This window comes from Trinickia symbiotica (assembly GCF_002934455.1).
Lineage (GTDB): Bacteria > Pseudomonadota > Gammaproteobacteria > Burkholderiales > Burkholderiaceae > Trinickia > Trinickia symbiotica.
Window position 1 is genome coordinate 575,037 of the sequence record NZ_PTIR01000001.1, and the last position, 56,893, is coordinate 631,929.

Annotated in this window: 53 protein-coding genes (2 of these 53 only partly in view); 13 read left to right on the top strand and 40 right to left on the bottom strand. The window is 64.9% G+C overall.

Going from position 1 to position 56,893, the window contains the following annotated elements; all coding sequences use genetic code 11:
- A protein-coding gene (locus B0G57_RS02610) for a putative bifunctional diguanylate cyclase/phosphodiesterase (RefSeq protein ID WP_399277690.1) crosses the window boundary here: on the top strand, positions 1–13 show its 3' portion. The gene continues 1,748 nt to the left of window position 1, outside the view; 13 of the gene's 1,761 nt are visible here — the last part of the coding sequence; its start codon lies beyond the left edge, outside the window; its stop codon occupies positions 11–13.
- An 88-nt stretch (positions 14–101) separates the two neighbouring features.
- Positions 102–1,556, top strand: a complete 1,455-nt coding sequence (locus tag B0G57_RS02615; RefSeq protein WP_018439033.1) for an HDOD domain-containing protein — start codon at positions 102–104, stop codon at positions 1,554–1,556.
- Positions 1,557–1,625: 69 nt separating this feature from the next.
- Here the strand turns inward: B0G57_RS02615 and B0G57_RS02620 are convergent, their stop codons facing one another.
- Complete coding sequence (locus tag B0G57_RS02620; RefSeq protein WP_018439034.1) at positions 1,626–2,984, bottom strand: EAL and HDOD domain-containing protein; 1,359 nt, start codon at positions 2,982–2,984, stop codon at positions 1,626–1,628.
- A 242-nt stretch (positions 2,985–3,226) separates the two neighbouring features.
- On the opposite strand from B0G57_RS02620, the gene B0G57_RS02625 reads away from it, so the two are divergent.
- Complete coding sequence (locus tag B0G57_RS02625) at positions 3,227–3,625, top strand: hypothetical protein (RefSeq protein WP_018439035.1); 399 nt, start codon at positions 3,227–3,229, stop codon at positions 3,623–3,625.
- 16 nt (positions 3,626–3,641) lie between these two features.
- Here B0G57_RS02625 and B0G57_RS02630 read toward each other — a convergent pair whose 3' ends face one another.
- The 18 genes from B0G57_RS02630 to hpnI form a co-directional block, all read right to left on the bottom strand.
- Positions 3,642–4,418, bottom strand: a complete 777-nt coding sequence (locus B0G57_RS02630; protein WP_018439036.1) for an ATP-binding cassette domain-containing protein — start codon at positions 4,416–4,418, stop codon at positions 3,642–3,644.
- Positions 4,418–5,416, bottom strand: coding sequence for an ABC transporter permease (locus B0G57_RS02635; RefSeq protein WP_018439037.1), 999 nt, complete (start codon positions 5,414–5,416; stop codon positions 4,418–4,420). Before B0G57_RS02635 ends, B0G57_RS02630 begins: the two co-directional genes overlap by 1 nt.
- Entirely contained in the window at positions 5,416–6,498 is a 1,083-nt protein-coding gene (locus B0G57_RS02640; RefSeq protein ID WP_018439038.1) for a sugar ABC transporter substrate-binding protein, read from the bottom strand. The genes B0G57_RS02635 and B0G57_RS02640 overlap by 1 nt, the downstream gene beginning before the upstream one ends.
- Before the next feature lie 290 nt (positions 6,499–6,788).
- Positions 6,789–7,877: a succinylglutamate desuccinylase gene (gene astE / locus B0G57_RS02645; RefSeq protein WP_018439039.1), complete on the bottom strand. Its 1,089-nt coding sequence runs from the start codon at positions 7,875–7,877 to the stop codon at positions 6,789–6,791.
- Entirely contained in the window at positions 7,861–9,201 is a 1,341-nt protein-coding gene (gene astB / locus B0G57_RS02650) for an N-succinylarginine dihydrolase (RefSeq protein WP_018439040.1), read from the bottom strand. The genes astE and astB overlap by 17 nt, the downstream gene beginning before the upstream one ends.
- A gap of 196 nt (positions 9,202–9,397) precedes the next feature.
- Positions 9,398–10,861: a succinylglutamate-semialdehyde dehydrogenase gene (gene astD / locus B0G57_RS02655; protein ID WP_026229363.1), complete on the bottom strand. Its 1,464-nt coding sequence runs from the start codon at positions 10,859–10,861 to the stop codon at positions 9,398–9,400.
- A 5-nt stretch (positions 10,862–10,866) separates the two neighbouring features.
- Entirely contained in the window at positions 10,867–11,925 is a 1,059-nt protein-coding gene (gene astA, locus B0G57_RS02660) for an arginine N-succinyltransferase (protein WP_018439042.1), read from the bottom strand.
- Complete coding sequence (locus B0G57_RS02665; RefSeq protein ID WP_018439043.1) at positions 11,922–13,166, bottom strand: arginine N-succinyltransferase; 1,245 nt, start codon at positions 13,164–13,166, stop codon at positions 11,922–11,924. Before B0G57_RS02665 ends, astA begins: the two co-directional genes overlap by 4 nt.
- A gap of 29 nt (positions 13,167–13,195) precedes the next feature.
- Positions 13,196–14,458, bottom strand: a complete 1,263-nt coding sequence (locus tag B0G57_RS02670) for an aspartate aminotransferase family protein (protein WP_018439044.1) — start codon at positions 14,456–14,458, stop codon at positions 13,196–13,198.
- A 96-nt stretch (positions 14,459–14,554) separates the two neighbouring features.
- Positions 14,555–15,559: a GlxA family transcriptional regulator gene (locus B0G57_RS02675; protein WP_399277695.1), complete on the bottom strand. Its 1,005-nt coding sequence runs from the start codon at positions 15,557–15,559 to the stop codon at positions 14,555–14,557.
- Between the two features lie 125 nt (positions 15,560–15,684).
- On the bottom strand, positions 15,685–16,479 hold the full coding sequence (locus tag B0G57_RS02680; protein WP_018439046.1) for an ABC transporter ATP-binding protein: 795 nt from the start codon (positions 16,477–16,479) through the stop codon (positions 15,685–15,687).
- Between the two features lie 21 nt (positions 16,480–16,500).
- The gene (locus B0G57_RS02685; protein ID WP_018439047.1) at positions 16,501–17,214 is read right to left on the bottom strand and encodes an ABC transporter permease; all 714 of its coding nucleotides are present in this window, start codon (positions 17,212–17,214) and stop codon (positions 16,501–16,503) included.
- A complete protein-coding gene (locus B0G57_RS02690) occupies positions 17,211–17,900 on the bottom strand; it encodes an ABC transporter permease (protein WP_018439048.1) in 690 nt (229 codons plus the stop codon). Before B0G57_RS02690 ends, B0G57_RS02685 begins: the two co-directional genes overlap by 4 nt.
- Positions 17,901–17,965: 65 nt before the next feature.
- On the bottom strand, positions 17,966–18,262 hold the full coding sequence (locus B0G57_RS02695) for a hypothetical protein (RefSeq protein ID WP_018439049.1): 297 nt from the start codon (positions 18,260–18,262) through the stop codon (positions 17,966–17,968).
- A gap of 18 nt (positions 18,263–18,280) precedes the next feature.
- Entirely contained in the window at positions 18,281–19,360 is a 1,080-nt protein-coding gene (locus B0G57_RS02700) for a lysylphosphatidylglycerol synthase domain-containing protein (RefSeq protein WP_018439050.1), read from the bottom strand.
- Positions 19,357–20,226 (bottom strand): hopanoid biosynthesis-associated protein HpnK, encoded by an 870-nt coding sequence (hpnK, locus tag B0G57_RS02705; protein ID WP_035468188.1) that lies wholly within the window; start codon positions 20,224–20,226, stop codon positions 19,357–19,359. The genes B0G57_RS02700 and hpnK overlap by 4 nt, the downstream gene beginning before the upstream one ends.
- A 4-nt stretch (positions 20,227–20,230) precedes the next feature.
- Positions 20,231–21,652, bottom strand: a complete 1,422-nt coding sequence (gene hpnJ, locus B0G57_RS02710) for a hopanoid biosynthesis associated radical SAM protein HpnJ (RefSeq protein WP_018439052.1) — start codon at positions 21,650–21,652, stop codon at positions 20,231–20,233.
- Positions 21,653–21,745: 93 nt separating this feature from the next.
- A complete protein-coding gene (gene hpnI, locus B0G57_RS02715; protein WP_026229364.1) occupies positions 21,746–22,945 on the bottom strand; it encodes a bacteriohopanetetrol glucosamine biosynthesis glycosyltransferase HpnI in 1,200 nt (399 codons plus the stop codon).
- A 617-nt stretch (positions 22,946–23,562) separates the two neighbouring features.
- Here hpnI and pdxY point away from each other — a divergent pair.
- The 3 genes from pdxY to B0G57_RS02730 all read left to right on the top strand — a co-directional run bounded on the left by pdxY (position 23,563) and on the right by B0G57_RS02730 (position 27,275).
- Positions 23,563–24,414 carry a pyridoxal kinase PdxY gene (pdxY, locus tag B0G57_RS02720; protein ID WP_026229365.1) on the top strand — a complete coding sequence of 284 codons (852 nt, stop codon included), beginning with the start codon at positions 23,563–23,565 and terminating at the stop codon, positions 24,412–24,414.
- Positions 24,415–24,876: 462 nt separating this feature from the next.
- Positions 24,877–26,025: a branched-chain amino acid ABC transporter substrate-binding protein gene (locus B0G57_RS02725; protein ID WP_026229366.1), complete on the top strand. Its 1,149-nt coding sequence runs from the start codon at positions 24,877–24,879 to the stop codon at positions 26,023–26,025.
- Between the two features lie 92 nt (positions 26,026–26,117).
- Complete coding sequence (locus B0G57_RS02730) at positions 26,118–27,275, top strand: pyridoxal phosphate-dependent aminotransferase (RefSeq protein ID WP_026229367.1); 1,158 nt, start codon at positions 26,118–26,120, stop codon at positions 27,273–27,275.
- A 39-nt stretch (positions 27,276–27,314) separates the two neighbouring features.
- On the opposite strand, the gene B0G57_RS02735 is transcribed toward B0G57_RS02730, so the two are convergent.
- Both B0G57_RS02735 and B0G57_RS02740 read right to left on the bottom strand, forming a co-directional pair.
- Positions 27,315–27,692, bottom strand: coding sequence for a cupin domain-containing protein (locus B0G57_RS02735; protein WP_026229368.1), 378 nt, complete (start codon positions 27,690–27,692; stop codon positions 27,315–27,317).
- Between the two features lie 90 nt (positions 27,693–27,782).
- Positions 27,783–28,700 (bottom strand): helix-turn-helix transcriptional regulator, encoded by a 918-nt coding sequence (locus tag B0G57_RS02740; protein ID WP_018439059.1) that lies wholly within the window; start codon positions 28,698–28,700, stop codon positions 27,783–27,785.
- A 216-nt stretch (positions 28,701–28,916) separates the two neighbouring features.
- On the opposite strand from B0G57_RS02740, the gene B0G57_RS02745 reads away from it, so the two are divergent.
- Positions 28,917–29,807 (top strand): cytochrome c oxidase assembly protein, encoded by an 891-nt coding sequence (locus tag B0G57_RS02745; protein WP_051089965.1) that lies wholly within the window; start codon positions 28,917–28,919, stop codon positions 29,805–29,807.
- Here the strand turns inward: B0G57_RS02745 and B0G57_RS02750 are convergent.
- The gene (locus B0G57_RS02750; RefSeq protein WP_018439061.1) at positions 29,774–30,676 is read right to left on the bottom strand and encodes a helix-turn-helix transcriptional regulator; all 903 of its coding nucleotides are present in this window, start codon (positions 30,674–30,676) and stop codon (positions 29,774–29,776) included. The two genes, B0G57_RS02745 and B0G57_RS02750, sit on opposite strands and share 34 nt — an antisense overlap.
- Before the next feature lie 145 nt (positions 30,677–30,821).
- Between B0G57_RS02750 and B0G57_RS02755 the strand changes: the two genes are divergently transcribed.
- Positions 30,822–31,370, top strand: a complete 549-nt coding sequence (locus B0G57_RS02755) for a hypothetical protein (protein WP_018439062.1) — start codon at positions 30,822–30,824, stop codon at positions 31,368–31,370.
- A 63-nt stretch (positions 31,371–31,433) separates the two neighbouring features.
- On the opposite strand, the gene B0G57_RS02760 is transcribed toward B0G57_RS02755, so the two are convergent.
- Positions 31,434–32,645 (bottom strand): aminotransferase class I/II-fold pyridoxal phosphate-dependent enzyme, encoded by a 1,212-nt coding sequence (locus B0G57_RS02760; protein WP_018439063.1) that lies wholly within the window; start codon positions 32,643–32,645, stop codon positions 31,434–31,436.
- Between the two features lie 131 nt (positions 32,646–32,776).
- Between B0G57_RS02760 and B0G57_RS02765 the strand changes: the two genes are divergently transcribed.
- On the top strand, positions 32,777–33,628 hold the full coding sequence (locus B0G57_RS02765; protein ID WP_018439064.1) for a LysR substrate-binding domain-containing protein: 852 nt from the start codon (positions 32,777–32,779) through the stop codon (positions 33,626–33,628).
- Positions 33,629–33,706: 78 nt separating this feature from the next.
- Here the strand turns inward: B0G57_RS02765 and B0G57_RS02770 are convergent, their stop codons facing one another.
- From B0G57_RS02770 to hutH, 10 genes are all read right to left on the bottom strand, one after another.
- Complete coding sequence (locus B0G57_RS02770; protein ID WP_223258680.1) at positions 33,707–34,252, bottom strand: zeta toxin family protein; 546 nt, start codon at positions 34,250–34,252, stop codon at positions 33,707–33,709.
- Between the two features lie 17 nt (positions 34,253–34,269).
- Entirely contained in the window at positions 34,270–34,521 is a 252-nt protein-coding gene (locus tag B0G57_RS02775) for a hypothetical protein (protein WP_026229369.1), read from the bottom strand.
- Positions 34,522–34,613: 92 nt separating this feature from the next.
- Positions 34,614–34,919, bottom strand: a complete 306-nt coding sequence (locus B0G57_RS02780) for a HigA family addiction module antitoxin (protein WP_018439067.1) — start codon at positions 34,917–34,919, stop codon at positions 34,614–34,616.
- 85 nt (positions 34,920–35,004) lie between these two features.
- Positions 35,005–35,811 (bottom strand): N-formylglutamate deformylase, encoded by an 807-nt coding sequence (gene hutG / locus B0G57_RS02785; RefSeq protein WP_018439068.1) that lies wholly within the window; start codon positions 35,809–35,811, stop codon positions 35,005–35,007.
- Between the two features lie 39 nt (positions 35,812–35,850).
- Positions 35,851–37,257 (bottom strand): formimidoylglutamate deiminase, encoded by a 1,407-nt coding sequence (locus B0G57_RS02790; RefSeq protein WP_026229370.1) that lies wholly within the window; start codon positions 37,255–37,257, stop codon positions 35,851–35,853.
- Positions 37,258–37,271: 14 nt separating this feature from the next.
- Complete coding sequence (gene hutI, locus B0G57_RS02795; RefSeq protein ID WP_018439070.1) at positions 37,272–38,519, bottom strand: imidazolonepropionase; 1,248 nt, start codon at positions 38,517–38,519, stop codon at positions 37,272–37,274.
- Complete coding sequence (locus tag B0G57_RS02800) at positions 38,516–39,172, bottom strand: HutD/Ves family protein (protein WP_223258681.1); 657 nt, start codon at positions 39,170–39,172, stop codon at positions 38,516–38,518. Before B0G57_RS02800 ends, hutI begins: the two co-directional genes overlap by 4 nt.
- A 10-nt stretch (positions 39,173–39,182) precedes the next feature.
- A complete protein-coding gene (hutU, locus tag B0G57_RS02805) occupies positions 39,183–40,871 on the bottom strand; it encodes a urocanate hydratase (RefSeq protein ID WP_018439072.1) in 1,689 nt (562 codons plus the stop codon).
- Positions 40,872–40,925: 54 nt separating this feature from the next.
- Positions 40,926–41,627, bottom strand: coding sequence for a histidine utilization repressor (hutC, locus tag B0G57_RS02810; protein WP_018439073.1), 702 nt, complete (start codon positions 41,625–41,627; stop codon positions 40,926–40,928).
- On the bottom strand, positions 41,624–43,165 hold the full coding sequence (hutH, locus tag B0G57_RS02815) for a histidine ammonia-lyase (RefSeq protein WP_026229371.1): 1,542 nt from the start codon (positions 43,163–43,165) through the stop codon (positions 41,624–41,626). The genes hutC and hutH overlap by 4 nt, the downstream gene beginning before the upstream one ends.
- Before the next feature lie 596 nt (positions 43,166–43,761).
- On the opposite strand from hutH, the gene B0G57_RS31255 reads away from it, so the two are divergent.
- The 3 genes from B0G57_RS31255 to B0G57_RS02825 all read left to right on the top strand — a co-directional run bounded on the left by B0G57_RS31255 (position 43,762) and on the right by B0G57_RS02825 (position 49,983).
- Positions 43,762–43,932, top strand: coding sequence for a hypothetical protein (locus tag B0G57_RS31255; protein ID WP_018439075.1), 171 nt, complete (start codon positions 43,762–43,764; stop codon positions 43,930–43,932).
- Between the two features lie 605 nt (positions 43,933–44,537).
- Positions 44,538–47,687, top strand: coding sequence for a transglycosylase domain-containing protein (locus tag B0G57_RS02820; RefSeq protein WP_018439076.1), 3,150 nt, complete (start codon positions 44,538–44,540; stop codon positions 47,685–47,687).
- Positions 47,688–47,817: 130 nt separating this feature from the next.
- Positions 47,818–49,983, top strand: a complete 2,166-nt coding sequence (locus B0G57_RS02825) for a 3-hydroxyacyl-CoA dehydrogenase NAD-binding domain-containing protein (protein WP_018439077.1) — start codon at positions 47,818–47,820, stop codon at positions 49,981–49,983.
- Positions 49,984–49,989: 6 nt separating this feature from the next.
- Here the strand turns inward: B0G57_RS02825 and B0G57_RS02830 are convergent, their stop codons facing one another.
- Both B0G57_RS02830 and B0G57_RS02835 read right to left on the bottom strand, forming a co-directional pair.
- A complete protein-coding gene (locus tag B0G57_RS02830; RefSeq protein WP_018439078.1) occupies positions 49,990–50,178 on the bottom strand; it encodes a hypothetical protein in 189 nt (62 codons plus the stop codon).
- A gap of 246 nt (positions 50,179–50,424) precedes the next feature.
- Entirely contained in the window at positions 50,425–50,913 is a 489-nt protein-coding gene (locus tag B0G57_RS02835; RefSeq protein WP_018439079.1) for an Lrp/AsnC ligand binding domain-containing protein, read from the bottom strand.
- A 98-nt stretch (positions 50,914–51,011) separates the two neighbouring features.
- Here B0G57_RS02835 and B0G57_RS02840 point away from each other — a divergent pair, with 98 nt between their 5' ends.
- Positions 51,012–52,298, top strand: coding sequence for a D-amino acid dehydrogenase (locus tag B0G57_RS02840; protein WP_018439080.1), 1,287 nt, complete (start codon positions 51,012–51,014; stop codon positions 52,296–52,298).
- A gap of 51 nt (positions 52,299–52,349) precedes the next feature.
- On the opposite strand, the gene B0G57_RS02845 is transcribed toward B0G57_RS02840, so the two are convergent.
- The 5 genes from B0G57_RS02845 to B0G57_RS02865 form a co-directional block, all read right to left on the bottom strand.
- Positions 52,350–54,140: an acyl-CoA dehydrogenase gene (locus B0G57_RS02845; protein WP_018439081.1), complete on the bottom strand. Its 1,791-nt coding sequence runs from the start codon at positions 54,138–54,140 to the stop codon at positions 52,350–52,352.
- A 95-nt stretch (positions 54,141–54,235) separates the two neighbouring features.
- Positions 54,236–55,168, bottom strand: a complete 933-nt coding sequence (locus tag B0G57_RS02850; RefSeq protein WP_018439082.1) for an electron transfer flavoprotein subunit alpha/FixB family protein — start codon at positions 55,166–55,168, stop codon at positions 54,236–54,238.
- Between the two features lie 21 nt (positions 55,169–55,189).
- Positions 55,190–55,939 (bottom strand): electron transfer flavoprotein subunit beta/FixA family protein, encoded by a 750-nt coding sequence (locus B0G57_RS02855; protein WP_018439083.1) that lies wholly within the window; start codon positions 55,937–55,939, stop codon positions 55,190–55,192.
- Between the two features lie 260 nt (positions 55,940–56,199).
- Positions 56,200–56,853 carry a methionine ABC transporter permease gene (locus B0G57_RS02860; RefSeq protein WP_018439084.1) on the bottom strand — a complete coding sequence of 218 codons (654 nt, stop codon included), beginning with the start codon at positions 56,851–56,853 and terminating at the stop codon, positions 56,200–56,202.
- A protein-coding gene (locus B0G57_RS02865; protein ID WP_020566005.1) for a methionine ABC transporter ATP-binding protein crosses the window boundary here: on the bottom strand, positions 56,846–56,893 show its 3' end. Its footprint extends 984 nt past the window's final position; only the last 48 of its 1,032 coding nucleotides appear in the window; its start codon lies beyond the right edge, outside the window — the gene reads right to left on this strand; the stop codon is at positions 56,846–56,848. The genes B0G57_RS02860 and B0G57_RS02865 overlap by 8 nt, the downstream gene beginning before the upstream one ends.

The window sequence follows — 56,893 nt, forward strand, 5'->3', positions numbered from 1 at the left end:
CGCGTTGATATAAAGGCGTCACGCGGCAACGCGCGCGAGCGGTTCGCGAGCGTTGCCTCATATAACACTAAGTTGCATATGGTTTTGACGAGATCGACGACATGTTAAAGGCCGCGCTGCTCGACAAGTTGTGGGCGCGCATGAGCGAGCGCGGCGACTTCCCGATGCTGTCGCAGTCGTTGCGCACGACGATGGCCGCGATGAAGAACGACGATCTCGACTTGACGGCCCTCGTGCAGGTGGTGCTGTCCGACTTCGCGCTGACGCAAAAAGTCCTGAGGCTCGCCAATTCGGCGATGTACATGGCGTTCGGCGGCAACATCACCACGGTGACGAGAGCGCTCATGGTGCTCGGCATGGATGCCGTCGGCCATCTCGTCGTCGGTCTCAAAATCGTCGATCATTTTCATCAAAGCGCGCCGCATCGCATCGACGCCAAGCTCGAGTTGAGCCGCACGATGCTTTCGGGTTGCGTGGCGCGCAAGCTGACCGAGCGCATCGACTTGCGCGCCGGCGAGGAGGCCGTCGTCTGCACGCTGATGCGGCAGGTGGGCAAGCTGCTCGTCGTCTGCTACCTGGAAGCCGAATGGGATGCGATCCGCCGCGAGGCCGAGAGCGGCACGCTCGACGAAAGCGCGGCCTGTTCGGCCGTTCTCGGCGTGAGCTTCGAGGAGATCGGCCTCGAGGCCGCTACGCGCTGGCGGCTGCCCGACATGATTCGCGCCGGCATGGGCACCTACGAGCCTGACGCGGATGAACCGCAGCAGGTTCAGTGGCTGCGCGCCGTCACCAACTTCTCGACCGAAGTGGCCGACGCGCTCACCGCGCCTAGCACGGCTGCGGATAGTGTCGAAGCACGGCTCGCGCAGCTCGCGCAGCGCTATGGCCACGCACTGTCGACCGAACCCGAAGCGCTCGTCGCCACGAGCATCGCGCTTGCGCGCGAAGAAGCCGGCGAAGGCGTCATGCGCGAGATCGACGAACTGCGGGCGAGCGCCGCGACGATCGCGCGGGCCTCGGTCGACGCCGAGACGCGCATCGCGGCCGGCATCGAGGATTTGCGCGCGCTGCCTTCGGAGAATGCGCTCGCGCCCGTGCTCGCCCTCGCCTCGGAAACCGTGCTAGCGAGCCTCGGCTTCGCGCGCACCGTCGTCTTCGTGCGCCAGACCACGGGCGTTTTCAAGGCCCGGCTCGGCTTCGGGCGCAACGTCGATCAGGTCCTGCCGATGCTCCAGTTCGACGAGGCCTTCGAACCGGACGTCTTCCATCTCGCCATCGCGAACTCGGTCGGGATCTTCATCGAAAACGCACAGGATTCGAAGATCGTCGTGCGATTGCCCGCGTGGTACCGCGAGGCGTTCGCGGACGCCCGCGCGTTCGTGCTGCTGCCTGTCGCGGCGAACCAGTCGACGGTTGCGCTGCTCTACGGCGATTGGCTCCATGAGGAGGAGCCGCGCAAGATCTCGCAAGTCGAAATGAGCGCGCTCAACGAGCTGGCGCGCGAACTCGGCCGCTTCTTCAATCGCGCGCCGACACGCGAGGTCGAAACGCTCTGAGCAACGCGCCGCAACCTTGCTTGCGTCCCTCGGGGGGCGTGACGCGAGGCGCGAGATTCGGGAGCGCTCTCAATCCTCGAAATGGTCGAGCCCCGCGTGCTCCTCGCTCTGGTCGGCGGAGCTCGCCCATGCCGCGGCGGCCGTGGCGAGCTCCGCGAGCTCGCTCGAGCTCAACGGCGCGAGCGCCGCACTCGTGCGATCGAGCGCGGCCCAGTCGGCCCGCTCGAATGCCTCGATGGCATCGAGCAACGTTCCGAGCGTACCCGTCCGATGCAGGATGGCCGCGCGGATATGACTGGAGAGCGTCAGCGCCTCCAGCGTCTCTTCGAGCGAGCCTCCGAAAACAGCATCGACGAGCGAGAACACGCCGGTCAGGAACGCACCGTCGACGACCTTGCGATCCGCCTTTGCAAGCCGGGCAACGGACATCTCCATGAACCGTGCGCGCGTCGCGGCCATCTGCACGAGCGGGTCGTCTTCGAGCCGTACCTTGCGGCCGTCCGCATAGAGCAGCAGCTGTGTCCAGCGCGCGATGCGGTTGGTGCCCGTTGCCGTGATCGCATCGCGCAGCGTCTCCACCTTGCGGCCGATGCTCGCCTCCCCGGAGTTCGCGAGACGCATGAGATGCATGACAAGAACCGGGTTAAGCTTCAGTTCGGCTTCGAGCTGGGTCACGGTCGGATCCGCCGTCAAGAGGCGCAGCAGATTCAATAGCGCCTGGCGCGGCGCGCTAGCCCGCCGCGTGGCCTGCTTGTGGCCGCGCGCGAAAAAATACCCTTGGAACAGATCGAAATGCGCCGCTTTGGCCCGCTCAAACGTCTCCTGCGATTCCACGCCGAGCGCGATCAGGATCTTGCCGGCCGACTTCAGCGCGCCGGACAGTTTGGCGAGCAACTCCGGGTCCGTTCGGTCCACCTCGACCTTGATCGCGTAGGCGTAGGGCAGGAGCTTCGCGAACGTCGCGGTCGGCTGCGTCACGTGATCGAGCACGAATCGATGACGCTTCGCGTGCAACGAGACGAGGCGCGCGACCAGCTCGGTATCGGCCTCGATGTCGGGCGGCAGCTCGAGAAAGAAACGATCGGGCGATATGCGCGCGAACGCATCCGACAACAGTAATGCACGATTGACGTTCAGATAGCCGCGGTGAGCGCCGAGCGCGGCGCGCACACCGCTCGCGCCGAGCATGGCCAACGTTTGCGCCGCGGCCGCATCGGCCTCGGCGTGGGGCTTGCGCTCGCCCTCATCGTCGAGGGCGGTCTCCCCCACGCGGCTCGGCTCGCGCGCGATCAGCTCGAACCCGTGCAAGAGGCCATCGGCGTCGACGAGAGGCTGCCGCGCGGGATGCAAGATCTGCGGGTGCCCCTGAGCCAGCGGAGACTGGCCGCCCGCCTGCAAGCTCACCCCCGTATCGTTCGTGATCCCCATCAGCCTCTGCCCCTTTCGATGCGCTTACATTCTTTTTATCGCTTCCGGCCGCGACAGCTCAAAACCGGAGCGGATTTCGGCGGATTATACGATGGGGTCGGCGATGGCGATAGGGCGAACGGAACCGCTCGAATGCGCACACAACGCAGCAGCCTGTTGGAGCGCCGCCTGCTCGCGGCGCGTATGCTGAAAGACCGAAGAAGACTGCGAGACCTCTCATGCCGTCCACCCCGAGACGGACAATGACCGCGCTTGCCGCGGCTGCGCTCGTCGGCAGCCATGGCGCTCCCTCGGCGAGCCAGCCGGACGAAGCGGATCATGGCGCGCCGAGCGTTGCGCTAGGGCCCCACTGGCATGGCGACATCAGTCAGTTTCGCCAGCACGACATGCGTCTGTGGCAAAGCGGCCACTGGCGCCACCGCAGGCACGGCGGCCGCCTCGGATGGTGGTGGGTGGTAGGCAGCCTCTGGTACTACTATCCGGGGGCGGTCTATCCGTACCCGGACCCGTTCGTGCCGCCGCTGGTGGCGCGCCCGCCGGCCGGCGGGCGCTATTGGTACTACTGCCAGTCGGCCGAGCAATACTATCCGTACGTCACCACCTGCCCCGCGGGCTGGCGTCCCGTGCCGGCCGCGAACTGAACCGGGCTCGCGCCCGTCACTGCCGGCCGTTGCGCAGGTCTCGATACTCGCGCCGCACAATGTCCATCAACTCCGGCACGGATGTCCTCGCCGCCTCGCTCTCGTAAGTGACGCGGCCACGCTGCATGAGCACGATGTGATCGGCGATATCGAGCGTCTGCGCGTAGTTGTGCATGATCATGGCGATCGACAGGTCGCCCTTCTGCTTGAGACGGACGATGAGGTCGATGATGAGACCCGCTTCGCGCGCGCCCATCGCGGCAAGCGGTTCGTCGAGCAGCAAAATGCGCGCGTCGGAGTTGACCGCGCGCGCAACGGCGATCGCCTGCCGTTGACCGCCCGAAAGCTGCTCGACGGGCAGATCGACGGACGGAACATGCACCCCGATGTCTTCGAGACATTCCGCCGCGCGCTGCCGCATCGCTCGGTTGTTCAAGAGTCGGAACGGCCCGCGATGGACGATCTCGCGATTGAGAAACATATTGTGATAAATGCTGAGCGAGTTCGCGAGCGCGAGGTCCTGATAGACACACTCGATGCCGAGCGCGCGCGCATGATCGACCGATCGCAGCATCGTCTCGGCGCCGTTCACGAAGAGCTTGCCGCTCGTTTGCTGATGGAAGCCCGTGAGGATCTTCATCAACGTCGACTTGCCCGCGCCGTTGTCGCCCAGGATCCCGAGGATCTCGCCGCGCCGCAAGGTGATGCTCACGCCGTCGAGCGCGGTCACCGCGCCGAAGCGCTTGACGATATTCTCGACGCGCAGCGCTTCCTCCCCCCCTGCCCCCGACATTACGGCTCTCCCTTGCGCGCGAGGCGCATGAGGTGAATGTTGATGATCATCGCGACGACGATGGCCGCGCCGAGGATCATATTGAACGTGAACGCATTGATGCCGACGAGCGTGAAGCCATCGTTCAGAATGCCGAGCACCGCGGCGCCGATGAACCCGCCGATGATCGTGCCCGAGCCGCCCGCGAGCGGCGTGCCGCCAATCACGGCGGCGGCGACGGCGAGGAACATGATCTGGTTGCCGCCCGCTTGCGGATCGATCGACGTGATACGAAAGCCTTCGAGTATGCCCGTGAAGCCGGCAAGGACGGCGGCGAGGATGAAGTTGCCGAGCTTGAGCGTGCGGATTTGGATGCCCGCTTCGCTGGCGCCCAGCGCGTTCGCTCCCGCCGCGATCGTATGGAGCCCCCAGCGCGTGTGCCGCAGCAAGACGTGCATCGCGGCGGCGATGACGACCGCCCAGAGGATTTCGCTGTAGCCCCAGGCGCCCATGAACGATGCGAACGCCTCGTTTTCGGGCGGCGTGACGGGCGTGCCTTGCGAAATCGTCAGCGTGAAGCCATTGACGAAGAAGAGCGTGCCGAGCGTGGTGACGAACGACGGAATCCTCAGATAAACCGTCAGTGCGCCGTTCACGAACCCCACGACCGCGGCGGCGAGAATGCCGATCAGCAGCGCCGCCCATGCGGGCGCCCCCGCCTCGTTCGCGAAGTGCATGATGAACGGCGCGAAGGCGAACACCATGCCCGCCGAGAGATCGATTTCGCCGCCGATCATCAGCATGATCTCGCCACATGCGATGATCGCGGCGGGCGCGATGAACTGCGACAGGTTCGTGAGGCTCGCGGACGTGAGCAGAAAGTCGTGATTGACGACCTCGAAGTAAGCGCCGAGCAGCAGCGCCACCACGAGGATGCGAAGCTCGGCCGAGCGCGCGACTTTACCCGCCCGCAGCTTCAGGCGCTCGCCTGCGCTGCGGGAGTCAGCGATGGAAGACATCACGATTTGATCGCCCCACTGTGAGGCACGATCTGCGCCTTGGTGCTCTTGCCTTCATAGCGCGTCGAAGTGTTGAGGTAGGGCTCGACCGTGTCCTTCGTCACGAACTTGAGGCCCGTGTTGATGTTGGCCGGCCCGACGAGCCCGCCGGACGCCAGGAACACGAATGCCTCGAGAACAGTATAGAAGCCCTGGACATAAGGCTGCTGGTCGATCGTGAAGTCGAGCACGCCCTCGTGAATGAGCTGCACGGTGCGCGGCAGCAGATCGAAGCCTCCGCCATGCACACCCTTCGACTTGAGGTTCGATTCCTTCATCACCTCGGCGACGCCCTGGGTGCTGCCGGCATCGACGGCGAACATGCCTTTCAGGTCCTGATGCCCGAGGTAAAACGACTTGATCTTCGAGAGCTCCTCGTTGACCGTCGCGCCCGTCGCGATCTGCTGCGCATCGATGTTCTTGCCCGACTTCTTGATGGCGTCCTTCGCCCCATCGAGACGCGGCTGGATGTTGAGCTGACCCGGTGTGGCAATGAAAAGCGCGACGAGCCCGCTATCGATCATGCTGGCGATCCGCTCGCCCATCTGGTAGCCGGACAGGTATAGGTCCTGGCCGATATAGGCGAGGCGCGGATTCGATTTGCCTGCGGGAGCGTCGGCGTTGTAGGCGAAGACCGGAATGCCGGCGTCGAGCGCTTTCTGAATCGGCGCGTTGAAGGCATTCGGGTCGACGATCGGCACGGCGATCGCATCGGCCTTCGCGGCGACGGCGGAGTTCAGTGCATTCACCATCTCGGAGACGTCCGCGTTGGCCGATCCCGTCCACTGATAGTCCATGCCGAACATCGCGCAGGCGTCTTGAATGCCGTATTGCGTCGGCACGAAGAACGGATTCGTCGTCACATGGTTGACGAAGACGATTTTCCAACGTTTGTGGGCGGGAAAAGCCCCGCCCTCGGCCGCCTGGGCCGGCGTCATCGCTCCGCCCAGTAGAGCCAGGGCCGTCGCCAGACCTGCGCCTTGCAACAACCCGCGGCGGGTGCCGCTCACCGCTTCTTCCATTTCTTCGCGCTCTTGCGCCATGACGGCCTCCTGTTTTTTGTTTCTGGAACGTCACCTCAAATCGAGAAAGAAAGCGCCGGCGGAGAACGCGAGCGCTCAGCGTTACAACCGTGCGCCACCGTGAATGCTACGTACGCGCCAGATGGTTCCGCAGCAGGCGGCGGGGCCTGAAAATGCTATCTCAGCCAAGTATCGTCTAATAATCGATGTATACCCTTAACTAGTCCGACTATTTTGCATGCAATCGGCGCGATCCCGCGACGCAACAGAGGAGCATTTACAGAAAGCATTTATAAATAGTCGGACTTCTTTCAGCCGTTATCGGACTTTAGCGCAGCGAGGGTCTCCGACGTCGTTTCCACGACGATCAGTCCCGCGCGCAAGCCAGGCTTGACGGTTGGATTGGGAAAGACGATACGTTCTTCGTCGCGCGATACGACGTAGCGATAGTCCCCGTCGACGGCAAGCTGCGTCCCTTTCGCAAGCGGCGTGAAATTCGGCACATCGGCGGCGAGGTTCAGTTCGAACGCATCGCTCAACTTCGTAATCTGATCGACGACGGTAAACGCGCGCGGCATCGGCGATTCGCCGCGGAACGGCGCGCCTGATATCAATGCGCGCACCGCGTCATCGGCTGCGGCGAAACGCGTCAGGTCGTTTTGCCCGAACGGCCGGACCTTGCCGAGCTCCAACGTGCAAGCCGTTGCGCCGAAAGTCTCGGCCGTGAACTGCGTGTAGGTATTGCCCTTCGCCGTATGCAGCAATACGGCGGCGATTCGTGCCCGGGCGAGCCAATCGAACATCGCCCGCGAACGGGGCGCTTCCGTGTGCGGCAGCAGCGCGAACTGCTCGAAGACGGAGGCGCGGATGGCCGTATGCATGTCGATATGCCAACGCGCCTGAGCGGGCGGTGCGGCAGCGTCGGGACACGGCCCGAAAAACCGCGCGGCGGCCGCTTCGAGCGCCATCGCGCGCGGCGCCTCGTGACTTCCCGGCAAGCAAGTGTGCCGCCCGCAAAAAAGCCGATTCAAATCATCGTCGATATAGCGGCAACCCTCGCGCATCGCGTCGAGATTGCCGAGCACGACGAGAAGCCGGCAGGCGAGCGGCAGCGCCCCGGCCGCCAGATCGGCAACGAGCCGCGAAAGGAGCTCGATCGGTGCTGTCTCGTCGCCATGCACACCGGCCGAAAGCAGCACGCTCGCGGGAACGCACCCCGCGCGTGCCGCCGGATCCGCCGAAGTCGGTTCCAGCTCGAGCAGTCCGCCGCCGCGCCACGTGTACCGTAGGCCGGCGCGCTCGCCGGCAGCCTCTCCCGCGCCGGGCTGCGCTCCCGACAGCGTGAAGCCGAGAAAATCGGCGAGCATCGGCGGCAGCTTCGATTCAGCGCTGGAAGTCATAGAGCGATCCCACGCCGAGAATCTGTGTGAGCTCATCGAGCGCCGTCCGCGATTCGACGATCAGCGCCGGATCGGACAAATCGTCGGGCGCGAGCCGGTCGCGATAGTGCTTGCCGATCCATCCATCGAGACGCGCGAACAGCGCATCGTCGATCCAGACGCCCGGCTTCACCGCCGCTCGTTCCGCCTCGTCGAGAACGACGCGCAAGCGCAGGCAAGCGGGCCCCCCGCCGTTCTTCATGCTTTCGCGCAATTCGAAGACGAGCACTTCGCCGATCGGCCCGCCACCGGCGACGAGGTCGTCGAGATAGTCCGACACGCGCGGGTTCTCACGGCACTCCTGCGGAACGACGAGCACGTCGCGGCCATCGGCCCGCGTCAGGAGCTGGCTGTTGAAGAGATACGACGAAACGGCGTCGGATACGGTCACGCGCGCGTCGGGCACCTCGATGACATTGAACGTCGCATCCAGCGGCGATAGTTGTGCGCGCAACCGATAGTAGACGCCCGGCTGATCGACGAACGCGCGTTCGTGGCAAAAAAGCGTCTCGCGATTGCCGACGGCGATCACGTCGTTATGAAACACGCCCTCGTCGATTACCTCGGGGTTCTGTTGCGCATAGACCGTCGCGTCTTCGCGCAAACGGTGGCGCTGCGCGACGGCGCGGCTCGCCTCGAACGTCTGGCGCGCCGGATAGCGCCGCGGCTCCGGCCCGCGCCGATATTCGCTGCGGCCGTAGACGAAGAACTCGACGCCGCGCTCGCCGTATTGCGAGCAAAAGCGCGTATGGTTGGCCGCCCCCTCGTCGCCGAGCGCGGGCGTACCCGGCAGCGCCTCGTGCACGGCAAAGTGCCGCTCGTCGGCGAAGATCACCGCCAGCGTGCGGCGCGTCGCTTCGTGCTCGATCGCGCGATGCAGCTTGCTCGTCAGATTGGCCGGCGTGAAATGCACGCGCCCGTCCTCGGTATCGGCCGAAGGGCTCACCGTCGCGGCGTTGGCCGTCCACATTGCGGACGCGGAGCTCGCCGCGGCAAGGAGCTCGGGCGCCTCTTTGGCCGCGCGCTCGATCACGCGCGCGTCGCTCCCCGAAAATCCGAGCTCGCGCAAAAGGCGCAGCGACGGCCGCTCCTGCGGCGGCAACACGCCTTGCAAAAAGCCGAGATCGGCAAGCCGCTTCATCTTGCGCAAACCCTGCTTTGCCGCGGCAAGCGGATTGGCGACCGTCTTCTCGTTCGTTTGTGAGGCGACGTTTCCGAACGACAGTCCCGCGTAGTTGTGCGTCGGCCCCACGAGCCCGTCGAAATTGGCTTCCCGTGCTTGCATCGTCGATCCTTCGTCGTTCCGTTTTGTTTAGTGCCCTGTCCCGCAAGTTCCTTTGATATGAAATCGCCCAGATGGCCGCCCGGACGGCGTCGCTCGTCGTTGCCATAGCTACGGCTATGGCGTCCTCCCTCCTTGCCTGACGACCATCTGGACAATTTCATTTATCAAAGAACTTACGGGACAGGGCACTAGCTCTCTAGAAATGGAGCCCCGGCGGCACGCTCGCGGGCATCCGCAGCTGCGCGCTCTCGACCGAGGCCATCGGATACGCGCAGTAATCGGCCGCGTAATAGGCGCTCGGCCGATGATTGCCGGAGCGTCCCGTGCCGCCGAAAGGCGCCGCGGACGACGCACCGTTCGTCGGCCGGTTCCAGTTCACGATGCCCGCACGGATCGTGCGGTGAAACTGCGTCCACGCCGCCTCGTCATCGGCCAGCAGACCGGCCGAGAGGCCGTAGACCGTATCGTTCGCGCGCTCGATCGCCTCGTCGAACGTCGCATAACGGACGATCTGCGCAAGCGGGCCAAAGTGCTCTTCGTCGGGCAGATCGCGCACTTCCGTGACGTCGAGAACGGCGGGACTCACGAAACCGAGCTCCGGGTCGCGCTGCTCCATCCGCAACAATCCATGCGCGCCGCGCTCGATGAGCTTGTCTTGCGCCGCGACGAGGCGCGCGGCCGCTCGCGCCGATACGACAGCGCCCATGAAAGGCTGCGGCTCAGCGTCGTAACGTCCGTAGGCAATGCGCGAAGTCACGTCGACGAAGCGAGCAACGAAACGATCGCCGAACGCTCCACGCGGCACGAAGATTCGACGCGCGCAGGTGCAGCGCTGTCCGGCCGACAGATACGCGGACTGAATCGTGTGATGAACGGCCGCGTCGATGTCAGCCACCTCAGCGACGACGAGCGGATTGTTGCCGCCCATCTCGAGCGCGAGCACGATCTCGGGCCGTCCGCCGAACTGCTTATGGAGCAGCGTGCCCGTATCGGAACTGCCCGTGAAGAAGAGCCCGTCGATCTGCCGATGCTGGGCGAGCGCGATGCCCGTCTCCTTCTCCCCTTGCACGAGATTCAGCACGCCCGCGGGCAACCCGGCATCGCGCCACGCCTCGACCGTTGCGTGCGCCACGGCCGGCGCGAGCTCCGACGGCTTGAAGACGACGCAGTTGCCGGCGATCAGCGCGGGCACGATATGTCCGTTCGGCAGGTGGCCGGGAAAGTTGTAGGGGCCGAAAACGGCGACGACACCATGCGGGCGATGCCTCAAGACCGCGACGCCGTCGGCCATCTCCGTGCGCTTTTCGCCCGTGCGCTCGTGATAGGCCGCGATCGAGATGTCGACCTTCGCCGCCATCGACGCGACTTCGGTGCGCGCCTCCCACAACGGCTTGCCAGTCTCGCGGCCGATCGCGTGAGCGAGCGCTTCCTTGCGTTCGGTGAGGATCGCGGCGAAACGGCGCGCGATCTCGCAGCGCGCTTCGAGCGACGTCGATGACCAGCTCGCGAACCCGCGCCGCGCGCTCATGACGGCGCGCTCGACGTCGTCGGCCGTCGCGCTTTTGCCCTCCCAGACGATCTCGCCCGTCCCGGGATTGCGTGAGCAGAACGCGTGGCCGTTCGCCGCGACCCACGCGCCTTCGATGAAGAGTCCTGTCATTTCGATCATCCCTGCTTGTTTCTTGTGAGCGCGAGCACGCGCACGGCATCACCGTCGCGCACATGCAGCGCGGCGGCGTCGGCGGCCGCGAGACGCATCGCGCCCCCTTCGGCCACGCCCGGCACCGTGCCGACACGAAAATCGGTGAGTACGGTGTTCGACACGAGCGCGCGCGGTGCTCCGGCAACGCCCTCCGAGTCGCCCAGGCGTGCGGCCGTGGACTCGTCGATGACGACCGGCACGACGACGCTCTCGCGCATCGTGCGCAAGTCGTCGATGTGGCATTCGAGCACGGGGCCGGCATCGAAAATATCGACATGATTCTCGTAACGCAGCCCCTCCGCTTCGAGCATCTTGCGCGCGGGCGCCGTGTCGCGATGCGTCTTGCCGATGGCGAGCCGCGCTTCTTCGGGCAGCAGATCGGCATAGACGGGATAGCGCGGCATCAACTCGGCGAGAAACGATTTGCGGCCGTGCGCGCTCAGATAGTCGGCTTCGTTGAAGTCGATCTGATAGAAATGCACGCCCACGGCGCGCCAGAACGGTGACGTGCCCTCCGCGTCGAAATGCCCGCGCAACTCGGCGCAAAGACGATCGGGGAAGCGATCGCGGAACTGGGCGATGAACATGAAGCGCGAACGCGACAGCAAGCCGCCCACGCCATGCGCGCGGTAACGTGGCGAGAGGAACAGCGAGCAAACCTCGGCATAGCCCGTGAGATCGTGCGCGATGTTGAGCAGCGACATCTTCGTCCAGACGCCGAGCTCCTGGCTCGCATGCACGACCGTGCTCACGCGGTAGTTGTAAAACGGCTGATCGAGGCCGACCGCTGTCTCGATCCCGCAGACGCCGGCCACATCGCCCGTCGCGGAATCCTCCATGACGAAGAAGTAGCCCGATTCGTGCGGCGCGGCGCGGCCCTCGATCGTCCTTTTCGATCGCTCGATGCGCGCGACGAGCGCATCGCGATCGGGCTTGAACGTGGTGAGGCCGGGACCCGTTTCCTGCGCGAGCGCGACGAGCGCGTCGATGTCACCAGTCGTGACGGCGCGAACGACGATCATCGGCGAGCTCCTTGAGCAGCGGATGCGGAACGGGATGAACCGCGATCGGAAGCCGGTTCTTCATAGAGATCGGCGTCATCGTCCGCCGCCTCGCCCGGATCGGCCGCGCGCCGATGCAGCGGCACGCAGCGAACCAAATCGCCATGCACGACCTCGAGCACGGCACGAGCCGCCGACGCGAGCGTCGCGCCCTCGCTTTCGTCGGCGGGCAGTTCGGCCAACAGGCAGCGAAACTCGCCTTCGCGGTTGCTGGCGACGAGATATGTCTGCGCGCCGGCCGCAGCCGCGGCTCCGCCCGCCGACTCGGCCGCCGACTCGGGCGTCAGCGGCACGCCGGCGTTATGCCTCGGCTCCGCCGTCTCGCGCACCATGCGCGTTTCATTGTGCGTCATGCACGCGCTGCGATCGACGTGCGCGGTCAGCACCGGCCCCGCATCGAAGATGTCGACGAAGCGATCCGGCTCGAAACCTTCCTCGAGGTGAATGTCGTAAGCCAGCAAGCTCTTCGGGTTGGGCTCGCCGAGTACGCGCTGCGCGGCTTCGGGCAGAAGCGGCACGTAAAGCGGATAAGACGGCATGACCTCTGCAATGAACGTCGCGCTGCGTCCGCCCGAGATCTTCTCGATTTCAGGAAAGTCGCGGCCGAAGAACCGTCGGCCCACCGCCTCCCAAAACGGTGACACACCCGCGTCGTCGGTCACGCCCAGCAGCAGCGAAAACACCTCCGATGTAAAGCGCCGGCGATTCGCGGCGACGTACATCATTCGTGCGCGCGAGAGCAGATGTGCCGCCGCGGCGGCAGCTTGCGGGAGGAGCGTTTCCGCTCGCGCGTGACCGCCGTCCAGCACCGACGGGTCGAGATAGAAACCGGCAAGCCGGCTCTTGCCCGTCAGCTCGTGCGACATCGTGAGCGCATGAACCTTGCGGCTCACATGGAGCTCTCGCGACGCATGGATCAACGCGTCGTTGCGAAAGGCGTAAAACGGCGCCGCGTAGCCGGCCGAGGCGACGATGCTCGACGTGCCGAGCAGTTCACCCGTCCCGCTGTCTTCGAGCACGAAGAGATAGAACTCCTCGCCCGGGAAGTCCACGTCGGCGCGAAACGAATCCTCGGAGAGCGCCACACGCGCTTCCAGTGCCTGCCGATCGTGCGGCAGCGAATGCAGCACGGGCCGCGCCGCGCGGGCCATTTTCTCGAGCGCGTCGAGGTCGGAGAGTCTTCCGGGGCGTACGAAAAGCATCGTCGTTCCAGTCTCGGTGGCGTGCCCGGTCAACGCGCCGCGACGTTCGTCGCGCTCGCGGCTTGGCTTGCTTCGGCGCTCGCGCCGGCAACCTGCTCGATCGCCTTCTCGAGCCGTCGGAGCCCCTCGTCGAGGTCGGCGTCGGCAATGATGAGCGACGGGGCAAAGCGCAGAACGTTCGGCCCCGCGATCAGCAGCATCAGGCCGTGCTCGGCCGCCGCGTTGACGAAATCCTTCGCGCGGCCTTCGTAGGCGGTAGTCAGCTCCGCGCCGATCAAGAGGCCCTTGCCGCGAATCTCCTTGAAGAGACCGAAGCGCTTGCCGAGCGCATCGAGCCGCGAGATCAGCGTTGCACCGCGCCGCTTGACGCCTTCGAGCAGCGCCGGGTCGCTGACGAGCTCGACGACTTTGTCCGCGATCGCGGCGCCGAGCGGGTTGCCGCCGTATGTCGTGCCGTGCACGCCGACCTTGAAATGCGCGGCGAGCTCCTTCGTGGTCAGCATCGCGCCGATCGGAAAGCCGTTGCCGAGCGCCTTGGCCGTCGTCAGGATGTCCGGCGTCACGCCTGTGTCCATATAGGCATAGAAATGCCCCGTGCGGCCGACACCGGTCTGCACTTCGTCGAAAATCAGCACCGCGCCATGCGCGTCGCAAGCCTCGCGCAGCGCACGCAAGAACGCCGGATCGGCCGGGATCACGCCGCCCTCGCCCTGAATCGGCTCGACGATGACGGCGCACGTCTGCGGGCCGATGGCCTCACGCGCCGCCGCAATGTCGTTGTAAGGCAGATGGCGGATGCCGGGCGGCACCGGGCCGAACCCTTCCGCGTACTTCGGCTGGCCGCCGACGCTGACCGTGAAGAGCGTGCGCCCGTGAAACGACTGCGCGAACGAGACGATTTCGAACTTCTCGGCACCATGCCGCTCGACGGCCACGCGCCGTGCGAGCTTCAGCGCCGCCTCGTTCGCCTCGGCGCCCGAATTGGCGAAAAACGCCCGTTCGGCGAACGTCAGCGCCTCGAGGCGCTTCGCGAGGCGCAACACCGGCTCGTTCGTATAGGCGTTGCTGACGTGCCAGAGCCTTTCGCCCTGCTCGCGCAACACGCGCACGAGCTCGGGGTGCGCGTGGCCCAGCGCCGTCACCGCGATGCCGCCCGTGAAGTCGACATAGTCGCGCCCTTGTGAATCCCATACGCGCGAACCTTGGCCGCGCACGGGAATGAAAGGCGCGGGCGAGAACACGGGCACCATGACGTCGTCGAACGTCCGGCGGTCCACAGCGAATTCGTTCATGGCAGATTCCTCGTTGAGGTAATGGCGATAGTTTAGAAAACGTTCGCGGCTCCGTCTTGCTCATGCGCGACGCGATTTATCGGGGTTCGCCGCACCCTATTCGTTTCGCGTCGCCCCGCGCGGCTCGGCATCGAGCGGCTCGATGAGGGCGCCGACAGGCGGTTCCGCCGCAAAAGGCGCACCCGTCCCCTGTTGCTTGGCGATCCAGCTGCGGCGCTCCTCGCGCGGCGTGATGCCGAACCGCTCACGATAGGCATTGGAAAAGTGCGCCGCCGACGAAAACCCGCAGGCAAGGCTTACCTGCACGACCGACTTGCTCGTGCGCCGCAACTGCATCTGCGCTTTCGTCAGGCGCAGGCCGAGGTAGTACTTCGACGGCATGGCGGCGAGATATTGACGGAAGAGCCGTTCGAGCTGCCGGCGCGAAACCCCGACGAGCTCGGCGATCTCGTCCGTCGTCAGCGGATCCTCGATGTTGGCCTCCATCAGCTTCAACGCGTCGTTCAGCCGCGGATGGCGCTCGCCGGGAGCCGTCACATACGGAATGCGCTGACGTTCCTCGCCGGCGCGCAGCGCCCCGAGGCCGAGCGCATCCGCGATCCGGTGGGCGAGCTCGGGACCGTGATCGCGGGCAATCATCGCGAGCATGAAGTCGGCGCTCGCCTGCCCGCCGACGCAGGTGGCGCGGTCGCGATCGATCTCGAAGATTTGTTGCGTGACGATCGAGCGCTCGAACTCCTCGGCAAACTGCTGAAAGGTCTCCCAGTTCACGCTGACGCGGTATCCGGAGAGCTGGCCCGCCATCGCAAGCCACCAGACGCCGTGATGAATGCCAGTGACGAACGGCGTGCGCTGACCGACGCGCGAGAGCGCCGCGAGAAAAAGCCGGTAATCGGCGAACTGCTGAAAGCGCTCGGTCACGACGATGAGCCAGTCGCAGGCGACGCCATCGCCAAACGCGCCGTGGGCCGGCAGCAGCGCGCCGCCGGAGAGCGGCACCGGGCGTCCGTCCCACGAATAGACTCGCGCCTGATAGAGCAGGCGGCCGTCGATTTCGTTCGCGAGCGTCAATGGGTCGACAATCGATCCGATGCCTGACATCGAGACCGGCGGCAACGCGACGATCGCGACTTCGGTGGCACGGACCGCGGCCGACGAGCGGTCGAACGTCCGCGTGGAGGAAGGGGCCGCGGGAAGCACGGCGGCCTCGCGCGCGCGCATTCGCCTTACTTGAGGCTGCCGGAGAGGAACTGCCTCAAGCGCTCGCTCTTGGGCTGCGTCAGCACGATCGAAGGATCGCCTTCCTCTTCGGTGCGCCCCTGATGCAGGAACATGACGTGATTCGATACGTTGCGCGCGAAGCCCATCTCGTGCGTGACGACAATCATTGTGCGGCCTTCTTCGGCGAGCTTCTGCATCACTTTCAGCACTTCGCCGACGAGTTCGGGATCGAGCGCCGAGGTCGGCTCGTCGAAGAGCATGACGTCGGGATGCATCGCGAGCGCACGCGCGATCGCCACGCGCTGCTGCTGCCCGCCCGACAGATGCGACGGGTATTGCTTCTCGAGCCGCGGCGCCAGGCCCACCTTTTCGAGGTACGTTCGCGCGCGCTCCTCCGCCTCGCGGCGCGTGAGCCCGAGCACATGAATGGGCGCCTCGATCACGTTTTCGAGCACGGTCATGTGCGCCCACAGGTTGAAGTGCTGGAAGACCATCGCGAGCTTCGTGCGAATCCGTTGAAGCTGTTTGTGGTCGACGACTTCGAGATCGCCCGAGCGATTCGGCTTCGTCCGCACCGCTTCTCCGTCGACGACGATCTGCCCCGCGTTCGGCCGCTCGAGGAAGTTGATGCAGCGCAAGAATGTGCTCTTGCCGGATCCGCTCGCGCCGATGATGCTGATGACGTCGCCGGCCTTCGCCTCGAGCGTGACGCCCTTCAACACTTCGTTGTCGCCGTACCGCTTGTGGACGTCGAGCGCCGCGAGCTTGGCGGCGGCGGATTGAAAAGTCTGTTGGAGCACGATGCTCTCCCTGGAGCCTGATCAGTGACGGCCGACGGCCAAATACGCGAGCCAGCGCCGCTCGGCGCGCCTGAACGCCGCGACGAGTGCGAACGATACCGCAAGATAGATCAGCGCGGCGATGCCGAACGCCTGGAACGACATGTACGTCGCCGAGTTGGCGTCGCGCGCGACCTTCAGGATGTCGGGCACCGTGGCGGTGAATGCCACCGTCGTCGCATGCAGCATCAGAATGACCTCGTTACTGTACAACGGCAGCGCGCGTCGCAGCGCCGAAGGCAGGATGACCCGACGGTACATCGTCATGTGGCTCATGCCGTAGGCGCGCGCGGCCTCCACCTCGCCATGCGTGATCGAGCGGATCGCGCCGGCGAAGATCTCCGTCGTGTAAGCACCCGTGTTGAGCCCGAACGCCAGAATCGCGCAGTTCAGGCCGCTTCGAAAAAACTCGCCCGCTACCGGGTGCGCGCGCACGATCGCGAGGCTGTAGACGCCGCTATAGATCAGCAACAACTGTACATAGAGCGGTGTGCCGCGAAAAACGTAGGTATAGCAGCGCACGGGGAGCGAAAGCCAGCGGCTCTTCGAGACGCGGGCGACCGCGAGCGGCACCGCCATGACGAAGCCGATCGCGAGCGAGGCAACGAGCAGCCACAGCGTCATCGCGAGGCCGGAAACGCTCTGGCCGTCCCAATAGAGAAAGGCACGGCCGAATTGGGAAAGAATCTCGATCATAGATCCGCCTGCCTGACACCAATCGAATAGCGTTTATCGAGCCACGCGAGCGCGACGTTCGAAACCGTCGTGATCGCCAGATAGATGAGCGCCGCCACGAGGAGGAAGAAGAACGTGTTGAACGTGCTCTTGCCCGCATCCTGCGCGGCCTTCACCACGTCGGCGAGGCCGATGATCGAAACGAGCGCCGTGGCCTTGACGAGCACTTGCCAGTTGTTGCCGATGCCGGGCAGCGCAAAGCGCATCATCTGCGGAAACAGGATCCGCGCGAAGACGCGCGCCCCGTTCATGCCGTATGCCATGCCCGCCTCCAGCTGGCCACGCGGCACGGCCAGGAATGCGCCGCGAAACGTCTCCGTGAAATAGGCCCCGTAGATGAAGCCGAGCGTCAACACACCGGCCGCGAACGGGTCGATGTCGATCTGCGCCATCCCGAGCGCGTCGGTCAGTTGGTTGACGCCGATCTGGATGCTGTAGAAAAGCAGCAGCATCAGCACGAGGTCAGGCACCGAACGGATCAATGTCGTATAGGCCGTTGCAACAGCCGTCATGGCCCGGCTACGAGAAAGCTTAGCTAGCGCGCCGGCCAGTCCGAGCAGGACGGCAACGCCGAGCGACAGCAGCGAAAGCTCGACCGTTCGCAGCGCGCCCGCCAGGAGGATTGGGCCGAAACCGTAAAGGAACACACGCGTCTCCGTTTCTTGACTCGTTCGTCATTCGGGGCCGATCGTCGCAATCGCAAAAACTTTGTTCAAATGGGGGCGTCGCAGTCTGTTGCGCTGCAATATCCGATTGCCGGAAGCTCGATGCCGCGGCAAGCCGGGTTTCCTGATGCATCGTCGCCGCGCGCCAGCCGATCGGCCAGGTGCCATTGCACAAATTTCGCGTCGCTTTTTCGATATTCGGCGGCCGACGCTCGCGTGGCGACCTGTTGGTATCGTCGGACAAGAACACGACGTGGTTCTCGCTTGGAGCAGAAAAGCGAAAAACCGGCCGTCACCTTGCAATGATCGGCCGGCCGGCAATTCTTTATGGTGCGCGACGCCATGCGCGGCGCGCCAAAGCGCTATCGCACGAGGTCCTGATCGCGCGCTTTGTCCGGCTCATGCTCGCGCATGGCATCCCCATGCGCCGATGCTTCGGTCGTTGAATTGGCCACGGCCGGTGCGCGCCGAAGATGCATCTGGCGGCGAGCCCGCCCAAGCTCGGCGAGCTGCCATGATCCGAGCGCGATGGAGCCGAAAATGACCTCGCGCATCCGCTTGACGAGCGCGAGCGAAAGCGCGACTTCATGATCGACACCGAACATCTGCGCAAGCAGCACGACGGCCGCTTCCTGCACGCCAAGGCCCGCCGGCACCATGAACGCAGCATGACGGACCGCCTGCGTGAGCGCTTCGATGGCGACCGCGCCGCTCACCGACACGGGATGCCCGAGCATGGCGAGCGCCCAATATGTCTCGAGCGCGCCGAGCAGATACCCCGCGAACTGCCAGAGGAAAGCGCGCAGCAATGTGCCGGGGCGGGACATCAGCGCGTCGATCTCGCCATCGAGCCGCTTGCCGTCGATGCCCTGCAGCAATTGATGCTCGTTGCCGAACGCGCGCGCCGCGAAACGCTCGATCGCATGGAAGACGCCGCCGCGCCGCAAAAGGGCGACCGCGAGCACAGGCAACGGCAGCGACAAGCCGAGCGCCAGCGCGATTGTCTTGACGCCGCCGCCGTCGGTCGTAGCGAGAATCAGCACGAGCCCGAGCGCGGAGAACGCATATTGGACGGCGATCGTGATGAGCACCTCCACGATCACCGATGCGCTGACAACGCTTGCATCGTGCACGCGCCAGCGCGCGAGGCGAATGCCGACGATTTCGCCGCCGACGCCGACAGAGGGCAAGAGGCGGCTCACCGCCTCACGCACCGATGCGATCCACCAGAGGAAGGCGAGCGGCGCACGCCGGCCCAGCAATCCGTACCATGCGACCGCATCGAGCAGCAGCGGCAGCGCATGGAACGGTACGAGCCAGAGCAACGCGAAACCGGCTTCCCCGATCACATGAACGACGTCGCCCACGCCCTCGTGCACGACGAGCGCCAGCAGAATCGCCACGCCGATCGGCCATCCCGCCCACTTCAGCCATTTCGTCATAACCGGCCGCCCCCTCGCTCGACCCCGCGGGGAAAACGAGCATCGCCCGTGCCGCAGACGTCCATGAAACCGCCGCGCGCGATGCCCGCGATCGCCGCAGCCACACGGGGCGAGACGAGTGCGGCGAGCTCATCGGCATGACGGTAGTCGCGCATCGATGGGGTGAGCGGCGCCTCCCCTGCTTCGGCCGGGTGACAGTAGATCTCGCCGACGCCGGCCGGCAAGCGAGCCAGCGCGTCGAGCATCGCAGCCTCGTCCATGCCGCCCGTGCGGGCGATACCGACGACGTAATCGTTATGGGCCATGCCGGCCCGCGCCAGGCGCGAGCGCATGAGCGCGATCCAAGGCGTGAGCCACCAGGGCGCGTGCGCTTCGAACGGCAGGCGAATAGCGCGCAGGCCATATTCGCGGCCAATCGAGAGCACCAGCGAGAGTACCGTCGGATGCACATGGAAGTGCTTGTGCGCATTGACGTGATCGAGCGGCAAGCCCGTCGCCGCAAATGCTTCGAACTGGGCGCGGATTTCACGCGCGAGCTGTGCGCGTACCGTCGGAAGAAAGAAGAAGCGAAAGCCGTCGCGCACCATCGCATCGCCGAAGCGGCCATCCGCGCCGACGAGCGCCGGGATCTCGTCAGCCGGCAGCGTCGCGCGGCCGTCCGCGAGCACGAGATGAAGACCGACGCGCAAACCCGGCAGCCAGCGCGCCCGCGCGACAGCGTCGCGCGCGGCCGGCGCGCTGACCATGAGACTCGCGGATGTCAGCACGCCGTCGCGATACGCGCGCTCGACGGCCGCGTTCACGCGCTCATCGAGCCCGAAATCGTCGGCCGTGAAGATGAGCGCGCGCGCCGCCGGTGGGGTCAATTGATCATGCCTCGTGCGCACGCAGGAAACGGAAGAACTCGACGCCTTCGCGCAGGCGCCGCTTCATCATCTCCCAGCTCGTCAGCATTTCGCGCACGATTTCCCAGATCTTCGAGGGACGGAAATAAAACTCTTTGTAGAACTTCTCGAGATGGTGATAGATCTGCTCGCGCGACAAATGGTCGTAACCGATCGCCGCGAGCTGCACCCCTTCCTTGCTGACGAGGTTGATCGTCTTGTTCTCCTCGAGCCAGCCGTTCTCGACCGCCTGGTTATAGAGAAAGGTGCCCGGATACGGCGCGGCGAGCGAGACCTGAATCGTGTGCGGGTTGATTTCCTTCGCGTACTCGATCGTCTTTCTGATCGTCTCTTCGGTCTCGCCGGGCAGGCCGAGAATGAAGGTGCCGTGGATCTTGATGCCGAGCTTCTTGCAGTCGGCGTTGAAGCGCCGCGCGAAATCGGTGCGCAGGCCCTTCTTGATGTTGACGAGGATCTGGTCGTCGCCGGACTCGTAGCCGACGAGCAACAGACGCAGGCCGTTCTCCTTCATGACCTTGAGCGTCGAATACGGCACGTTCGCCTTCGCGTTGCACGACCAGGTCACGCCGAGCTTGCCGAGCCCGCGCGCGATCGCTTCGGCGCGCGGCGCATCGTCGGTGAACGTGTCGTCGTCGAACATGATCTCCTTGACTTCGGGCATGTTCTCCTTGATCCACTTCACTTCGGCGAGGACATTCTCGACCGAGCGCACGCGGTAGCGGTGGCCGCCCACGGTCTGCGGCCAGAGGCAGAACGTGCAGCGCGACTTGCAGCCGCGGCCCGTGTAGATCGACACGTACGGATAATTGAGGTAGCCGATGAAGTAGTTGTCGATCTTCAGGTCGCGCTTGTAGACGGGCGCGACGAACGGCAGCTCGTCCATGTTCTCGATCATCGGACGCGCGCCGTTGTGCTCGATCGAGCCATCCTTCGCGCGGTAGCTCAAGCCGAGGATCTGCGAGAAAGGCTTGCCGTCCGCGACATCCTTGCAGGTGTAGTCGAACTCTTCGCGGCAGACGAAATCGATCGCCTCGGTGGCCGTGAGCGAGTTGTGCGGATCGACGGCGACCTTCGCGCCCACCATGCCGATCAGCACCGAAGGCTTCCTCTTCTTGAGGTGCTCGGCGAAGAGCGCGTCGCTCGGAAACGACGGCGTGCTCGTGTGGATGATGACGAGGTCGTACTGCGTCGCGATGTCGAGCGTCGCTTCGACCGAAACGCCGTCGGCCGGCGCGTCGAGCACGCGGCTATCCGGCACGAGCGCCGCCGGCTGCGCGAGCCACGTCGGATACCAGAACGAACGGATTTCGCGCTTGGCTTGATAGCGCGAGCCGGCTCCGCCATCGAAGCCGTCGAACGAGGGGGCCTGCAAGAACAGGGTTTTCATGAATGCTCCGGCAACCTGTATGGATGCTGATGTCAAATGGGGAGAGCGCGTGAAGCGGTGCGCTCCCGACGATGTGCTTCCAAACCGATTCGTTCAGGGGCCATCGGACCCCTCCGCCACGCGCGCGACGACCGGCATGCGCGCGCCGCGCCAGGTCACGTGCGAGCCGAACACCGCGATGAGCCATTGCACCGCGAGCAAAGCGTCGCGCAACGGCACGAGCGGCAAGTCCAGGCAGAACTCACGCGCATTGCGTGAACCGCGCGCATGCAAGCCGAGTCGCGCCAGCGTGCCGACGGCCGCCGAGCCGACGAGCGCGGCGTCGTGCACGAATGCGCCGCCGTGACCGAGCGCGAGCAGCGCCGCCGTCACGAGCCACGGCGACGTGAACGTGATGAAGAGGAATGCGAAGCCGAGCGGATTGATCGAACGGATCGTGCGCAGCCAGCGCGTCTCGCGCGTCCAGAGCGACGAGAACTCCGACTCGATCACGTCCGTATCGACGACGACCTCGGAGAGCACCGTCGTCAAGCCGAGCTTGCGCGTGTGTTCGGCGAGCCAATAATCGTCGGCGAGACAGTCCTTGAGCGCATGGAAGCCGCCGATCTCGGCAAGCGTCGAGGCGCGCAGCGCGAGCGTCGCGCCAAAGCCGAACTGACGGGAGCCGGCCGCATGAGCGATGCGCACCGACGGCGCGAACCACTCGTTGATGAAGAGCGCGCCGACGCGCGTCCAGAAGCCGCCGACGCTGCGCGCCTTGTAAAGGCACGTGACGATCCCGACCCGCGGATCGGCCAGCGGCGCCGTGACCGATTCGAGATAGTCGGGCTCGACCGCGATATCGCTGTCGGCAAGCACGATGAGCGGGTGCTTCGCGTGCGCGGCGAGATTGATCAGGTTGCTGACCTTCAGGTTGTGCCCGTGCACGAGCGGATCGACGACGAGTTCGATCTCGCGCTGCGGATAAGCCGCCTGGAGCCGCCGCACGACGGCAATGGCCGGATCCTTCGGCGAGGAGACGCCGAGTAGCAGTTGATAGCAAGGATGCGTCTGCTCGCAGAACGTCGCGAGATTTTCGAAGAGCCGCGGCTCGGTGCCGCAAAGCGGCTTCAGCACGCTGACCGCTTCGCCCCACGGCCATACCGGCCGCGGGGCGCCCTGCGCGCCGTGCGTGTCGCGGCGCCGCCTCGCGCTCGGCGCGAACGGCATGGCGACCGCCGCCACCAGCGCATAGGCCGCCGCGATGCAGCAAAGCGCGACGAGCAGCCAATCCGAAATCAGCGATGTCGTCATTGTCGTCACGATCGTCACCGTGCGGCGCCGCTCGAAGGCATCGAATCGGCCAGAAAGCCGAGCGCAGCCGTTCGGATCGCGGACGACCGGAATGAAAAGACACTAGCTGGCACGTTTCTTACTCCTTCGTTCATCCCCGAGCGGCCACCGGGCTGCCCGAGCCGCCGCCCGGCCCGGCGCGCGCGGATCGGTCAGTGGCGCTCGCCGCACGGGTCCGGTACGGGCCTTTCGCGTTCGCTCGGACGGCGGAAACGGGAACGAAGGTATCCCGGCGGACTCCGGAAGTCCCCCGAATACCGCTCGAGAACCGCACCCGACGCACTGCCCGTGCGTTGTTATCGTCGATCGCGCGCGCCGCCCTTGCGATTGGCGCTATCGGCCGACTGTACGCAAACCGTAATCTGTTTTGCAAACGGGCAATTGTATCAGCGAGCGTCGCAAAGCGCTTTGAAACGGGCTCCCGCAAGGGATCTCGTCGCCGGAAAGCAGCATTTGTGCAACAAGCGCGCCTGCCGCGGCGATTTTTCGCGCCAGGGGGCGGGATCGCACGATGACGCGACGCAACAACTCATGTATCGTAATTCCAAATCTGCATGACGCGCGAACCGAAGCCCATCATGAAAAACGTCCTCAGCATTCAGCCGCATGTCGTCTTCGGCCATGCAGGCAACAGTGCGGCGGTGTTTCCGATGCAGCGCCTCGGCGTGAACGTCTGGCCGCTCGAGACGATGCAGTTTTCGAATCATATGCAGTACGGCCACTGGGCGGGCAGCGCAATCGACGCGCCGCAAATGGCGGAGCTCGTCGAAGGCATCGGCACGATCGGCATGCTGCGACGCTGCGACGCCGTTCTGTCCGGCTATCTCGGCTCGACTTCGCAAATCGATGCCGTCGTCGAGATCGTGCGCACGGTCAAAGCGACGAACCCCGCCGCCTGGCACTTCGCGACCCCTGTCATCGGCGCGGGCGCCGGCTCGAGCGTCGACGAGTATCTGCTCGAGAAGATCCCCGACATCGCCGACGGCCTCGCGCCCACGCACGATGCGTTGCAAAAGCTGGCCGGCCGCACGATCGAGACCGTCGACGAAGCCGTGGTGGCGTGCCGCGAGCTGATCCGGCGCGGGCCGCAGGTCGTCTGCGTCAAGCAGTTGCGCGACCGCAATAGCCCGGCCGACCGCATCAATCTGCTCGCGGTGACGCATGACGAAGCATGGCTGTGCCAGCATACGCGCTACCCCTTCGCGCGGCAGCCTGTCGGCGTGGCTGAGCTGACGAGCGCGATCTTCGTCGCGCGCCGGCTTCTCGGCGACACGGTGCGCACGGCACTCGAACACACGGTGTCCGCCGTCCACGCTGTGCTGAAGGCGACCTTCGACGCCGGTCGCTACGAGCTCGAGCTCGTCGCCGCGCAGGACGATATCGCCAAGCCGCGCGAGTGGCTCGGTGCCTGGCTCGCCGAAACGGCCTAGCGTCGCGCGGCTTTGCGCGCCGAACCGTTGCTAGACCGCTGAATCACCGCCACCGGCCGAAAGCCCCCTCGAGACGCCCTTAGCGTAATCCCTTATCTCGCCAAAATCCGGCATGGCGAGCGTGTTTGCCCTGATTGCCCGCGCCGGTCGCCTGTGCCGAAATGCGCATGCGGAGCGACGCGAACGGTCAAGACGCACGCATATTGGCTTCCTATATTCGCGTCGAATGGCTGCCGCCGGGCGTCAACCCGCGCCCGAACCGCCCCTTGGGCGCCTGCGGCATGTCGAGGAAAACCACGAACGCCAGGAGGTCCCGCCACACGAGCGCGTCATCGAATAACTAGAAACACATTAGAGCCGTGCGCCGGCTCAGGTCCACTCGGATCGGGGTTGGGAGTGTCTTTGCGAGAGCCGGCATGCACGCCGTAGCCGTTTTCCATGTTTGCCGACAAAGGAAAGAACATGCGTATTGCGAAGACGATCGCCCCTATCGCAGTTGCCGTTGGAACGCTTCTCGCCGCTGTGCCGCTCACCGCTTCGGCGGACATGACAGTCAAAATCGGCTTTGCCGCCCCGCTTACGGGCCCTAACGCGAACTACGGCGCTGACCTCAAGAACGGCGTGCAGATGGCCCTCGACGACGCGAAGGCCCAAGGTATCAAGATCAATGGTCAGACGGTGGACTTCCAGCTCGTCTCCGAAGACGACCAGGCGGACCCGCGCACCGGCACCCAGGTCGCGCAAAAGCTCGTGGATGAAGGCGTCAATGTCGTCATCGGCCACTTCAACTCCGGCACGACGATTCCTGCCTCGGTGATTTACGAGAAGGCCGGCATCCCCGATATCGATCCCGCCGCGACGAATCCGACCATCAGCGGACGCGGATTCAAGAACATGTTCATGGTCATTTCCAACGATGCCCAAAACGCCGGCACGGCGGGCACGTATGCCGTGGAGGTGACGAAGGCCAAGCGTATCGCCATCATCGACGACCGCACGGCGTTCGGACAAGGCGAGGCGGACGAGTTCGCCAAGGCGGTCAAGAAGGCGGGCGGAAATATCGTCGGGCGCGAATACACGACCAATTCCGCCACCGACTTCAAGACGCAACTCACGAGCCTCAAAGGCAAGAATCCCGATCTCATCTTCGTGGGCGCGCTCAATCCGCAGGCCGCCGGCATCATGAAGCAGATGCGCCAGCTCGGCATGAAGGCGCAGTACGTCGGCGGCGGCGGCGTGAAGGATGTCGACTTCATCAAGCTTGCGGGCGACGACGCCGAAAACGCCGAGGCATGGGAGTATGGGCGCCCGCTCGACAGCACGCCCGTCGGCAAGACCTTCGCCGACAACTTCAAGAAGAAGTTCGGCGTGGACGTGCTCTCCTATGCGCCGTTCGGCTACGACGCGACCTGGACTGCAATCAAGGCGATGCAGGCGGCGAATTCAGCCAAGCCCGATGATTACCGTGCGAAGCTGAAAGACATCAGCTTCGATGGCATCACCGGACATATCGCGTTCAATCCGGACGGCTCGCTGAAGGGCGCCTCGTCGACGATGTATCAAGTCAAGAACGGCCAATGGGTGACGGTCGTCACCAAGAGCGCGGAGTGATCGCGGATCTGATCGGCGCCCATTGACACCCGGCAGTACTTGCTTAGCGTCGATGGGCGCGCAGCGCCTCCTAAACCAATTCGGAGGTCGACGTGACAGTATCCCGCTTGCAAAACATTCCCGGCATCGGCGTGGATCGCGTCGGCGACGCCGCGGATTCGATGCAGGACGCCGACATTCTAAGGCTCGAGAATCTCGATACCGATCTGAGGCCGCCCGCCGAAGCCCTCGCGCGTACGCGCGACGCAATCGGAGACGACGCAGCCAACAGTTATCTGCCGTTTCTCGGGCAGTGGCCGCTGCGGCAGGCTGCCGCGCTGCGCGTCGGCCGCGCGGCGGGTGTCGACTATGATGCGGCAAGCGAATGCGTCATATCGGCGGGCGGGCTCGCCGGCATTCTCAATGTGCTGCTGTCGATTCTCGAGCCCGGCGACGAAGTTGTGCTGACCGACCCAACCTATGCCGGCCTTATTAACCGTGTGCATCTGGCGGGCGGCGTGCCGAAGTTCGTGCGGCTCGAGCCGGGCGCCGACGGCTGGCGGCTCGACATGGAGAGCCTCGCTGCCACAATCGGGCCGCAGACGAAGGCGTTCCTCATCGCGTCCTCGTCGATGCCGAGCGGCTTTGTCGCATCGAAAGACGAATGGCGCGCAATCGCCGAGCTTTGCGATCGGGCCGGCGCATGGCTCGTCTACGACGCGGCGATGGAGCGCATCGTCTTCGACGGCCGCGAGATCGTCCATCCGGCCGGTTTGCCCGGGATGCGGGAACGGACGATCACCGTCGGCTCAGTCTCGAAGGAATACCGGATGATCGGCTGGCGCGTGGGCTGGATCGTCGGACCTGCATCGATCATGAACGACGTGCGCCTCGTCAGCTTATCGAACGTCGTCTGTCAGGTCGGCATCGCCATGCCGGGCGCGACGGCCGCGATCACGGCGACCGATGACGGTGTCGCGGCCGCCGTCGCCGAATGGGAAAGCCGGCGCGATTTCCTCATGGCCGAGTTGGCCGACCTGCCCGTTGTTCGCCCGCACGGCGGCTGGTCCCTGCTCGTCGATACGCGCAGCCTCGGCATCGAGCCTGCCGACGCATCGCGATTGCTGCTCGCGCACGGCAAGATCGCGGCCACGCCGATGACGAACTGGGGACCGACGGCGGATCGCTATCTGCGATTGGTCTTCTCGAACGAGCCCGTTTCGCGGATGCGTGACGTTCGCGAACGCATACGTGCGTCATGGCGCCTGTGATGCGGAGCTGCCATGAAGCGCGTCAATGCCTGACGCCCTTTACGCGTCGCCCGTCGGGACGATATCTGCACCTTCCACCATGAGGATCACGGTCTTCTCCGACGCACGGGGGCGATGCAGGACGCCCTTCGGCACGACAAACGCCTGGCCTGGGCGCAAGTCGACAGATCGCTGCTCCAGGTCGATCAAAAATCGTCCGCTGGCAACGTAGAAAAACTCGTCGAGCGAATCGTGCTTGTGCCAGTGATACTCGCCCTGGACGACGCCCAGACGCACCACTGAATCGTTCACCTGGCAAAGCGTCTGGTTGTACCAGGGATGGGTGTTTGCCGCGACGAGCGAGGGGATATCGATCAATTCACCAGCAGCGTGCAGTACGTCGAGGCGAGTCAGATAAGGATGCGTTTCAGTGCTCACGAGCGTCTCCGGAGAACGTTGCGCAACGGGAACGCGCAACACCGCGACAACTGTATGCGCCGCTCGCCGAGGCCGTCTTGAACGAGACCGTCAACTGTTGGAACGGAAACGGCCTTGTGCTTGGAGCGCGCGGTACGCCCCCGGCGTCACGCCGAACTGGCGGCGAAAGACGCGCGTGAAATGGCTTTGATCGGCAAAGCCCGTGGTTTCGGCAATTTGCGCCAGCGGCCGATCGACGTCGAGCAGCAGCCGGCTCGCGACGTCGAGCCGCAATTGACGCACGTACTCGCCTACCGTGCAGCCGAAATGCTTCCTGAAAGCGCGCGCCAGATGGTCCGCCGACACATTGCAGTCGGCTGCGATCGCCTCGAGGGAAAGCGGCTCGCAGCATCGCTCGCGCAGCAATGCCTCGGCCCGGTCGAGCCAGCGGCGCGTGCGAGCGCCGCCAACCATCCGGCTCGCGGTCACGCCCTGAGCGCCGACAGGCGTCACGGACGGCGACGGAAGAACATGAGCATATGCGCTCCTTCGCATGTCAGTGCGCTGGCACGCCGCGAGAAATTCGAGCACCAGCCCTTCGACGGCAAGCGGGGTGGCGGCATCGGGTTCTCTGCATTCATAGACGAGTCGCCGCATCAGCGACAAGGGCGCCCCGCCTGGAAAATCACCGGGGTCGAGCAAGAGATTGGCGCGGCCGCCAAGCCGTTCCAGCCAGGATGAAGCAAACTCGACATGCAGGACATGGCCGCCCGGCCCATGCCAGCAGTTTTCGTGCGGCAGCGCAGCGGGAAAGAACGTCAGTGACATCGGCGCTTCGTCGCCCGTGCGCCCCGGCCACGCGCGCGTCGCACGGCCCCCGAGCACGAAGCAGAAAAATGCATTGACGTGTTCATGGCGAGGAATGACGAGGTCCGTCGCAAAATCCGTCTCGACGATCGACAGCCCCGCGCCACTGTGCCGCGGAATGTTCTTGCCGAAGTAGTCACCCGGTTCGAGCACTCTCAACATCTCTCAATCCCTCGAGCTAGTCGGTCGATTCTACTCGTGCGCGAGACGGCTCGTGCCGCGCGAGAGATGCCCGACTCGCGCAAAACCATACGCAACGAACCGGCGGCTTCAACGGCCGGAGGGCTCGGCGCCGCATCCTCGCACCTGATAACATCCGACTCCAATCCGCGAGCCACAGGGCTCGCTCAACGCCGCATCACCGTCCAACGATTCATCATGTCTTTGTTCAGCCTGCTCGATCCGTGGGAGCCCTCCCCCGCGCTCGTGGCCGTTTTCCTTGCCGCCGCCTTGCTCTATGCGCGCGGCGCGCGGCGCATTTCCGTGACGTTGGCGCGGCGCGCCGCGTTCTGGTCAGGTCTTGCTCTCTTTTACATCGCGCTGCATACGCGGCTCGACTACTACGCCGAGCACCAGTTTTTTGTGCACCGCCTGCAGCATCTCGTGCTGCACCATCTAGCGCCATTGATCGTGATGGCCGGCTATCCGGGCGGCGTGCTGCGCGCGGGGCTGCCTCTGCGCTGGCGCATGTCGCTGCGGCGATGGCAACGCGGCACGGCCGCGCGCATGGCCGCCGCGGTCCTGCTCAACCCAACGTTCATTTCGCTCGCGTTCGTCATTTCGGTCGTGTTCTGGCTGATTCCGTCGATACAGTTCGTGGCGATGCTCGATTGGCGCATGTATACGTTCATGAACTGGTCCGTGGCCGCGAGCGGACTGCTCTACTGGTGGATGTTGCTCGATCACCGTCCCGCCCCGCCGAGCCGCACGCGTCCGGGCTTGAGAGTCTTGTCGCCCGTCATCACGATGACGCCGCAGATTCTCGTCGGCGCGATCATCACCTTCTCGTCGCGCGATCTCTATCCGGTTTTCACGCTATGCGGACGCGCGTTTACGTCGATCCCGCCAGTGCTCGACCAGAGCCTCGGCGGCCTCATCATGTGGGTGCCGGCGGCAGTGCTCGAAGCGATCGGGGCCATGATGGCACTGCGGCATTTGATGAGGTTGTCGGCGCGAGCGCCGCGCGGCGAGCAACAACGGCCCGCCGTCGCAGCTCGCCCGACCGGGGCTGCGGTTCAGGAACCCCGGCTTCCCATCCGCGCGCGATAGGCGCGAGGGCTCATTCCGAACTCGTTTCTGAACGCGCGATTGAAGTTCGACACATCGTCAAAGCCGCAATCGAGGGCAATGTCGATGACCTTCGCGGGCCCATCCACCAGGCGCTCCACAGCGGCGCGCAATCGCGCGCGCACGACGTATTGATGCGGCGTCGTACCCGTCACGCGCTCGAACGTGCGCAGAAAATGATAAGGGCTCAAACCCGCATGCCGGGCCAGGCCATCGACGCTGGTATCGCCGTCCGGCGACTCGTCGATCAACCGAAGCACCTGCATCACGCGCTCGAGCGCCGCGGCCGGAACGGAGTTGCCCGCTTGCACGCGTTGCTCGGTCGTCTGTCGCAGCACGGCGGCGGCAAGTGCAAAAGCCAGTTCATCCCAGGCAACGCAGACACGCGCGGAAACACCGGCCGAAGCCGCCGCGACGAACGGCGCGAGTGCTCGCGAAGGCGCGATGCGCGCCGTGCGAAACCTCGCGCGGGCTCGGCGGAGCCCGGCATCCTCGGCGATTCGCTCGAAGCACTCGGGCGTAAAGCGAAACGCGACGCAACGGTCGCCCGCGCGGTGGCGATGGCCGCACTCGAAGCATTCGCCCGCGTTGCCCAGCATGACCGAACCGGGCGTCATCAGCCCTCTTCCAGGCGCGGACCGGTACTCGAACGCGCCCGCCGCCACGAGCGCGATCAGTACCTGCTGATGGCGCTCCTCGAATGGCCAGTCGCCGGGCCCGTGGGTGCAAAGCACGTCCGCGACCTCCCAGCCCCGTCCGGCCGCGATGACACGCGGCGCGACACGTCCGCGCGCGCCCACCTCGCGCCGCAGCGCAAGCGCCTCGTCCAGATCGGCCGCAATTTTTGCCAAGCTTCACCTCGCCGCGTTGCCTAGTATCGTCCTCGTGGCCGAGCGGGCGGATGGCAGACCCGTCGCCCGCTGTGCCGAACACCGCGCCGGCACGATCAGGCGCGGTCAGCCGGTAAGCGAATTCGATCTACGAAGGAGACTCAACGTGAATCGTATCGAAAACGAGGCATCGCGTGCATTCCTATCGGCCCTCGCCGCTCCGGGCCGGGCCGCCGACATCGGAGAGGCCGACGATATCTACGGCTGGCTCGTCGGCAGCTGGTCGCTCGAAGTACTGCGCTATCGCGGCGTCGATTTGCGCGGCAAAGGCATGATGGCCGAAGCGCATTTCGGCTGGGCGCTCGAGGGCCGCGCCATCGAGGACGTCTGGATCATGCCGCCGCGCGGCACCCGCCCGCCGCAAGATCCGGAATTCAACATGTACGGCACTACGCTGCGCAGCTGGGATCCAGATTTGCGCGCCTGGCGCATTTCATGGACGAATCCGGCGCGAAGTCACCGCGAAACGCAAATCGGCCGGCGCGTTGGAAACGAGATCGTGCAAACGGGGGCGCGCGCCGATGGTCAAGCCACGCGCTGGCGCTTCGCCGAAATCACGTCCCGCGGTTTTCATTGGATCGGCGAAGCGCTCGATCGCGACGGGTCGACTTGGTTCATCGAAGGTGAATTTCTTGCGACGCGCGTGGAGGGTTGAACGAGGCGACGAGCCGATGTCCGTTCGGCGGCTCCATGCGCCTCGCTCATTGCCCGCAGGGCGTCACTTGCGCTCGTCGATGGCCCGCCGCAACGAAAGCGCGATACCCTTTGCGGCAAGCTCTATGTCCGCGAGGCTCGGGAAGCTCGGCGCGATGCGCAGATGCGTATCGCGCGAATCGATGCGGTACGGAAACGCCGCGCCCGCGGGTGTCAACACGATGCCGGCCTCGGCGGCAAGCGCGACCGTACGCTTGGCGAGTCCATCCGGGGTGTAGAGGCTCACGAAATAGCCGCCCTGCGGGGTCGACCACGAAACGCCGCGCGCATCGGCGAGCATCGCTTCGAAGGTCGCCGCGACCGCATCGAACTTCGGCCGTAACAGCGCGCGATGCCTTTCCATCAATCGCTCGAGCCCCGCGCGATCGCGCAGGAACCGCACGTGCCGCAACTGATTCAGCTTGTCGGGGCCGATCGTGCGCACCGATACATGGCGCTGCCACCAATCGATGTTACGGGGCGACGATGCGAGAAACGCGACCCCGCCACCGGCCAATGTCACCTTCGACAATGAGGCGAAGACTAGCGCGCGATCGGGATAGCCGGACTTCAGCGTGGCTCCGACGATGTCGGGGCTAGCGTGCCTACGCTCGGTCAGGTGATGGAAACGATAAGCGTCGTCCCAAAAGAGCCGGAAATCGGGCGCGGCCGTCGGCATGGAAGCGAGGCGCCGCACGACGTCTTCCGAATAGATCGTTCCCGTCGGATTGCTGTAAAGCGGCGTGCACCAGATGCCCTTGATCGAAGGATCGGCGGCAACCTGCGCCTCGACGAAATCCATGTCGGGGCCGTCGTCGCCGAGGGGCACCGCGATCATCCGGATGCCCAGCGCCTCGCAGATCGCAAAGTGGCGATCGTAGCCGGGCACCGGGCAAAGAAATGCCACTTCCTTTGCCGATTTGCGCCACGGCTCGCCGCCAGGCAGGCCGAACAACATCGCGAACGAGAGCGCATCGTGCATCAGCTCGAGGCTCGAGTTGCCGGCGGCCGCGACCTGGCTCGGCGACAGTCCGAGCAGCTCGGCGCCGAGCTCGCGCGCTTCGGGTAGGCCCAGCAAATGGCCGTAGTTGCGGCAATCGATGCCGTCGCGCGAAAGATGTCCGACTGTCCCGGCTTCGTCGATCAGTCCGCGAGATAGGTCGAGCTGCTCGGGTGCAGGCTTGCCGCGAGTCATATCGATCGAGAGGCCCAAGCGGGCAAAGTCGTCGTAATTCATCGGCACTGTTCTCTCCGCGAGTCATTCTGAAACGAAATGGGGCTAACGAGTGCAGTATGCCGATATGGGATGATTCAGACAAACGCGTTATATTGAACGCTTCGTTCAGCTTTTCTGATAGATACGACGCGATGAAGACCCTCGATCTCGATGTCCTCTCGATGGTGGTCGCGGTTGCCGATGCCGGTAGCTTCCTGCGTGGCGCCGCACTCGTGCATCGCTCGCAATCGGCAGTCAGCATGCAGGTGAAAGCGCTCGAAGGCGCGCTCGGCAAGACGCTTTTTGTGCGCAGGGCGCGCAGCGTCGTGCCGACTCAAGAGGGGTATCTGCTCATCGAGTACGCGCGCCGAATGCTCGCGCTGCGCGATGAGGCGTGGGCGTCGCTCGTGCATCCCGAGGTCAAGGGGCGCGTCGTGATCGGCGTGCCCGACGACTACGCTTCATCTCTGCTGCCCGGCGTGCTGCGCAAGTTCTCGGCAACCTATCCGAAGGTTGAGATTCAGGTGGTCGGCCTGCCGAGCCATGCGCTCGTGCCGCTTGTGAAGGACAACAAAATCGATCTCGCCTGCATGACACGCATGAAAGGCATGCGCGGCGAGCTGATCCGCCTGGAGCCGACGGTCTGGGCCGGCGCGGCGCGTGGCGGCCCGATATGGAAAGAGCGGCCACTGCCGATCGCCGTCTTCGCAGCCGGCAGCGTCGCGCGCGCCAACGCGATCCGCGCGCTGCAGCGTGCGCGCATCGCCTATCGGACTTCGTATGAGAGTCCGAGCTTGCTTGGGCTCTTCAGTATGGTCGAAGCGGGACTCGCCGTGGCGCCCGTCGCGCGTTGCGCGCTACCCGAGCGATTCGTTCAACTTGGTCGAGCGCAAGGGCTGCCGCCGTTGCCGCCGCTAGAAATCGTTCTCGCACGAAGCGCCGCGTCCAATCGCGCCGAATGCGATTTCTTGGCCGAGCAGATTCTGGGAGAACTGCGGGTTTGAGTGGCAGCAATCCAGTACTCAATCGTATCAGAGCGACTACCGAGAATGCGCATCGCTCGATGCCCCAGTCTAGTCCCGCTATCGGTGAAGCATCGCCGCAGGCAACGCCTCGATGATCCAACGAGTCAAATTCCGTGAGACGTGACGTGTAATGCCATCCTCGCGGGAGAGCAGCAGGCGCCGATGCAGTCCACTGTTATCGAATACAAAGCTGCGGTGTGCAATTGCCAACGCTTCAGGAAGATTCCGCAGACTTCGGTGATAGCGCCGCGCAATATCTACCGGAGGCACATCGTGCCCGCCCGCTGCGACACGCTCGGAAACTCGCAGGCCCGCTCCGCGGGCGTTTCGGATACCGACGAATGCAAGGTTGACCTTATACCCGGCCTGATCGGCCTCTCGCATGAAGGCAAGTTCGCGGTTTCCGGAAAATGTCGTTTCCCAACCGAAACTAACGCGCGCCGCCAAATACCGGCGCTGACGCCGGATTGCCTCTTTACCCGCTTCTATCGGACTAACTCCGATCCCCTCGCGCGCGATGTCGTCAGGGTTCACGACCGACAGCCGGCCGGAGAGATACCTGCCGGTAAGCGTGCTTTTGCCGGCACCGTTCGGCCCGGCCACGATCCAAACTTGCGGTCTCACAAGCTTCGGATAACAGAAATGTTGCCGGCATCATCGACGGCCACCAACTCGCGCCGGCCATCAGGCCACTTCCGAATGAAATCGTCAGGGTAATGATCGTCGCAGTAGTAAATCGGCCGGCCCGCAGCCAGGTGCGATCGAGCCGCTTCGCCATCATCGCGCGCGAATGCACGCTCGACCACCGCCCAGAAACGCTTTTCCTCGGCAGGGGTCATGTCTTCCAGTCTTTCAATCGGTAGTGCTGCCATCGCGTACAGCTCCAGCTTAGTTCAAGCGCTCTATTATGCCTCTGCCTGGCTGCGGCAGCCGCAACTACAACGATCTGGTCGACGCCAAAGACCTAAAACAACGACTTTTGCCGCTGCTGACTCACCGGCACGACATCGAAGCCATCGAACTTCTCGCGCGCCTTGGCGAGATCGTGCAGCAGCTGCCTTTGCAGCCATGTCTCGGCGCCGCCGCCGAACGCTCGGTCGAGCCGCAGTGCCATTTCGGGCGAGATCCCTGCCTTGCCGCTCAACAGGTTGGTCAGCGCTTGGCGGCTCACACCGAGCGCCGTCGCCCCCTGCGTCACGGTCAGGTTGAACCGCTCGAGGCAAGTCTGGCGCACGATAGCGCCGGGATGAATGAAGTCGGAATCGGCCATGGGCCGAAACGTTATCGACGAAGCGGGGATTCGTCAACCGACAAGTGGCGGTTGTCGCGCCGGATGCACGGCGAAAAGACGCGCTTTAGCCGATTCGCGCGAGCGCCTCGTCGATCAACGCTTCCAACAACGGCTCTACCCTCCGGGCCCGCGCTTCGTCATAGGCATACGGACGAGTTTCCTGCATATACGTAATCTGCGACAGCTCGAGCTGCACTGCATGGATCCCCTCCTCCGGCTTTCCGTACTGCCTCGTGATATAGCCACCCTTGAAGCGCCCATTTGCGACGGCCGTGAAAGCCCCGTCCCGCGTCACGCATTCGGCCAACGCCTCGGCCATCCCCGGCGCCGCGCTCGCACCGCCCGCCGTGCCGAAATTGAAATCGGGCAAGCGCCCCTCGAAGAAGCGCGGCACGCGGGAGCGAATCGAATGCGCCTCCCATAGCAGCACCTTACCGTGCCGCGCCTTCAATGCCGCGATCTCTTCGACGAGTGCATTGTGATAAGGCTGCCAGTACTTCGCGCGGCGCCGGGCGACCTGCTCGTCCGTCGGCTCGCCGCCCGGATGGTAGAGCGGCTCCTTGTCGAACGTATCGACGGGCAGCAAGCCCGTCGTGTCCTGTCCCGGGTAGAGACTCGCGTTGTCGGGCGGGCGGTTGAGGTCGATCACGTAGCGTGCATAGGTCGGCACGATCAGCGACGCGCCGCGCCGCGCCGCAATCCCGTAAAGGCGCTCGAGATGCCAGTCGCAATCGTCGACATACTCGGCCACATCCGTCATCGTTGCCCGGATCTCTTCGGGAATTTCAGTACCGACGTGCGGCATCGAAATCAGCAGCGGCAAGTGCCCGCGGTGGACCGAGAAAATGGGCCGCTCATGCGAGGTGTTCATTTGATGGAGTGTCAATATGAGAAGGAACAGCCGCCCATCTTAGCGCAGCAGCTCCCCCATCGCTTCCCGATACGCCGCAAAGGCCCGCTCCTCGTCGGCGTGCCTGCCATCCCGCACGACGCATCGACCACCGACATAGACCTCGCGAATGGGCGATGCGCCGTGCTCGCAGAATACGATGCCGGCGAGCCAGCTTTCACGCGGGTGCGCATCGATACACGGATGCCTCGGATCGAGCACGATCCAGTCGGCCCGGCAGCCCGCGCGCAAAGCCCCCGTGAGGCGGCCGGTCGCGGCAGCACCACCCGCGAGCACCGCCTCGACGAGTCGATCGGCGACTTGCGGCCTTGCCTCGCCCGCGAGCACGTTGCGCTCGCGACGCGCGAGACGCTGTCCGTATTCGAGCAGACGCAGCTCGGCACGCCAGTCGACGGCCACATGGCTGTCCGATCCGATGCCGATGCGCCCTCCCGCGTCGAGGTAATCGCGCGCGGGAAAGATGCCGTCCCCAAGATTCGCCTCCGTCGTCGGACACAATCCGGCGACGGCCCCGCTCGCCGCAAGCCCGGCGACTTCCCCGGCGTCGACATGCGTCGCATGGACGAGGCACCAGCGGCCATCGACATCGAAGCGGTCGAGCAGCCATGCAAAGGGGGGCGCGCCCGTCGCAACGATGCACTCGTCGACTTCGCCCGTCTGCTCGGCGATATGGATGTGCACCGGTGCGCGACGCATGTCGCTCGAAAGCCCGTCGATGAGCGCTCGCAGCGACTGCTCCGAGACCGCCCGCAGCGAATGCGGGGCAACGCCATAGGCGAGCGCGCCATGTTCAGGCCTCGCCTTGCGAAGCCCATCGATCAAATCGAGCAACTCGTCAGGAGTACTGATGAAGCGCCGCTGGTCGTCGCGCGGCGCTCGCGCACCGAACCCGCTGTATTGGTAGAGCACCGGCAGCATCGTCATGCCGATACCCGCGCGCATGGCCGCATCGACGACGCGTTCGGCAATCTCCGCACGATTCGCATAGCGGCCGCCATCGGGCGCATGATGGACATAATGGAATTCGCAGACCGACGTATAGCCCGCCTTCAGCATCTCCACATAGAGCCAATATGCGACGGCCGCCAGCGTCTCAGGGGTGACGCGCGCCGCGAACCGATACATGAGCTCGCGCCAGCTCCAAAATGTATCGCTCGCATTCGCCCGATACTCGGCCAGCCCCGCCATGGCACGCTGGAACGCATGCGAATGCAGGTTCGGCATACCCGGCACGAGCGGGCCCGCCGCGCGTGCGACATCGGGCGATGGCAGCGTATCCGGCGTGACGGCAGTCAATGCGCCGCCGGCATCCCATTCGAGCAGCACATTGCGTTGCCACCCGGCTGGAAGCCAGGCGTTCTCGGCGAACAACGCGCGCGGCGTTTGAGAATCGGGCGTTATGCTCATTTGCATCGAATCCGTCATGGCCCGTCGCCGATGGCGCGGGGAAGAAAGGAACCGCGTTCGAACACCGTGACGCCCGCGCGCACAACGCGCGAGGCAAGCGGCCGTCCGATCCAATAAGCGAGCTCGGCGAGTGTTTCGACTGACCACGCGACGAAATCCGCTCGCCGCCCGACTTCGATCACGCCGTGGCGGTCGCTCCGTCCAAGCGCGCGTGCCGCATGGCAAGTTACGCCTTGCAATGCTTCGGTGACCGTCAGCCGGAACAACGTGCAGCCCATGTTCAACATCGCGAGCAGCGACGCGGACGGCGAGGTCCCCGGATTACAGTCGGTCGCGAGCGCGATCGGCACGCCGTATCGCCGCAACAAATCGACGGGCGGCAGCTGCGTTTCGCGAATGAAGTAGTAAGCGCCCGGCAAAAGCACGGCGACCGTGCCCGCCTTTTTCATCGCCGCCACGCCGGCCTCGTCGAGGAATTCGAGGTGATCGGCCGAGAGCGCCCCATAGCGCGCCGCAAGCGCCGTCCCTCCGTTGGCGCTCAGCTGCTCGGCATGCATCTTGACTGACAAGCCGCGGCGAGCCGCCGCATCGAGCACCCGCTCGCTTTGCGCGCGCGAGAATCCGATGCGCTCGCAAAAGACGTCGACCGCATCGACGAGCCCTTCATCGGCCAGAGCCGGCAGCATCCGCTCACAGACCTCGTCGATGTAGTCGTCGGGACGGCCAGCGAATTCCGGCGGCAACGCATGCGCGCCGAGAAACGTCGTATAGACCGATACGGGATAGCGGCGCCCGAGTTCCCGTGCCACGCGCAACATCTTGCGCTCGGTCGCCAGATCGAGGCCATAGCCCGATTTGATTTCGATCGCCGCGACGCCTTCCACAATCAGCGGCTCGAGCCGGCGAGCCGCATCGTCGAGTAGCGTCGCCTCATCGGCGGCCCGCGTCGCGCGCACCGTCGAGACGATCCCGCCGCCGCGCCGCGCGATTTCCTCGTAACCGACGCCCGCGAGCCGCATGGCGAATTCATCGGCGCGATGGCCGCCAAAAACGATATGGGTATGACAGTCGACGAGGCTAGGCGTGACCCACGCGCCGCCGAGATCCTCGCTCGGCCACGACGATAGCTCGGCCGGCAGATCCGACGCTGGGCCGAACCATTCGATGTTGCCGTCGCGCACCGCGAGCGCTGCATCGACGATCGTGCCGTCCGGGTCGCCGCTCGGGCAAAGATGCAGATGCCGCCAGATTCGCTCGCTCATGTTTTATCGACCCGTCGATCGAAATAGCGGATGCCGACGGCAAGCGCGGTGCCTTCACCGGACACGATGCACGACAAGCCACGCGGTCGATCGAGATGCAGCGAGTCCATCGCCGTGAGGCGCACCGGCTCCACCCCGGCGACTGTCAGGTCGACCATCCCTTCGGCGCAAAAGACGAGCGCCGCATCGGCATCGAGCCGGTGCTCGTCTCCTGCCCGCCAGAGCTCGACTGTGCCGCTCGCCTCGCTGCGCCGGACCATCAGATTGAAGTCGCGCGTCGGCCCGTCGAGCAGTTCAGCATTGACGACGAGCTCCCCGGCGAAGCGAGCGAACGCGAACGGCTCGCTCAACGCCGTCTGTGCCATGCCGCGCTCGTCGGCGAGCAGCATGCCGGCGCCCGACAGCAAGACGAGCGTCCGATCGATACCCGAGAAACGCGAGAACGGCCCCGAACGTTCGACATCGGCGACGCTCACGCGCCAGACGAATTCGTCGAACCCGGCGCCCTGTGGGTATACGGCGATCTCATGCGTCAGACCGCCGCCATTCTTCCATGGCGAAGCGACGACATCGGCACCGCGCACGACGCTCGCCGAAGCGAAATTCGCCGGTGGGACCATCGAACCCACCGCGATAGTCTGAAGCGCAACCATCGCCCTCACCTCATCGCCCGAGCATCGGCAGCTTGAGCCCGACGTCTCGCGCCGTGCGTCGCGCGAGGTCGTAACCGGCGTCGGCATGTCGCATCACGCCCGTCGCCGGATCGTTGAACAGCACGCGCTCGATGCGGCGCGCGGCGGCTTCGGTGCCGTCGCAGACGATGACGACACCGGCATGCTGACTGAAGCCCATGCCGACCCCGCCGCCATGATGCAGCGACACCCAGGTCGCGCCGCCGGCGGTGTTCAGCAGCGCATTCAGGAGCGGCCAGTCGCTGACGGCATCGGAGCCGTCCTGCATTGCCTCGGTCTCGCGATTCGGGCTCGCGACGGAGCCCGTGTCGAGATGGTCGCGGCCGATCACGATGGGCGCCTTCAGCTCGCCGCGCGCGACCATCTCGTTGAAAGCGAGGCCGAGCCGATAGCGGTCTTTCACGCCGACCCAGCAGATGCGCGCGGGCAATCCCTGAAAAGCGATCCGCTCGCGCGCCATGTCGAGCCAGTTGTGCAAATGGGCGTCGTCGGGGATCAGCTCCTTGACCTTGGCATCGGTCTTGTAGATGTCCTCGGGGTCGCCCGATAGCGCCACCCAGCGGAACGGCCCCTTGCCTTCGCAAAAGAGCGGGCGGATATAGGCTGGCACGAAGCCGGGAAAGTCGAATGCGTCTTCGACGCCCATGTCGTGCGCCATCTGACGAATGTTGTTGCCGTAGTCGAGCGTCGCCGCGCCGCGCTTTTGCAAAGCGAGCATCGCCCGCACCTGGCCCGCCATCGATTGCTTCGCGGGGGTGACGATGCTTTGCGGATCGACTCGCTGGCGCTCGCGCCATTCGGCGACCGTCCAGCCCTGCGGCAAATAGCCGTTGATAGGATCGTGCGCGCTCGTCTGGTCGGTCACGCAATCGGGCGTGATGCCGCGTGCAACGCATTCGGCGAAGGCGTCGGCCGCATTGCCCAGCAGTCCGATGGAAACGGCCTTGCCCCTCCCCTTCGCCGCCTCGATCATCGCGAGTGCCTCGTCGAGCGTCGTTGCCTTCTTGTCGAGGTAGCGCGTTTTCAAGCGAAAGTCGATGCGCGTCTCATCGCATTCGACGGCGATCATCGAGAACCCCGCCATCGTCGCGGCGAGCGGCTGCGCGCCGCCCATCCCGCCTAGGCCGCCCGTCAGGACCCAGCGGCCTTTCGCATTGCCGCCGAAATGCTGGTTCGCAACGGCATAGAACGTCTCGTAGGTGCCTTGCACAATGCCCTGGCTCCCGATATAGATCCAGCTGCCGGCCGTCATCTGGCCGTACATCATGAGCCCCTTGCGATCGAGCTCGTGAAAATGCTCCCACGTCGCCCAATGCGGAACGAGGTTCGAGTTCGCGAGCAGCACGCGCGGCGCATCGGCATGCGTCCGGAACACGCCGACGGGCTTGCCGGATTGAATCAGCAGCGTCTCGTCGTCGCCGAGGTCCTTCAACGTCTCGAGAATCCGGTCGAAGCAATTCCAATCGCGCGCCGCGCGGCCGATGCCGCCGTAGACGACGAGCGCATGCGGATGCTCGGCGACTTCCGCATCGAGGTTGTTCTGGATCATCCGGTAGGCCGCTTCGGTGAGCCAGCTCTTGCAGGTCTTCTCCGTGCCGCGCGGTGCACGCACGGTGCGCGTCGGATCGAAGCGCGGATCGGAAAACTTCGGGTCGTTCATGCGGTCCTCCTCGGGGATTCGTATGCGTTGATTCGGTCGGCGTCAGTTCAGAAGTCAGAAGTGGCCCGTGAATCGATAACGGTTGCCTGGATGCCATAGATTGGCTACCGAAGCGACGAGCGTGCGCGTCCATGTGCGTCGATGCAGCGCGAGACACGGCTCGCCCTCGGCCATCGCGAGGTGCGCGTGCGTCTCGGGCTCGGGCAGCGCCGCCTCGATTCGATATTCGACGCGCGAGAGCGGCGCGACGCGCACGAGGTACTGGTTCGGCGTGATTTTCGTGAAGTCCTGCAGCGCGTATTCGGGCGCGGCGGCGGGATTCACCCAACGCTCCTCCAGCTGCACCGGCTCGTCGTTTTCGAAATGCAGCAGCCGCGAATGAAAGATCGGGCTGCCCGGGCTGACCTGCATCTCCTCAGCCAGCGCGGCATCGGCAACGGCCGCGCCCAGTGCGAGCACGCTCGCGCGATGATGGTGACCGCGCGCGCCGATCTCGTCGGAGATGCTGCGGATCGCAACGAGCGTCGATTCGTATTTGGGCCTTGCGACGAACGTCCCCGCGCCCTGCACGCGCGTAAGCACCTGCTCGGCCGTCAACTCGCGCAGCGCGCGGTTCACCGTCATGCGCGCGACTTTGAATTCGCGCGCGAGCTCGTTCTCGGAAGGCACCTGATCGCCCTCGGCCCATTCGCCCGAATGGATGCGCGCGAGGATGAAGTCCTTGATGCCCTGATAAGCGGGAGCGGAAGCGTTCATTTCGCTATGGGCACCGGCCCCTCGGATGCGAACGAGAACGGGCTTGCCGCGGCGATCGTGCCGTCACGCACGAGCCGCTCGACGGCGGCGATGTCGGGCGCGAAGTAGCGATCGAGCTCATAGTGCGGCACCGCCGCGCGCAGCGTTTCCATCACGCGCCGCAACGGCGCGCTCGTGCGATGCGGCAGGCGCAAATCGATGCCCTGAGCCGCCGCGAGCAACTCGATCGCAAGGATGTTCGCCGTATTCGCGGCGATGTCGGCGAGCTTGCGCGCCGCGAACGTCGCCATCGAGACGTGGTCTTCCTGATTCGCCGAGGTCGGCAGCGAATCGACGGACGCCGGATGCGCGAGCGTCTTGTTCTCCGAAGCGAGCGCGGCCGCCGTCACGTGCGCGATCATGAAGCCCGAGTTGACGCCGCCATCCTTGACGAGGAACGGCGGCAAGCCCGAAAGCGTCGCGTCGATGAGCAGCGCGATCCGTCGCTCGGCGAGCGCGCCGATCTCCGCGGCCGCGAGCGCGAGATTGTCGGCGGCGAACGCAACCGGCTCCGCATGGAAGTTGCCGCCCGAGAGCACTTCGCCGGTATCCGGGAAGATCAACGGGTTGTCGGAAACGGCATTCGCTTCGACGAGCAACACGTCGGCCGCGTGACGCATCTGATCGAGACACGCGCCCATGACCTGCGGCTGACAGCGCAGACTGTACGGATCCTGAACCTTGCCGCAGTCGCGATGCGAGAGGTTGATGCCCGAGCCTTCGAGCAGCGCGCGATAAGCGGCCGCCGCGTCGATTTGTCCCCGATGGCCGCGCAACTCGTGAATGCGCGCATCGAACGGCTTGACGGAGCCGGCCGCGGCATCCACCGACAGCGCACCGGTGACGAGCGCGGTGCGAAAGAGGTCTTCGATCGCGAAGAGGTTGTAAAGCGCGAGCGCCGTCGACGCCTGCGTGCCGTTCAGCAGCGCGAGCCCTTCCTTCGCCTGCAGCGTCAGGGGCGCGAAGCCGGCCAGCTTGAGTCCTTGTGCCGCGCTCATCCGCTCACCGCGAGCGTGCACTTCGCCGATGCCGAGCAGCGCGGCCGACAAATGCGCGAGCGGCGCGAGATCGCCCGAGGCGCCAACCGAGCCTTTGACGGGAATGACGGGCAACACGTCGGCGTTGAAGAGCGCGACGAGCGCGTCCATGACCTCGCGCCGGATCCCTGAGTGACCGCGGCCGAGGCTCGAGAGCTTCAGCGCGATCAAGAGCCGCACGACGGGCGCCGCCATCGGCTCGCCGACACCGACCGCGTGCGACAGCACCAGATTGCGCTGCAGCAGTTCGAGCTGATCGTGCGCGATGTGCGTGCTCGCGAGGCGGCCGAACCCCGTATTGATTCCATAGGCGGGCTCGCCTTTGGCGGCGATCTCGGCCACCGCCCGCGCACCGGCGTCGATGGCGCCATGGCTCGCCGGGTCGAGCGTGAGCGTGACGGGCCCACGGGCGATGCGACGCAGTTGGGCCAGAGTCAAATGGCCAGGCGTGAGAATCATCATGAAAGGTTCCTGTTGCATCAGTCGTTCGTCGATGACGTGGCAGTCTAGTCTTGTCGCCTTGTATATACAACTCGTTTTTACAAGCCGCATGTAAGGGATTTCCATTACATGCGGCGAAGGGCTTGCGGCGGAGCTGAACCGCATCCGGACGCCCGCATGGTCGTTCAAGTGCCAGACCGTTGTTGGCGGCTCCGCAGGTCCTCGACCAGCAGGCTTCGTTGAACCGCGAGGGCTGAGGTTGTCTAGACATATGCAAGAGAATGGCCGAATCGGCGAACCGGACTGCTACCGAGGAGCCGCGAGCCGCACCAAAAAGGCGAGCTTGGCGCACTGCAACGGGTGGTTTGGCGGAGACACGATGAACGGTGCGCACTACCCGCGTGCGCGCGGGCATCGAATGAGTGGAAACAACGCTAGGTACGAGGTGTGCTTTGTTAGAGGCAAAGGCAGGACGCGGCAAAGCGATCGACGCGGCGCGTGCTGCGACTGCCGAGAGGAAGCGTCGCGGCCATCGCCGCAACTCACCTCCATCGAATGAACGAACCGCTTGATCATCTAAAACGCGAGAGACTCGAGAAATTCAAGGACAGCGACAGATGGATCTGATCGAACTTGCAAGAGAATCCGGCATGGCCGTGCTGTTGGACGCCAGGATCGGCCGGGAAGAGTACGTGAGCGTGAGCGGCTCGCTCGCCGCGCTCGCGCGCTTTGCCGACGCGGTCCGCAAAGAGCCGGAGAAAGAGGGGTCCGACAGCGGCGATTCATGAAGCCTCTCGGGCACCTCGCCCCGAGCATGCCGCCTTTCCAGAATCCATGAATCGGCGGTTTGACGAGCGCTTGCCCGATGGAATTCGGCAAGCGGCGCCCGGGCGCCCGCCCAGGGCGCAAGCGCGACGGTATCGTTCGACGTCTTGCGAGATGAAGATGCGCCCGCGCGAAACCCCACCCTTTGATCGTCCTCTCTCCCTCTCGGCGTAAAGAGAAGCGTCGTTACGGCGTTCCGTAACGACATTGCCACGATTCGCCGCAATTATCGTTTATGACTGCGGGTGCCGCCAGGCAGTCGATATTCGTCTGAGTTTAAAGAATTCATCGGCGCAGCCGAAAACCTTAAAAGCAGCTCGCGAATTGGGCGCGAAATAAATGGGGCCGAAATGGATAAATTTACCGACATTTTCAGGCAGGCCCATTGCCGGTTCCGCAGTGTTGACAGATGACGTCAGACGTTTTGCATTCATGTGGCGCGAGTGTCGGCAATTCGTGCGTCACGCCACGCCGTTTTAATGCGCAAACCATTTGCTGTGGTTAAACTAATCGTGGTGGCCGCAGTGTTTCAAGCGCCGTCACGTAGAGGCACCAGAGGAGCCTAACAATGAATCGCCCGCTCGGCCGCATGATGCCGCTGCGCGTCATCACGACGATGTCGCCCGGTGCCCGCTGGAAGTGGCTTCTCGGGTTCGTCGCGGCAGGATTACTCGGCGTCCTCGCCTATTTCGCCTCGATTGAAATACAAACTTCGCGGCTGCAGGCACGCTACCTCGCCCGGCTCGATCGCGACGTCTCGTTCTCGCTCGAGCCCGGCCCGAGCAACAGCATCCGCTTTCCTTCGGCGTCTTTGAGCGGGCCGTACGACATCCGGCTCGGCTACGCGCGCCTCCCCGATTTCGAAAAGCGCCTCCTCGCTCGCGGCTATGTCGTCACCCAGCAGGCGCGCGATTCATCGACGATGACCTCGATCGCCGATCATGGCCTCTTCGTACCTTATGCGGAGAAAGATCAAGGCGGCCTGAAATTGTTCGCGATGAACGACGAGCCGCTTTTCAGCGCGCGCTATCCGGCGCTCGCCTACCCGAGCTTCGATGCGATTCCGCCGCTCGTCGTGAGTGCGCTCACGTTCATCGAGGATCGGTACCTGCTCGATACGCGCGAGCCCTACCGCAATCCCGCCATGGACTGGGGGCGCTTCACGCGCGCACTCGGCGATCAAGCTCTGCGCTTCGTCAATCCCCATCAATCGACGCCGGGCGGCAGCACGCTCGCCACGCAGATCGAGAAGTTTCGCCACTCGCCGGGCGGCCGCACCGCGACGCCGCCCGAAAAGCTGCGCCAGATCGCATCGGCATCGGTACGCGCTTATCTCGGCGGCGAGGATACGATGCCGGCGCGCCGGACGATCGTCATGCATTACCTGAACACGGTGCCGCTTGCCGCGCAGCCGGGCGTCGGCGAAATTTCCGGTCTTGGCGACGGACTCACCGCCTGGTACGGCCGCGACTTCAACGAGGTCAACAATCTGCTCGCGCAGGCGAGCCTGCAAGGCCCGAGCGGCGAGGTATCGCCCGAGACCCTCGCCAAGCAGGCGCTCGCGTTCAAGCAAACGTTGTCGTTGCTCATCGCGCAGCGCGCCCCCTCGTATTACCTCGTGCGCAATCCCGCGGCGCTGGATCGACTGACCGACAGCTATTTGCGCGTGCTGGCGGCCAACGGCGTGATCTCGCAGCCGCTGCGCGACGCCGCCCTCGCCGAACGGCTCGTGCTCAATCGCGCTTCCGCGCCGCAGCCGGTCGGCGAATCGTACGTCGCGCGCAAAGCCGTCACGCTTTTGCGGTCGCATCTTATGAATGCGCTCGGCGTCGCGAGCTACTACGATCTGGACCGGCTCGACCTGACGGCGCATGCCACGCTCGACAAGAGCCTGCAGGAAAGCGTCAGCGAGGCGCTGGCGCGCGCGAGCACCGTCGATGGCGCGAAGGCCGCGGGCCTCTACGGCTTCGAAATGCTGCGCCCGGGCGACGATCCGTCGAAGATCGCATTCAGCTTCACGCTATTCGAGCGCCGCGGCGGCGAGAATCTGCTGCGCGTGCAGACCGACAGCGTCAATCAGCCGTTCGACATCAATCACGGCGCGCGCCTCAACCTCGGCTCGACGGCCAAGCTGCGCACGATCGTCACGTATCTGCAGATTGTCGAGAGATTGCATGCGCGCTATGCGTCGATGTCGACAGCCGAGCTCAAGCGCGTGCAACCCGACCCGCTCGACAATCTCGCGCGCTGGGCCGTCGATTACCTTTCGCATACGAACGACCGATCGCTTCCGGCGATGCTCGATGCCGCCGTCGAGCGCAAGTACTCGGCGAGCCCCGGTGAGCTGTTCTCGACGGGCGGCGGAATGCAGGCGTTCACGAATTTCGACAAGTCCGACAACGGCCGCATCCTCACGATCAGCCAAGCGTTCCAGCACTCGGTGAACCTCGTCTTCGTGCGGCTCATGCGCGACATCGTCCACTACGAGATGATCGAGGCCGCCGGGCCGTCGCTGAGCTGGACCGACGATCCCGCGCTGAGGCAGCGCTACCTCAAGCAGTTCGTCGATCAGGAGAGCCTCGTCTATCTGCATCGCTTCTACAAGAAGTACGAGGGCAAGACGCCCGATGCGGCGCTCGATACGCTGATCGCGGGCATGCACAAGTCCGCGCCGAAGCTCGCGACAGCGTTGCGCAGCGTCGCGCCCGAGGAGCCGCTTCCGTGGTTCGGCGGGCGCATGCGCGCCGCTTTGAAAGGCACGCCCGATCAGTGGCTCACCGATGGCGACCTCGCCGCGCTCTATGCCAAGTACGGCATCGACAAGTTCAACCTCAACGATCGAGGCTACATCGCGCGCGTCCATCCGATCGAGCTCTGGATGCTCAACTATCTGCGCAAGCACCCCAACGCATCCGAAAATGAATTGCGCGCGGCGAGCAAAGATGCGCGATTCACGTCCTATGCGTGGCTCTTCAAAACCCGCCATCACTTGACGCAGGACCGCCGCATCCGCCGCATGGTCGAGCTCGAGGCGTACGGGCGGATCACGCAGGCGTGGCGCGCGCTCGGCTATCCGTTCGAGACGGTGACGCCTTCGTATGCCGCGGCCGTCGGCGCTTCAGGCGATCGCCCCGACGCGCTGGCGCAACTGATCGGCACGATCGCGAGCAACGGCAGAATGCTGCCGCTGCAAAGCATCGACTCGCTCGAGTTCGCGGCCGGCACACCGTTCGAGACGCACTTCGCGCATGTGCCGAGCAAGCAGGGTCCGGTCGTATCGCCCGAGATTGCCGAGGTCGTCCAGGGTCTGCTCACCTCCGTCGTGCAGGGCGGCACCGGCGCGCGCCTCGCGAGCGGCCTGCCGCTCGGAGACGGTCACACCCTCACCGTGTACGGCAAGACGGGGACCGGCGATCAGCGCTTCGAAGTCTACGCGAGCGGCCACAGACTCATCGAATCGCGCAAGGTCAATCGCACGGCGACGTTCGTATTCGTCATCGACAACCGCTTCTTCGGCTCCTTGACCGCCTTCACCCACGAGCCTTACGCGGCGCGCTACAGCTACACGAGTGCGATGGCCGTGCAGCTCTTGAAGTCGCTCGGCCCGACGCTCGCGCCGCTCATCGAGCACGAGGAGCGGACCAGCACGGCCGCCGAGCACGGAGAAGACGCCGCCTCCCCCACCCCTTCCGTCGTCAAGACCGCCTCTCCCTCGTGAATGCCGGGTGGGCCGCCGCTTGTGTAAAGCGGCGAGCCCCGTCGGCGATGCATGCGACAATCGCGCGACAACGACAAGCGCGAAAGCGCGCGCATGCCCATTCGCATCGACAAAATCCGCAGAGAGAGACATGACCCATCCAGCCGCCTCCGCGCCTTCCCCCTCCCCGATTTCCTCCGCTGGCGGAGACTCGCACGCCGTCACTCGAACGCTGCACGGCGACGTTCTCGTCATCGCCATCGACAATCCGCCCGTCAACGCGCTCGGCGTCGAAGTCCGACGCGGCCTTCTCGAAGCGATCGAAGCGGCCGACGCCGACGCCGCAGTCGCAGCCGTGGTCATCGTCGGCGTGGGCCGGAACTTCATCGCCGGCGCCGACATTCGCGAGTTCGGCAAGCCGCCGCAGCCGCCTCATCTGCCTGCCGTCTGCGATCGCATCGAGGCAAGCACCAAGCCCGTCGTGGCCGCGATTCACGGCGCCGCGCTCGGCGGCGGGCTCGAAGTCGCGCTCGCGGCCCACTACCGGATCGCCGCGGCGGGTGCCAAGCTCGGCCTGCCCGAAGTGAAGCTCGGGTTATTGCCGGGCGCGGGGGGCACGCAGCGCACCCCGCGGCTCATCGGTGCCCGAGCGGCGCTCGAGCTCATGCTCTCCGGCCGCCACGCGAGCGCGAACGAAGCGCTGACGCTCGGCCTCGTCGATCGTCTTTCCAAGACCGACGACATCCTCATCGAGGGGCTCGCCTACGCGCGCGAGCTCGTCGCCACGCGCCAGGGCACGCGGCCGACGCGCGCGGCGAACGGACTCGCCGACGAAGCGGCGAGCCGTGCCGCTATCGAAGCGGCACGCAAGGAGACGGCAACGCGCTCACGCGGGCTCTTTTCGCCGCTGAAGATCGTCGAGGCCGTGCAAGCCGCGCTCGAGCGGCCATTCGACGAAGGCTTGGCACTCGAGCGCAGACTCTTTCTCGAATGCCTCGACAGCCCGCAGCGCGCCGGGCTCGTCCACGCCTTCTTCGCCGAGCGTGAAGCGGCGAAGGTGCCCGAGGCGAGCGCCGCCAGGCCGCGTCCCATTGCGAGCGTCGGCATCGTCGGCGGCGGCACCATGGGTGCCGGCATCGCCGTCGCCGTGCTCGATGCGGGCCTGCCGGTCACGCTGATCGAGCGCGACGAAGCCGCGCTCGGCCGCGGGCGCGCGCACGTCGAGCGCGTCTATGACGGCCTGGTCGCGAAAGGGCGCATCGACGCGAAAGCGAAGGCGGATGCCATGGCACGCCTCGCGGGCAGCACGTCGTACGAGGCGCTCGCGAACGTCGACCTCGTGATCGAGGCGGTTTTCGAGGACATGGCCGTCAAAAAGGCCGTCTTCACCGAGCTCGACCGCGTTGCCCGACCCGGCGCCGTGTTGGCGACGAACACGTCGTATCTCGACATCGACGAAATCGCCGGTGCGACCTCACGGCCCGCCGACGTCATCGGCTTGCACTTCTTCTCGCCGGCCAACGTGATGAAGCTGCTCGAAGTGGTCGTACCCGCGCGCGTCGCGGCCGATGTCGTCGCGACCGCGTTCGAGTTCGCCAAGCGGCTCTCGAAGGTTTCGGTGCGGGCCGGCGTCTGCGACGGCTTCATCGGCAATCGGCTCCTCGCCGTCTACCGGACCGCGGCCGACTATTTGCTCGAGGACGGCGCATCGCCCTATCAGATCGACGAGGCGATGCGCGCGTTCGGCTATCCGATGGGACCCTACCAGGTCATCGATCTCGCGGGCGGCGACATCGGCTGGGCCGCTCGCAAGCGGCGCGCGCCGACGCGCGATCCGCGCCTGCGCTACGTCGAGATCGCGGACCGCCTCTGCGAGCGCGGCTGGTTCGGACAAAAGACGGGGCGCGGGTTTTACCTCTATCCTGAGGGCGCACGCACGGGCGTACGCGATCCCGAGGTCGAGGCGCTCATCGAAGACGAGCGCAAGCGGCGCGGCGTCACGCCCCGCAGCTTCACCGACGAGGAAATCGTCGAGCGCCTGATGACGGCCGTCGTCAACGAAGCGGCGAATATCGTCCGTGAAGGCATTGCGCTCCGCCCGTTGGACGTAGACGTCACGCTCATGCACGGCTACGGCTTTCCGCGCTATCGCGGCGGCCCGATGAAATATGCGGACACGCTCGGGCTCGCGAACGTGCTCGCGAGTTTGCGTCGCTTCGAAAAGGAGGACCCCCTCTTTTGGAAGCCGTCACCGCTCATCGTCGAACTCGTCGATCGCGGTGCCGACTTCTCGAGCCTCAATACGACGCGGGGGTGAGCGAGCTCAGCACGGCGCCACGCATGTCGTCGTGCCCGGGGGCGTCACGATGGTGTTGCGTTCTTCAGGCGCGGTCTGCGTTCCCTGTGGCACCACGACGGTCGTATTCTCCTTCGGTGGCTGGCTCTTCGTGTAAGAGAAGCAGCCCGCGATAAAAAATGGCAGCAAAAGCGCCAAAAACCAGTTGCGTTTCATCACTTCCTCCCTGTTGTATCGGCCGATGACGGCGGCGCGGCGAATGTCGATGCGCTGATGGAAAGCAGCTCGCCCATCTCACACGCGACAACGCGGCGGGATGCCGCCAGTCGACGGCGCCGGCATCCCGATCAAAGGGTCAGCAAAAGCGGTTCCCGGACGAGTGACGATCAAGCGGGAAAGTCGGAGGAAATGCGCGCAGCGCCGCAACCCGCGCCGGATGGCCGACGAGCACGGCTGTTCGCGTCAATCGCCGACGTATATCGTGAGCGTCTCCTTGACTTCTTCCATGACGACATAGCTTTTCGACTGCGTCGCACCCGGCAATTGCAGCAGAATGTCGCCGAGCAATTTGCGGTAGTCGGCCATTTCGCCGATGCGGGCCTTGATCAGGTAGTCGAAGTCCCCCGACACCAGGTGACACTCCAGGACTTCGGGAATCTTCTGCACCTCACGGCGAAACTGGTCGAACATGTTCCCGCTCTTGTGATCGAGCGTGATTTCGACGAAGACGAGCAGCGCCGCGCCGAGTTGCAACGGGTCGACGCGCGCGTGATAGCCCGTGATGACGCCATCGCGCTCCATCCGTTTGACCCGCTCGATGCAAGGCGTCACCGTCAGGCCGACGCGTTCGGCGAGGTCTTTCATCGCGATGCGCCCGTCTTCCTGCAGCACTTTGAGGATATGGTGATCGAGCTTGTCCAGCTTGCGTACGGGTTGCCGTTGCGTGCGCATGTCTTTTCACCAAAATTTGAAAAAGTACAGTAACAAAAACTGCTTTTGTCACAATAGTATAGCGCCAAGAACTGGATCTTCCGTCTTGAGGGACAGCTATGCGAGTCATCGTTCTGGGCAGCGGCGTGGTCGGCGTGACGAGCGCCTATTATTTGGCGCGCGCCGGTCATGAAGTCACCGTCGTCGATCGCGAGGCGGGGCCCGCGCTCGAAACGAGCTTCGCCAACGCCGGGCAGATCTCGCCCGGCTACGCCGCGCCGTGGGCCGCGCCCGGCGTGCCGCTAAAAGCCGTCAAGTGGATGTTTCAGAAACACGCGCCGCTCGCGATCCGGCTCGACGGCACACAATTCCAGCTGCGCTGGATGTGGGAAATGCTGCGCAACTGCACCGCCGAGCGTTATGCGACCAACAAGGGCCGCATGGTCCGCCTCGCCGAGTACAGCCGCGATTGCCTGCAAGCGCTGCGCGCCGAGACCGGCATTCAATATGAAGGCCGCACCGGCGGCACACTGCAGGTTTTTCGCACTCAGCAGCAGCTCGACGGCGCAGCAAAGGATGTCGCCGTCCTGAAAGAGGCGAACGTTCCTTATGAGCTCTTGAGCGCGACCGAGCTTTCGCGCGCCGAACCGGCGCTCGCGGCCGTCTCGCACAAGCTGACGGGCGGCTTGCGGCTGCCCGGGGACGAAACCGGCGACTGCCAACTGTTCACGACACGCCTCGCCGCGATGGCCGCCGGGCTTGGCGTGAAGTTCCGCTTCGGCACGTCGATCGACGAACTGCTGATGGCGTCGGGTCGCATCGCGGGCGTGCGCTGCGGCGACGAAGTGCTGCGCGCCGATACGTACGTCGTGGCGCTCGGCTCGTACTCGACGAAGCTCGTCGCCGACATCGTGAAGATTCCCGTGTATCCGCTGAAGGGTTATTCGATCACCGCGCCTGTCGTCAACGCCGAGGCCGCGCCTGTCTCGACCGTGCTCGACGAGACTTACAAAATCGCGATTACGCGCTTCGACAATCGGATCCGCGTCGGCGGCATGGCCGAGATCGTCGGCTTCGACAAGAACCTTCGCCAAGCCCGCCGCGAGACGCTCGAGATGTGCGTGAACGATCTGTTTCCTGGCGCCGGCGACACGTCGCAGGCGCCGTTCTGGACGGGCTTGCGCCCCATGACGCCCGACGGCACGCCGATCGTCGGCCGCACGCCGTTGCCCAACCTCTTCCTCAACACGGGCCACGGCACGCTAGGCTGGACGATGTCGTGCGGCTCCGGGCAATTGCTGGCCGACCTGATTTCGGGCAAGCGGCCCGCGATCAAGGCCGACGATCTGTCCGTGCATCGATACATCGGCGATCTCGGCTCCACGCCGCGTCCCGCCTACGCGTAACGGCAGGAGGCGCCTCCAAGAGGCGCCCTCTTCATTTCCGCCGCGCGGCGCTCAAAACTGATCTTCGGACAACGCCAGCACACCCTCGCCGCCCTTCGCGCTCAAGATAGCCACCTCGAGCGCCGCGGCTCGCGGCAAGACATGTTCCGCATAGAAGCGCGCCGTGGCGATCTTCGCGCCATAGAACGAAGGATCGGTCGATTCGTTCGCGGCCGCCGCGAGCATCGCTCGCGCCATCTGCCAACCGGCGAGCACGATTCCCGCGAGTTGCAGGTAGAGAACGCTGCCGGCAAACACCGCGTTGGGATCGCGCTTCGCATTGGACAGGACGAAGCCGACGGCGGCCGCAAGCGAGCGCGCGCCGGCCTGGAGTCGATCGCGCATCGACACGAAGGCGGCGCCATCGTGCGCCGAAAGCGCCTGGATAGTCTCGCCGATGCGGTCGATCAGCTGCTTCGCCACGGCGCCGCCGTCGCGCAGCGTCTTGCGGCTGACGAGGTCGTTCGCCTGGATCGCCGTCGTGCCTTCGTAAATGGTCAGAATGCGCGCGTCGCGATAGTACTGGGCGGCGCCGGTTTCCTCGATGAATCCCATGCCGCCGTGCACCTGGACACCGAGGCTCGCCACCTCGATCGAAAGCTCCGTGCACCATCCCTTGACGATCGGCACGAGGTATTCATAGACGGCTTGATGTTCGGCGCGCTTCGCTTCGTCGGGATGACGATGCGCGATGTCGCTTTCGGCGGCCGCCACATAGGCGAGCGCACGCGCGCCTTCCGTCAGCGCACGCATCGTCGCGAGCATCCGGCGCACGTCCGGATGATGAATGATCGTCACCGCCTCTTTCGCCGAACCGTCGACAGGCCGGCTCTGCACGCGCTCCTTCGCGTAGGCGACGGCCTTCTGGTAAGCGCGATCGGCAACGGCGATGCCCTGCATCCCGACGGCGAAGCGGGCTGCATTCATCATGATGAACATGTATTCGAGACCGCGATTCTCCTCGCCGACGAGATAGCCGAGCGCGCCGCCATGGTCTCCGAACTGGAGCACGGCCGTCGGACTCGCCTTGATGCCGAGCTTGTGTTCGATCGAAACGCAATGCACGTCGTTGCGGGCACCGAGCGAACCGTCGTCGTTGACGTGAAACTTCGGCACGATGAAAAGCGAAATGCCTTTGACACCCTCGGGCGCGTCGGGCGTGCGCGCAAGCACGAGATGGACGATGTTGTCGGCCATGTCGTGCTCGCCCCACGTAATGAAAATCTTGGTGCCGAAGAGCCGATAAGTGCCGTCGCCTTGCGGCTCGGCTCGCGTGCGCACGAGCGCGAGGTCCGAGCCGGCCTGCGGCTCCGTCAGATTCATCGTGCCCGTCCACTCGCCGCCGATCAGCTTCGGCACATAGCGCTGCTTCTGCTCCTCGCTGCCGGCGGTGAGCAGCGCTTCGATCGCGCCGTCGGTCAGAAGCGGGCAAAGCGAAAACGAGAGGTTCGCCGCATTGAGCATCTCGATGCAGGGCGTACCGATGAGCTTCGGTAAGCCTTGACCCTCATAGTCGAGCGGGTGTTGCACCCCTTGCCAGCCCCCTTCGACGAACTGACGAAACGCTTCCTTGAAACCGGGAGTCGCGGTGACGGCGCCTTCGTTCCATACACTCGGATTGCGGTCGCCTTCGACGTTGAGCGGAGCGAGCACCGCTTCGCAAAGCTTGGCCGATTCGTCGAGCACAGCCTGCGCCGTGTCGAGCGTCGCTTCCTCGAAGCCTGGCAGCTTGCCGATTTCGTCCAAGCCGGCCAGCTCCTTCATCACGAACAGCATGTCCTTGATAGGCGCGATGTAGCTCATTGTCTCCTCCGTCCCAAGCGCATTAAAAAAGGGGCGCGTCGCGCCCCCACTTTTTCGGTTCAGGCGCCGCTCATTGCAGCGCTTCACGCGTCAGGTCAAAGCGCGGCAACCAACTCGGGTACGAGCGAGAACAGATCGCCGACGAGGCCATAGTCGGCCACGCTGAAAATCGGCGCCTCCGGGTCCTTGTTGATCGCCACGATCACCTTCGAATCCTTCATGCCCGCAAGGTGCTGAATCGCGCCCGAGATACCCACGGCCACATAGAGCTGCGGCGCCACGATCTTGCCCGTCTGCCCGACCTGATAGTCGTTCGGCACGTAGCCCGCATCGACCGCGGCGCGCGAGGCGCCTAACGCCGCGCCGAGCTTGTCCGCGAGCGGCACGAGCACGCTCTCGTAGTTCTCGCCGCTGCCGAGGCCGCGTCCGCCCGAGACGACGATTTGCGCGCTCGTCAGCTCCGGTCGATCGAGCTTCGTCACCTCGCGGTTCACGAATTGCGAAATGCCGCGATCGGCGCTCGCCTCGATCTTTTCGATCGGCGCGCTGCCGCCCTCCGCCGCGGCCGCGTCGAAGCCCGTCGCACGGACCGTGATCACCTTGATCGGATCGCTCGATTGCACCGTCGCGATCGCGTTGCCCGCGTAAATCGGCCGCTCGAACGTATCGGGCGAGACCACCGCCGTGATCTCGCCGACTTGCGCCACGTCGAGCTTGGCCGCGATGCGCGGCGCGATGTTCTTGCCGTACGCCGTCGCCGGCGCGACGATATGCGAGTAGTCCTTGGCGATGCCGAGCACCGTCGCCTCGACGTTCTCGGCGAGCCCTTCGGCCAGCTGCGGCGCGTCGGCCAGCAGCACCTTCGAGACACCGGCGATCTTCGCGGCCGCATCGGCCGCGCCTTGCGCGCCGTGCCCCGCCACCAACACGTGAATATCGCCGCCGATCTTCTGAGCCGCGGCCACCGTGTTCAAAGTCGCGCCCTTGACGGTCGCGTTGTCATGTTCGGCAATTACCAGAATCGTCATTTCTCGTTGCTCCGCTCGCGCTTACAGCACCTTGGCTTCCGTCTTCAGCTTCTCGACCAGCGTCTTCACGTCCGGCACCATCACACCGGCACTGCGCTTCGGCGGCTCGGCCACCTTCAGCGTCTTCAGACGCGGCGTCACGTCGACGCCGAGGTCTTCGGGCTTGATCGTCTCCAACGGCTTCTTCTTCGCCTTCATGATGTTCGGCAGCGTCACGTAGCGAGGCTCGTTCAGACGCAGATCCGTCGTCACTACGGCCGGCAGCGTCAGCGTGAGCGTTTCGGCGCCGCCGTCCACTTCGCGCGCCACCGTCGCTTTACCGTCGGCAATGGTCAGCTTCGACGCGAACGTCGCCTGCGGCAGGCCTGCCAGCGCGGCGAGCATCTGACCCGTCTGGTTCGAGTCGTCGTCGATCGCCTGTTTGCCGAGGATCACGAGCTGCGGCTGCTCCTTCTCGACGAGCGCCTTCAAGAGCTTCGCCACCGCCAGCGGCTGCAGCTCTTCGCTCGATTCGACGAGAATCGCACGGTCCGCCCCGATCGCGAGCGCCGTGCGCAAGGTCTCCTGGCACTGCGCCACGCCGCACGAAACGGCGACGATCTCGGTCGCCACGCCCGCTTCCTTCAGGCGCACCGCTTCCTCGACGGCGATTTCGTCGAACGGATTCATCGACATCTTCACGTTCGCGATGTCGACACCCGTGCCGTCCGACTTCACCCGGACCTTCACGTTGTAGTCGACCACGCGCTTGACTGGAACCAGAACTTTCATGCACACGCTCCAAAGTGACGATTACGTTAACCTAGCGGCCATTATAACGACGGCGCTTCAAGCCACCGCGCCGGCCTGCGAAGCCGAAGGGTCTCTCCTCCGATGGTGCACGCGGCAATAACGAACGATCGTTTTATTTTAATGAGACGAGGACCTGGACGCCAAGTCCCGTTACTCGACGAACGCCTCTACTAACGCGCACCACGTCGGCCGCAGCCGGCGTATCCGGTCTTTCCGCTTTTCTGCCTTGCGACGCTCGCTCAGCGATGGCTGAGCCGCCGCACTAGCCAATCGCCGAACGACTGAACGAGCTGGACGAAGACGATCAGGATGACGACGACGGCGAGCATCACCTGCGGGAGGAAGCGCTGATAGCCGTAGCGGATGCCGAGATCGCCGAGCCCGCCGCCGCCGATCGCCCCCGCCATCGCCGAATAGCCGACGAGCGAAACGAACGTGATCGTGAGTCCCGCGACGATGCCCGGCAGTGCTTCGGGCAGCAGCACTTTGAAGACGATCTGTCGCGTCGTCGCCCCGAGCGCTTGCGCTGTCTCGATGAGTCCGCGATCGACCTCGCGCAGCGCGGTCTCGACGAGACGCGCGATGAACGGCGCCGACGCGATCGTGAGCGGGACGACGGCCGCGGCCGTGCCGATCGAGGTCCCGACGACGAGGCGTGTGAGCGGAATCACGGCTACGAGCAGGATGATGAACGGCGTCGAGCGCACGGCGTTGACCGTCAAGCCCATCGCGCGATTGGCCGAGACGTTTTCGAGCACGCCCCCGCGTTCGGTCAAGTGCAGCAATACGCCGAGCGGCAGGCCGACGACCGCGCCGAGCGTCCCGGAGATACCGACCATGACGAGCGTTTCCCAAAACGACTGGAGAAACATCGAGAGCATTTCGTCAAACATGCGAGAGTGCCTCCACGACCACGCCTTGCTCACGCAGAAA

What these genes read in the sequence shown, in the direction of transcription:
- B0G57_RS02615 (WP_018439033.1), top strand. Translation starts at nt 102, where the DNA reads ATGTTAAAGGCCGCGCTGCTCGACAAGTTGTGGGCGCGCATGAGCGAG.
- B0G57_RS02620 (WP_018439034.1), bottom strand. Translation starts at nt 2,984, where the DNA reads ATGGGGATCACGAACGATACGGGGGTGAGCTTGCAGGCGGGCGGCCAG.
- B0G57_RS02625 (WP_018439035.1), top strand. Translation starts at nt 3,227, where the DNA reads ATGACCGCGCTTGCCGCGGCTGCGCTCGTCGGCAGCCATGGCGCTCCC.
- B0G57_RS02630 (WP_018439036.1), bottom strand. Translation starts at nt 4,418, where the DNA reads ATGTCGGGGGCAGGGGGGGAGGAAGCGCTGCGCGTCGAGAATATCGTC.
- B0G57_RS02635 (WP_018439037.1), bottom strand. Translation starts at nt 5,416, where the DNA reads ATGTCTTCCATCGCTGACTCCCGCAGCGCAGGCGAGCGCCTGAAGCTG.
- B0G57_RS02640 (WP_018439038.1), bottom strand. Translation starts at nt 6,498, where the DNA reads ATGGCGCAAGAGCGCGAAGAAATGGAAGAAGCGGTGAGCGGCACCCGC.
- astE (WP_018439039.1), bottom strand. Translation starts at nt 7,877, where the DNA reads ATGACTTCCAGCGCTGAATCGAAGCTGCCGCCGATGCTCGCCGATTTT.
- astB (WP_018439040.1), bottom strand. Translation starts at nt 9,201, where the DNA reads ATGCAAGCACGGGAAGCCAATTTCGACGGGCTCGTGGGGCCGACGCAC.
- astD (WP_026229363.1), bottom strand. Translation starts at nt 10,861, where the DNA reads ATGACAGGACTCTTCATCGAAGGCGCGTGGGTCGCGGCGAACGGCCAC.
- astA (WP_018439042.1), bottom strand. Translation starts at nt 11,925, where the DNA reads ATGATCGTCGTTCGCGCCGTCACGACTGGTGACATCGACGCGCTCGTC.
- B0G57_RS02665 (WP_018439043.1), bottom strand. Translation starts at nt 13,166, where the DNA reads ATGCTTTTCGTACGCCCCGGAAGACTCTCCGACCTCGACGCGCTCGAG.
- B0G57_RS02670 (WP_018439044.1), bottom strand. Translation starts at nt 14,458, where the DNA reads ATGAACGAATTCGCTGTGGACCGCCGGACGTTCGACGACGTCATGGTG.
- B0G57_RS02675 (WP_399277695.1), bottom strand. Translation starts at nt 15,559, where the DNA reads ATGTCAGGCATCGGATCGATTGTCGACCCATTGACGCTCGCGAACGAA.
- B0G57_RS02685 (WP_018439047.1), bottom strand. Translation starts at nt 17,214, where the DNA reads ATGATCGAGATTCTTTCCCAATTCGGCCGTGCCTTTCTCTATTGGGAC.
- B0G57_RS02695 (WP_018439049.1), bottom strand. Translation starts at nt 18,262, where the DNA reads ATGGCGTCGCGCACCATAAAGAATTGCCGGCCGGCCGATCATTGCAAG.
- B0G57_RS02700 (WP_018439050.1), bottom strand. Translation starts at nt 19,360, where the DNA reads ATGACGAAATGGCTGAAGTGGGCGGGATGGCCGATCGGCGTGGCGATT.
- hpnJ (WP_018439052.1), bottom strand. Translation starts at nt 21,652, where the DNA reads ATGAAAACCCTGTTCTTGCAGGCCCCCTCGTTCGACGGCTTCGATGGC.
- hpnI (WP_026229364.1), bottom strand. Translation starts at nt 22,945, where the DNA reads ATGACGACATCGCTGATTTCGGATTGGCTGCTCGTCGCGCTTTGCTGC.
- pdxY (WP_026229365.1), top strand. Translation starts at nt 23,563, where the DNA reads ATGAAAAACGTCCTCAGCATTCAGCCGCATGTCGTCTTCGGCCATGCA.
- B0G57_RS02725 (WP_026229366.1), top strand. Translation starts at nt 24,877, where the DNA reads ATGCGTATTGCGAAGACGATCGCCCCTATCGCAGTTGCCGTTGGAACG.
- B0G57_RS02740 (WP_018439059.1), bottom strand. Translation starts at nt 28,700, where the DNA reads ATGTTGAGAGTGCTCGAACCGGGTGACTACTTCGGCAAGAACATTCCG.
- B0G57_RS02745 (WP_051089965.1), top strand. Translation starts at nt 28,917, where the DNA reads ATGTCTTTGTTCAGCCTGCTCGATCCGTGGGAGCCCTCCCCCGCGCTC.
- B0G57_RS02760 (WP_018439063.1), bottom strand. Translation starts at nt 32,645, where the DNA reads ATGAATTACGACGACTTTGCCCGCTTGGGCCTCTCGATCGATATGACT.
- B0G57_RS02765 (WP_018439064.1), top strand. Translation starts at nt 32,777, where the DNA reads ATGAAGACCCTCGATCTCGATGTCCTCTCGATGGTGGTCGCGGTTGCC.
- B0G57_RS02775 (WP_026229369.1), bottom strand. Translation starts at nt 34,521, where the DNA reads ATGGCAGCACTACCGATTGAAAGACTGGAAGACATGACCCCTGCCGAG.
- B0G57_RS02780 (WP_018439067.1), bottom strand. Translation starts at nt 34,919, where the DNA reads ATGGCCGATTCCGACTTCATTCATCCCGGCGCTATCGTGCGCCAGACT.
- hutG (WP_018439068.1), bottom strand. Translation starts at nt 35,811, where the DNA reads ATGAACACCTCGCATGAGCGGCCCATTTTCTCGGTCCACCGCGGGCAC.
- B0G57_RS02790 (WP_026229370.1), bottom strand. Translation starts at nt 37,257, where the DNA reads ATGAGCATAACGCCCGATTCTCAAACGCCGCGCGCGTTGTTCGCCGAG.
- hutI (WP_018439070.1), bottom strand. Translation starts at nt 38,519, where the DNA reads ATGAGCGAGCGAATCTGGCGGCATCTGCATCTTTGCCCGAGCGGCGAC.
- B0G57_RS02800 (WP_223258681.1), bottom strand. Translation starts at nt 39,172, where the DNA reads ATGGTTGCGCTTCAGACTATCGCGGTGGGTTCGATGGTCCCACCGGCG.
- hutU (WP_018439072.1), bottom strand. Translation starts at nt 40,871, where the DNA reads ATGAACGACCCGAAGTTTTCCGATCCGCGCTTCGATCCGACGCGCACC.
- hutC (WP_018439073.1), bottom strand. Translation starts at nt 41,627, where the DNA reads ATGAACGCTTCCGCTCCCGCTTATCAGGGCATCAAGGACTTCATCCTC.
- hutH (WP_026229371.1), bottom strand. Translation starts at nt 43,165, where the DNA reads ATGATGATTCTCACGCCTGGCCATTTGACTCTGGCCCAACTGCGTCGC.
- B0G57_RS31255 (WP_018439075.1), top strand. Translation starts at nt 43,762, where the DNA reads ATGGATCTGATCGAACTTGCAAGAGAATCCGGCATGGCCGTGCTGTTG.
- B0G57_RS02820 (WP_018439076.1), top strand. Translation starts at nt 44,538, where the DNA reads ATGAATCGCCCGCTCGGCCGCATGATGCCGCTGCGCGTCATCACGACG.
- B0G57_RS02825 (WP_018439077.1), top strand. Translation starts at nt 47,818, where the DNA reads ATGACCCATCCAGCCGCCTCCGCGCCTTCCCCCTCCCCGATTTCCTCC.
- B0G57_RS02830 (WP_018439078.1), bottom strand. Translation starts at nt 50,178, where the DNA reads ATGAAACGCAACTGGTTTTTGGCGCTTTTGCTGCCATTTTTTATCGCG.
- B0G57_RS02835 (WP_018439079.1), bottom strand. Translation starts at nt 50,913, where the DNA reads ATGCGCACGCAACGGCAACCCGTACGCAAGCTGGACAAGCTCGATCAC.
- B0G57_RS02840 (WP_018439080.1), top strand. Translation starts at nt 51,012, where the DNA reads ATGCGAGTCATCGTTCTGGGCAGCGGCGTGGTCGGCGTGACGAGCGCC.
- B0G57_RS02845 (WP_018439081.1), bottom strand. Translation starts at nt 54,140, where the DNA reads ATGAGCTACATCGCGCCTATCAAGGACATGCTGTTCGTGATGAAGGAG.
- B0G57_RS02850 (WP_018439082.1), bottom strand. Translation starts at nt 55,168, where the DNA reads ATGACGATTCTGGTAATTGCCGAACATGACAACGCGACCGTCAAGGGC.
- B0G57_RS02855 (WP_018439083.1), bottom strand. Translation starts at nt 55,939, where the DNA reads ATGAAAGTTCTGGTTCCAGTCAAGCGCGTGGTCGACTACAACGTGAAG.
- B0G57_RS02860 (WP_018439084.1), bottom strand. Translation starts at nt 56,853, where the DNA reads ATGTTTGACGAAATGCTCTCGATGTTTCTCCAGTCGTTTTGGGAAACG.